The organism is Stenotrophomonas sp. TWI700 (assembly GCF_039673645.1).
Classification (GTDB): Bacteria; Pseudomonadota; Gammaproteobacteria; order Xanthomonadales; family Xanthomonadaceae; genus Stenotrophomonas; species Stenotrophomonas maltophilia_AA.
Map to the genome: position 1 here is coordinate 1 of NZ_JBDJMB010000026.1, position 53,584 is coordinate 53,584.

Below are 53,584 nucleotides of genomic sequence, written 5' to 3' on the forward strand. Positions count from 1 at the left end.
GGCCGGCTCTGCTCGAATCCAACCCCGCGTGGAGCCGGCCAGCGGCCGGCACTACCCGTTGGCCGACCTGTCGGCCGACCCGCTCCCGCTCATGCCCTCAAAACCCGTGCCGCTTGCGCAGCCGCCGCGCGATCGCCGCGCGCACATACACGCCGTAGCCGAGCCCGAACACGAACCCGGCGATATGCGCCCACCAGGCCACCATGCCGAAGGTCGGGCCGATATACGCGAACACCACCTGCAGCGCGGCCCAGACCCCGATCAGCAGATAGGCCGGGGCGCGGACGAATTCCAGGAACAGCCCCAACGGGATAACCACGCCCAGCCGCGCGCCCGGGAACAGGGCCAGGTAGGCGCCGATCAGCGCCGACACGGCGCCGCTGGCCCCGATGATGATCTGGTCCGGGCTGCCCATCGTGTAGATCGCGGTCAGGTTGGAGATCGCCCCGCCCACCAGGAACAGCAGCATCAGCCGCCACGGTCCCAGCACGCGCTCGGCCGGCAGCCCGAAGATCAGCAGGAACACCAGGTTGCCCAGCAGGTGGGACCAGTCCGCGTGCAGGAACAGCGCGGTGAACAACCGCAGCACGCTGCCGTCCTGCAGGGTCGCCCACCAGTCCAGCGGGCGGGTCAGGCCGGTGGACAGCGCGCCCCAGTCCATCCACAGGCTGCGGCGGGCATCGTCCGGGCGGGAGATCGACCACAGGAAGGCCGCCCACAGCGCGGCGAACAGCAGGGGGGTGGCCCAGCGGTAGGCGGCTTTCTTGCGGGAGGGGGTCGACACGAACATGCGGGCACTAGCCTAGCGCGGCGGCTGAGCTGACGGGGATATGTCGTGTTCAGCATGAATAGCCACAAGGGCGACACACGTTATTGTTTCATTAACCGCTCTCGGTATACTCGCATACGGCGTCGTATGTCGGGAGGGGAATCCGGCGCGTTGTCCTGACCCATCAAGGGGAGGGGCGGCGCAGGCGCGCGTTGCCAACATCACCGCTTTCCGGAGAGAAACAACAATGCATACCGCTTCCACTCTTGCCCGCGTCACCGCCCTGGCCGTCGGCATTGCCGGTGTCCTGGCCGTGGGCCACGTCAACGCTGCCGCCTTCCAGCTGAAGGAAAACAGCGCCAAGGGCCTCGGCCGCGCCTTCGCCGGTTCCGGCAGCGCCGCCGGCGACGCCTCGATCATGGCCGTCAACCCGGCCGGCATGCGCCAGCTCGAAGGCATGCAGGTCCAGGGCGACCTGAGCGCCATCAGCTTCTCGGCCAAGTTCAAGGGCACCGGCCGCAAGCCGACCGGCCAGCCGCAGACCGGCGGTGACGGCGGCGACGCCGGCATGATCGCCCCGGTCCCGGCCGCGTACTTCCACATGCCGATCGGCGAGCAGGCGCACTTCGGCGTCTCGCTGACCGCACCGTTCGGCTTCAAGACCGACTACGACAATGGCTGGGTCGGCCGTTACAGCGGTCTGAAGACCGACATGAAGGCCATCGACCTGGGCTTCGCTGCCTCCTATGACGTCAACCCGTACGTGTCCTTCGGCGCGTCCGTGTTCGTCGAGCACCTGACCATCGAACTGAGCAACCAGATCGACTTCGGCACCGCGCTGGCGCAGTCGCGCGTGCCGGGCTTCGCCCCGGGCAGCGCCGACGGCAAGTTGACCGTGGAAGGTGACAACAATGCCGTGGGCTGGACCGTCGGCGGCTTGTTCAGCCCCGATGAGAACACCCACATCGGCATCAGCTACCGTTCCAAGGTCGAGCACAAGATCACCGGCGGCGATGCCACGTTCGATGTGCCGCAGAACGCTGCTGCCGTGCTGGCCGTCGCCCAGCCGGGCCGCTTCGTGAGCACCTCGGGCAAGGCCACGCTGACCCTGCCGGCCTCGGCCACCCTGAGCGTCACCCACAACGTCAACGACCGCTGGACCGTGATGGGTGATGTCACCCGCACTGCCTGGTCGACCGCGTTCGACCAGGTCACCATCGACTTCGCTTCGGCGCAGCCCGATTCGGTGCTGGAGTTCGGCTACCGCGATACGACCTTCGTCTCGCTGGGTGCAGACTTCAAGCTGAGCGACACCGTGACCCTGCGTGGCGGTATCGCGCTGGACCAGACCCCGACCACCAACGCACACCGCGACGTGCGCGTGCCGGACACCAGCCGCAAGTGGCTGTCGATGGGCGTGGGCTGGACCCCGTCGGCGAACACCGAATACAACTTCGGTTACACCCACCTGTTCACCAAGGATCCGGACGTGATCATCGGTGGCACCACCAACAACCAGGGCAACTCGCTCAACGGCAAGTACAAGGTCCGTGGCGACGTCCTGGCCGCTTCGTTCAACTACAAGTTCTGATCGACGCAGCTGCACCGGTTGTTTGAATGGCAAAAGGCCCCGCGCAAGCGAGGCCTTTTGCTTGTTGGGCGCCATCAACGAAGTTGTCATCCCCTGCCAGGCTGACCAAATGCAATGACCGAGCAACCAATGGACCGTCGTTACAGGAAGAAGATGGACGCGTACTGGTCGCGCGAGGAGCGCAAGGCAGCGCTCAGGGTAGAGGACTGGGCGAGATCAGAGTGGTTCAACTACTCCCATACGCACCCGGATTGGTGGGGAAAAGGCAATAGATCCATCGAGGACCGCGTATCGGCGGCGAAGATTGCCATCCGATTGCTTGGCAAGTTGGACGAAGCGCTCCGCGAGCGCGAACTCAAGACGCAGTGTTGGGTCATGCTGTGCGCAGACACCGCCTATGATGCGGTGTTCGTGCACTCGCCGAATCCATACGAATCCGTTTTCCCTTATGTCTTCCCTGATGCACGTTGGGACCAGGATGTTCCGGAATGGCTGGAGCGGATTGTCTCAGCAGAACAATACGTCATCGGTGTCGGCGTGCGGGAAGACAAACCCTGTTACTTCATCCGCCCGCGGGGCGAAGCGTCCCATCAGGGGTAGGCGGCCTGAAGAAGGGCGTGCTCGATTGCTTCAACTGCGCGGCGCGGTCGACCAACAGCGCGGATCGGACGGCGTTGCCGCGTGCGCATTGGGCGCGAACGAGGACACCAGCAACAGGCGCGGGTCGTTGGGCACGGTCGGACACCGCTATGGATCTGATCCGTGGCCGCACGGACTTTTCGCGTACCGCCCACGCAGGTGCAACGCGTACAATCCCGCCGATCCGCGCATGGCGTGGGTCATGACTGCTGACAAGGATCTGTATATGTCGTCTCTGCTTCTGCGCTCCGCCCTCGCCCTTGGCCTGACCGGTCTCTCGCTGCCGGCCCTCGCTGCGCCGGAGTTCGCCGCCTGTTTTACGTTGACCCCGGGCCTGTCGTGGTCCACCAGTGATGAAACGCTGACCATCGAGAAGGCCACGTTTGCCGGCCAGGATGCGATCAAGGTAAACAGTGCCGGCGGTGGTGTCGGTAGCGCCAGCTACTACGATGCGAGCGGCCGCCAGCTCCTCGGCCAGGAGCGCCTTGGCATTTCCGCCTGGGGTGGCGACGGCGCCAAGCCGGTGATGACCGACGTCTTCAAGCCCGCGCCGACGTTCCCGGCGAACGCCAAGCCGGGCGATCGTTTCGAAGTCAACGGCAAGGGCGAGCGCACCAACCATGCCGAAGAAACCGTCGAGCCGATCGACTATGACGGCTTCTCCGATTACACCTTCGTCGGCTTCGAGGACGTGGAAGCGGAGGTCGGCTACCAGCCGCGTACCTTCAAGGACACCTGCCACGTCACTGCCACCTTCGAAGACAGCCGCATCGAGGCGTGGTACGCCGCCGGGTTCGGCCGCATCCGGTTCGAGCGCTACATGGGCAACGAGCTGCTGATGCGCGACGAGATCGAGTCGATCGAAGAGTAATACCCACAAAAAACCCCGCGAAAGCGGGGTTTTTCGTTCAACACAGGACGCCGGGAATCAGTCGCCCAGGGTCAGCAGCGAGGCATTGCCGCCGGCCGCCGTGGTGTTCACGGTGACGGTCTTTTCGGTGGCGAAGCGCAGCAGGTAGTGCGGACCGCCGGCCTTCGGGCCGGTGCCCGACAGGCCCTGGCCGCCGAACGGCTGCACGCCGACCACCGCACCGATCTGGTTGCGGTTGACGTACACGTTGCCGACGTTGATGCGCGAGGAGATGCGGTCGACGGTCTCATCGATGCGCGAATGCACGCCCAGGGTCAGGCCGTAGCCGGTCGCGTTGATCTGGTCGATCACCGCGTCGAGCTGATCGCCCTTCCAGCGGATCACGTGCAGCACCGGCCCGAAGATTTCCTTGTGCAGCTGGTCAAGGTTCTTCAGCTCATACGCACGCGGCGCGAAGAAGGTGCCGTGCGCGGCGTCTTCGCCGAGCGAGGCAGCGGCGATCAGACGGGCCTCTTTCTCCATGCGTACCGCGTGATCCTTGAGGATCTGCAGCGCGTCGGCATCGATCACCGGGCCCACGTCGGTGGACAACAGGCCGGGGTCGCCGATCTTCAGTTCGGCCATCGCACCGGACAGCATGGTCATCACCTTGTCGGCGATGTCGTCCTGCACGAACAGCACGCGCGCGGCCGAGCAGCGCTGGCCGGCCGAGGTGAAGGCCGAACCGATCGCATCCTTGACCAGCTGTTCCGGCAGCGCCGAGGAGTCGGCGATGAAGGCGTTCTGGCCGCCGGTCTCGGCGATCAGGACACCGATGGCGGCGTCGCGCGCGGCCATCGCGCGGTTGATCGCACGGGCGGTGTCGGTCGAGCCGGTGAAGGCCACGCCGGCCACGCGCGGGTCGGCGGTCAGGGCCGCACCAACAGTGGCGCCGTCGCCGGGCAGGAACTGCAGCACGCCTTCCGGTACGCCGGCGTCGAGCAGCAGCTTCACCGCGTAATAGCCGATCAGGTTGGTCTGTTCGGCCGGCTTGGCGATCACGCTGTTGCCGGCCGCCAGTGCAGCACTGACCTGGCCGAGGAAGATCGCCAGCGGGAAGTTCCACGGGCTGATGCAGACGAACACGCCACGGCCATGCAGCTGCAGTTCGTTGGATTCACCGGTCGGGCTCGGCAGCTTTTCGGCATGGCCGAACTGCTCGCGTGCCTGCTTGGCGTAGTAGCGCAGGAAGTCGACCGCTTCGCGCACTTCGGCGATGCCGTCGGGCAGGCTCTTGCCGGCTTCCTTGACGCACAGCGCCATGAACTCGGGCATGCGCGCTTCCAGCTGGTCGGCGGCGTGTTCCAGGATCGCCGCGCGGCTGGCGGCCGGGGTGCGGTTCCAGGCCGGCTGCGCGGCCACGGCATTGGCCAGCGCCTTCTCGACGGTGGCGCTGTCGGCCGGCTGCCACTGGCCGACGACCTGGCGGGTGTCGGCCGGGTTGGTCACGTTCAACAGCGCGCCGGTCGGGTTGGCACCCGGCACCAGTGGCGCGGCGTGCCAGGGCTTCACGGCGGCGTTGAGCTGATCGGCCAGAGCGCGCAGATCGTTGTCGTTGGCGAGATTGACGCCCATGGAGTTCTTCCTGTCATGGTTCTGGCTGCGCAGCAGATCGACCGGCAGCGGGATTTTCGGGTGCGGGATGGACGCGAACGAGGAGACCACTTCGACCGGATCGCGGATCAGGTCGTCGATGGCCACGTTGTCGTCGGTGATGCGGTTGACGAAGCTGGAATTGGCGCCGTTCTCGAGCAGACGACGCACCAGGTACGGCAGCAGGTCTTCATGCGAGCCGACCGGCGCGTACACGCGGCACGGCACGTTCAGTCGGTCGGCCGGCACCACTTCGGCGTACAGGTCGTCGCCCATGCCGTGCAGCTTCTGGTGTTCGTACTGGCCGCCCTTGGCGATCGCCTGCACCGCCGCGATGGTGTGCGCGTTGTGCGTGGCGAACATCGGGTAGATCGCATCGCTGTGGGTGAACAGACGCTTGGCACAGGCCAGGTAGGACACGTCGGTGTTCTGCTTGCGGGTGAACACCGGGTAGGCCGGCAGGCCCTCGATCTGTGCACGCTTGATTTCCGCATCCCAGTACGCGCCCTTGACCAGGCGTACCTGCAGGCGGCGACCGATGCGGCGGGCCAGGTCGGCCAGGTAATCGATCGTGTACGGGGTGCGCTTCTGGTACGACTGCACGACCACACCGAAGCCTTCCCAGCCGGCCAGCGAGGCATCGCTGACCACGGTTTCGATGATGTCCAGCGACAGCTCCAGGCGGTCGGTTTCCTCGGCGTCGACGGTGCAGCCGATGCCATAGGACTTGGCCAGCTGCGCCAGTTCGAGCACGCCCGGGACCAGGTCGGCCATGACGCGTGCGCGCTTGGCGAGCTCGTAGCGCGGGTACAGCGCGGAGAGCTTGATCGAGATGCCCGGAGCCGAATTGACGTCGCCATCCGGACGGCCGCCGCGGGCCTTGTGGTCGCCACCGATCGAGTGGATCGCGCGACGGTAGTCTTCCAGGTAACGCTTGGCGTCCTTCATGGTCAGCGCACCTTCGCCGAGCATGTCGAACGAATAGCGGTAGCTGGCGTTGTCGCCCTTGTGCGAGCGCGACAGCGCTTCGTCGATGGTGCGACCCATGACGAACTGATGGCCCATGATCTTCATCGCCTGGCGCACGGCCAGGCGGATCACCGGCTCACCCACGCGGCCGATCAGGCGCTTGAACGCGCCCGGCACGTCGGCGCGGGTGGAGTCGTTGATCTGGACCAGGCGGCCGGTCAGCATCAGGCCCCAGGTGGAGGCGTTGACCAGCACCGAGTCGCTGCCGCCCATGTGCTTCTTCCAGTCGGCGTCGCCGAGCTTGTCGCGGATCAGCTTGTCGGCGGTGTCCTGGTCCGGAATGCGCAGCAGGGCTTCGGCCACGCACATCAGCAGCACGCCTTCCTCGCTGCCCAGGTCGTACTGGCGCATGAAGGCTTCGATCGCGCCCTGGTCCTGGGCACGCACGCGCACGCGCTTGACCAGGTCGGCGGCAGTGGCCTGCACCTTGGCCTGCTCGGCGGCCGGCAGGCGTGCCTGTTCGAGCAGCTCGCGCACATGGGTGGCCTCGTCCTTCAACCAGGCATCGGTGATCGCCTGGCGGAACGCATTGGGAACAGCCGGCAGCTCGGGGGACAGCAGCGGCGGGCGGGCGGCGCCGGCCGATGCCGGGGCAGGGGGAAGGACAGAAGATGCAGTCATGCCGGTCGGCTCGTGGAGAACTTGACCATTTTAATCGTTTTTTGGGCGAGTCAAGCGCTTTCCGTGGCCGGCCGCATCCGTCGCATAGCCTTTCATACAGGGGGATTCGGCGGATTCGGCCCGCCTGTCATTTATTGTGCTGTTTTCGTCAAAACGGCCGCCGCAGCCGATGCTGTATTGCACCATTCCTGAAACTGTGAATGGACCCTTGCTACTCGCTGGAGAGCAGGGCTACCATCGAGACGTTTCCCGCGGCAGGAAAAACGCGGTTGCGACATGATCGAGGTGCTCATCGCTCCGGACGGATCAGGGACGCAACTGCGGCTGCGTCCCCCACGGGCGCTCGATGCCCGGCAGTTCGTCCTGTTGTTTGTGGTGTTGGCGGGGGTGATGTGGCTGGCGGCCGGCCTGGGCTGGTTCACCGGCAACGTATTCGCCCCCGTGTTTGCTCTGCTGTACAGCGCGTTGCTGGCAGTGGCGCTGCGCACGGTGTGGCGCAGTGGAGAACGGCAGGAAGAAATCCGGGTAGTGCCGGCGTGCGTGGAAGTGATTCCCGCACCCGGGCATTCGCCGGTGTTCAGCGCCCACCCGCACTGGGTGAGGCTGATCGCCGATGAACGCAGAGTCCGGCTGGCATCCAGCGGTAGGCAGGTGGACGTGGGGAGTTTCCTCGCACCGGCCGAACGCCAGGTACTGGCTCAGAAACTAGAAGGCTTGCTCGCGGCCAATGACGGCCGCAACCGACGACGCTAAGGGTCTAGGCAATGAAGCAATGCAGAAAGTGGGGCAGTACGTTCGGGAAGACAGTGTTGAGCGGGGTCGCGCTGCTGGCGCCGGCCATGGCGTGGGCCCAGGCGGCCGACCCCAAACCGTGGCAGTTGAACATGGGCAAGGGGGTGACCCAGAGCTCGCGGTTGGCGTGGGAGTCCAACCTGTTCTCGCTGTGGGTCTGTACCGTGATCGGGGTGCTGGTGTTCGGCGCGCTGTTTTACGCGATCTTCAAGTTCCGCAAATCCAAGGGCGCGGTCGCCGCCACCTTCAGCCACAACACGAAGGCCGAGGTCATCTGGACCGTGATCCCGGTGATCATCCTGGTAGTGATGGCGTGGCCGGCCACGGCCAACCTGATCAAGTTCTACGACACCCGCGATTCGGAAATGACCGTCAAGGTCACCGGCTATCAGTGGATGTGGAAGTACGAATACCTCGGCGAGAACGTCAGCTTCACCAGCCGCCTGGACCGTGAGTCCGACCGCGTGCGCCAGAGTGGCGTCGTGCCGACCCGCGACAGCCATCCGCACTACCTGCTGGATGTCGACAACCGCCTGGTGCTGCCGGTCGATACCAAGGTGCGCTTCGTGATCACCTCCGACGACGTCATCCACGCGTGGTGGGTGCCGGCGCTGGGCTGGAAGCAGGATGCTATTCCCGGCTTCATCAACGAGGCCTGGACCAACATCGAGCAGGTCGGCGTGTACCGCGGCCAGTGCGCCGAGCTGTGCGGCAAGGACCATGGCTTCATGCCGATCGTGGTCGAGGCGGTCTCCAAGGAGGACTACCAGAAGTGGCTGGCCTCGAAGAAGCCTGCGCCGCCACCTGCACCCGAGGCCGCTCCGGCACCTTCGCCGGCCGCCCCGGCCGAGGCCACCCCGGCACCGGCCAGCGAGCCGGCCGCTGCAGCAACAGACAGCAACGCCTGAAATCGAGCCGCGTCCGCCAACCGGCGGATGCGGGTACCACCGGATACAATGAGGTGTAGTTGCGATGGCGCATTCCGCAGTTGACCACGACGGGCATCACGGGCATCAGCAGGGGTTCTTCGAGCGTTGGTTCTTCTCGACCAACCACAAGGACATCGGCACGCTCTACCTGCTTTTCAGCTTCATCATGTTCATCATCGGCGCGGCGATGAGCGTGATCATCCGCGCTGAACTGGCGCAACCGGGCCTGCAGTTCGTCAAGCCCGAGTTCTTCAACCAGATGACCACCGTGCATGCGCTGGTGATGATCTTCGGTGGCGTGATGCCGGCCTTCGTCGGCCTGGCCAACTGGATGATCCCGCTGCAGATCGGCGCGCCGGACATGGCCCTGCCGCGCATGAACAACTGGTCGTTCTGGTTGCTGCCGGTGGCCTTCAGCCTGCTGCTGCTGACCCTGTTCCTGCCGGGCGGCGCCCCCGCCGGTGGCTGGACGCTGTACCCGCCGCTGTCGCTGCAGGGCGGCTACAACGTGGCCTTCAGCGTGTTCGCCATCCACGTGGCCGGGATCAGCTCGATCATGGGTGCGATCAACATCATCGCCACCGTGCTCAACATGCGCGCCCCCGGGATCGATCTGCTGAAGATGCCGATCTTCTGCTGGGCCTGGCTGATCACCGCGTTCCTGCTGATCGCGGTGATGCCGGTGCTTGCCGGTGCGGTGACGATGCTGCTCACCGACAAGTTCTTCGGGACCAGCTTCTTCAATGCCGCCGGTGGCGGTGACCCGGTGATGTACCAGCACATCTTCTGGTTCTTCGGGCACCCGGAGGTCTACATCATGATCCTGCCGGCGTTCGGCGTGGTCAGCGAGATCATCCCGACCTTCAGCCGCAAGCCGCTGTTCGGTTACCAGGCCATGGTCTACGCGATCGCCGCGATCGCCTTCCTGTCCTTCATCGTATGGGCCCACCACATGTTCACCGTGGGCATGCCGCTGGGCGGCGAGATCTACTTCATGTTCGCCACGATGCTCATCTCCATCCCGACCGGGGTGAAGGTGTTCAACTGGGTCAGCACCATGTGGCGCGGCTCGCTCACCTTCGAAGCGCCGATGCTGTGGGCGGTGGCGTTCGTGATCCTGTTCACCATCGGTGGCTTCTCGGGCCTGATGCTGGCGATCGTGGTAGCCGACTTCCAGTACCACGACACCTATTTCGTAGTCGCGCACTTCCACTACGTGCTGGTCACCGGTGCGGTGTTCGGGCTGATCGCCGCGGTGTACTACTGGTGGCCGAAGTGGACCGGGCGCATGTACAGCGAAACCTGGGCCAAGGTGCACTTCTGGTGGTCGATCGTGTTCGTGAACCTGCTGTTCTTCCCGCAGCATTTCCTCGGCCTGGCCGGCATGCCGCGACGCATTCCCGATTACAGCGTGGCCTTCGCCGACTGGAACCTGATCAGCTCGATCGGCGCGTTCGGCATGTTCGTCACGCCCTTCATGATGGCCGCGATCCTGTGGCACTCGCTGCGTCACGGCGAAAAGGCCGCGGACCGCTGCTGGGAAGGCGCACGTGGCCTGGAGTGGACGATTCCCTCGCCCGCACCGGCGCATACCTTCACCACGCCGCCGACCATCCGTCCGGGTGATCTGGCCCATGACGACATCACCCATTGAGGCCGCTCGTGACCAGCACAACCCGTACTCCGGATGAGCAGGCCCTGCAGCGCCGCCGCGCACATCGCACCGCGTGGGCGGTCGGCATTGTCGCGGTGATGGTCTATGCCGGCTTCATCCTCAGCGGGGTGATCGGGCGATGAGCGATCCGCGTCCGACCGCACCCGCACGTCATGCGGGTCTGCCCCGTCTGATCGGGGTGGCGCTGGCGGTGTTCGTGCTGACCTTTTCGCTGGTGCCGCTGTACCGCATCGCCTGCGAGAAGGTGTTCGGCGTGCGCCTGGAGCGTGGCCCCGGCGCGGCGGCAGGCACTGCAGCCGCCACCGGCAAGCGCACGGTGCGGGTCGAGTTCGATGGCGGGGTGAATTCCAAGCTGCCCTGGGCCTTCCATCCCGAACAGCTGACGATGGATGTGGTGCCCGGCGAGCTCAACGAAGCGCTGTACTTCGCACGCAATGACAGCGACCGCGCGCTGGTCGGCAGCGCGGTGCCCTCGGTGGCACCGGCCAAGGCGTCGGGCTACTTCAGCAAGACCGAGTGCTTCTGCTTCACCGCGCAGACCCTGCAGGCCGGTGAGAAGCGCGACATGCCGGTGCGCTTCATCGTCGATCCCGACCTGCCGGCCAACATCACCACGATCACCCTGTCCTACACCTTCTACAAGAACGACGCCTTGTCCGCGGAGCTGGCCCCGGCCAGCCTGCCGACCGGCGCGCGTGCAGCTCCCTGATCCGGACCGGACCCAAGACCATGGCCCAGCAAAGCCCCGATGCGAACGTGTACTTCGTGCCCACGCACAGCAAATGGCCGTTCATCGGTTCCATCGCGATGATGGTGACCATGGTCGGCGTGGCCAGCTGGCTCAACGATTCGAGCTGGGGCAAGTGGACCTTCTACGCCGGTATCGCGATGCTGGTGCTGACCCTGTTCTGGTGGTTCAGCGACGTGGTGCGCGAATCGCAGGCCGGCAGCTACAACCGCCAGGTGGACGGCTCGTTCCGGATGGGGATGGTGTGGTTCATCTTCTCGGAAGTGATGTTCTTCGGTGCGTTCTTCGGCGCGCTGTTCTACACCCGCAACCTGGGCCTGCCGTGGCTGGGCGGTGCGGGCGACGGGGTGATGACCAACGAGTTGTTGTGGGACGGCTATTCGGCGGCGTGGCCGACCAATGGCCCCGGCGCGATCGGTGGGCACTTCCAGACCATCCCGGCGTGGGGTCTGCCGCTGATCAACACGCTGATCCTGCTCACTTCCGGCGTCACCCTGACCATCGCGCATCACGCGCTCAAGGCCGGGCACCGCCGCCAGCTGCTGGTCTGGCTGGGCATCACCGTGCTGCTCGGCGTCGGCTTCCTCACCCTGCAGGCCGAGGAGTACATCCACGCCTACAAGGAACTCAACCTCACCCTGGGCTCGGGCATCTACGGCTCGACCTTCTTCATGCTCACCGGCTTCCACGGCGTGCACGTGCTGCTCGGCACGATCATGCTGGCGGTGATGTGGCTGCGCTCCTCGAAAGGGCATTTCACCCGCGACAACCACTTCGGTTTCGAAGCCGCCGCGTGGTACTGGCACTTCGTCGACGTGGTGTGGCTGATGCTGTTCCTGTTCGTCTACGTGCTGTAGCGTCGGCGCGACGTCCTGCCGCATCGACGCCGGTGCGGCCTCAGCCGCCGATGCCGTGGGGCTTGATCCAACCGCTGTAGATGCCGATGACCACCAGCACGATCAGCGCCACCGACACCGCGATGCGGCGGGTGAGGGCATTGACGGTGCGCTTGGTCTGGCCGCGATCGACCAGCAGGTAATACAGCCCGGCGCCCAGATTCCAGACGATGACGATCAGAAACGCGATTACCAGCAGGGTCTTCAACGAATCATTCATGCGCGGCTCGATGGCGTGGCGGGTGTGCCTATATCACCGCGTTTTGCCGGCGTTGTCATGATGCGCAAGCACACACGCCTGATCGGCTGGATCGCCGCGGTGCTGGTGATCCTTGTGTTCTGCCAGTTGGGCCGCTGGCAATTGCAGCGCATGCATGAGAAAGAGGCGCTGCTGGCCCAGCAGGTGCCCGCGCGCGCGCAGTCGCTCACGCTGCGCCAGGCCCAGACCGCGCCGCCGCGGCTGCGCTGGGTGGAGGATCGCGGTCGCTTCCTGCCCGGCACGATCCTGCTCGACAACCAGACCCGCGAAGGCCGCGCCGGGATCAAGGTCTATCAGCCGTTCCAGAGTGATGACGGCGCACAGGTGCTGGTCGATCTCGGCTGGCTGCCGATGCCGCCTGATCGGGTCGTGCCGCCGATCACCCCGCGTACCGGCCACACGGCCATCAGCGGCCTGCTGGCGCCACCGCCGGCCACCGGCCTGGCCCTGGGGCCGGCGCTGTCGCCGGTACCGCAGGCGGGCGTGTGGTTGGCCAGCCGGATGCCGCCCGATGACATGGCCCGCGCGCTGTCGCTGCCGCCCGGCAGTCTGGCGGTGCGCGTGCTGCGGCTGGATCCGGCGTTGCCCGGCGGTTACGCGCGCGATCTGGAGCTGCTGCCCAATACCCTGCCGCCCAGTCGCCATCTCGGCTACGCCGTGCAATGGTTCGGGCTGGCGTTGACCGTGCTGGTGGTCGCGCTGGTCCTGGAATTCCGTCGCCATCGCCGCCGGCGTGGCACTCCCCGGCGCTGACCGGCTCAACATGAGAAAATGCCGCCCATGAATGCCACTTCCCCGGCACGGCTGCCGTCCCGTTCACGCGGCCGCTGGACCCTGATCGCGTTGTTCGGCGTGTTCTTCGGCGCCATGGCGCTGGCGGGCGTGCTGCGCTTCTCCGGCTGGCAGCCGACCTCGCACCGCAATACCGGGGAGCTGCTGCAGCCGCCGGCCGATCTGCGCGCGCTGCCGCCCACCCTGGCCGACGGTCAGCCGTACCCGTGGAACCCGAACGATCGCACCTGGCGGATCCTCGTTGCCCCGTCTGCCAGCTGTACCAGCGAGTGCGTCACTTTGTCGCAGGGATTGGGCAAGGTGTGGCAGCTGTTCGGCCATAACGCCGATAATGTCGAGATCCTGTGGCTGGGCACGCCGCCGGCCGAGGTCCAGGGCATGCCCGCACTGCGCGCGCTGCGCGCCCAACCGGACCTGCGTGCCGCTTTGCCCGCCGTGGATGACGCCGCCGGCACGCCTGTGTATGTGATCGATCCCAATGGATTCGTGATCATGCGGTACGCGCCGGGATTCGATATGGCCGGTCTGCGCAAAGACCTGGCCACGCTGCTGAAACTGAAGTGAGTTCCGTTTAGATGAGCCTCTCCGCACGCCCGGTGCTGCACCGCAATTTCCACCGTCTGGCGTGGTTTGCGCTGATCATGACCGCCAGCACGATCATGTTCGGTTCGTTCGTGCGTCTGTCCGATGCGGGCCTGAGCTGCCCGGACTGGCCGACCTGCTATGGCCGCGTCACCTGGCCGCAGCATGCCGAGGAAGTGATCGGCCACGAGGCCGCCAAGATCCGCCCGCTGGAAACGCACAAGGCGTGGCGTGAGCAGGTGCACCGTTTCCTGGCAGGTGCACTCGGCATCGAGATCCTCACCCTGGCGCTGTTGGCCACGCGCCGTCGTCGCTGGGGCAGCACCGCGGTGATCACCGCCTGTGTGCTGGTGGCGACCGGCATACCGCTGTACATGATGGGGATGCACGTTCCGGCGAGCATCCTGGCGATCATCGGCGAGGCGATCCTGCTGATCGCGGCCTTGCGTTGGACCAACATCGACCTGGCCCGTGCGGCCTTGCTGACGCTGGCGGTGGTGATCTTCCAGGCGCTGCTCGGCATGTGGACGGTCACCTGGCTGCTCAAGCCGATCGTGGTGATGGGCCATCTGCTCGGCGGCATGCTGATGTTCGGTCTGCTGGTGTGGATGGCGTGGCGCGCCACGCATATGCCGATCACTCTCGCCGAAGCGCCGAAGCTGAAATGGCTGATCCGCGCCGGCGTGGCCGTGCTGGTCGCGCAGATCGCCCTCGGCGGCTGGGTCAGCGCCAACTACGCCGCACTCGCCTGCGGTGGCGGCAGCGCCTCGCTGGACAACTTCCCGCGCTGCGTCAGCCAATGGTGGCCGCCGCACGATTTCAAGGAAGGCTTCACCCTGTGGCGCGGCATCGGCGTGGATTACGAAGGGGGCGTGCTCGATGGCGCCTCACGCATCGCGATCCAGATGGCGCACCGCTTGATGGCGATCGTGGTGGCCGTCTACCTGCTGTGGCTCTCCGTGCGCCTGTTCCGCCTGCCGAGCATGCGCGGCTGGGCGAGCGCACTGGGCCTGCTGGTGGTGCTGCAGATCACCCTGGGCATCCTCAACGTGAAGCTGGCGGTGCCGCTGGAAGTGGCCGTCGCGCACAGCGGGGGCGCCGTGGCGCTGTTGTTCGTGCTGGTGACGCTGCTGGCGCGCCTGCGTGCGCCGGATGCCGATGGTGGCAAGGCCAGCGCTGCGTCCCCTGCCGTGCAGGCAGGCTGACGGCATGGCCAGTTACCGTCAGTACTGGGATCTGACCAAGCCCAAGGTCGTCGCCCTGATCGTGTTCACCGCGCTGGTGGGCATGTTTCTGGCCATCCCCGGCGTGCCGACCGCGCAGCAGGCGCTGGACGGCGCCCTCGGCTTCCTCGGCATCTGGCTGGCCGCCTCGGCCGCGGCGGCGATCAACCAGCTGCTGGACGCGCGCATCGATGCACAGATGGCGCGCACCTCGTGGCGCCCGCTGGTGGTGGGCAAGGTCAAGCCGTGGCAGGTGCTGGTCTTCGCCGGCCTGCTGATCGTGCTGTCGATGACGATCCTGGTGGTGTGGGTCAACGTGATCACCGCCGTGCTCACCTTCGCCTCGCTGATCGGTTACGCGGTGATCTACACCGTGTACCTCAAGCGCGCGACCTCGCAGAACATCGTCATCGGCGGCCTCGCCGGCGCCACCCCGCCGATGCTGGGCTGGGCCGCGATCACCGGCATGCAGGGCCCGTGGGACTGGGCCTACGCGTCGCTGCTGGTGCTGATCATCTTCATCTGGACCCCGCCGCACTTCTGGGCGCTGGCGATCTTCCGCCGCGAGGATTACGCCAAGGCGGAAATCCCGATGCTGCCGGTGACCCATGGCGTGGCGTATACCCGCAAGTCGATCATGGTCTATTCGATCGCACTGGCCATCGTGAGCATCCTGCCGGTCGTGTTCGGCATGAGCGGCATGTTCTACCTCGGCGGCGCGATCGTGCTCAACGCGGTCTTCCTCTGGTACGCCTGGCGCATGCTGAATCCGCCGGACGAACTGTTCTCGATGAAGATGTTCGGCTACTCCATCGTCTACCTGATGGCGTTGTTCGCCTTCCTGATGGTGGACCACTGGATGCTGCCCTGGTTGTAGGGGCGGGTGCGCTGCGACACATTGAATTTCCCGCAAACGTCGCCATTGCTTTCATGACCGAACAGGACGTGACGGCATGAAACGATGGATGCGAAGCGCAGTACTGGCCATGACACTGCTGTGCAGCGCGGCGATTGCCGCGCCTGCACCCGATGAGACGGCCACGCAGATCATGCGGCACGCAGGCGATGCGCGCCTGATCGTGCTGGGCGAACTGCACGGTACGCGCGAGATGCCGCAGCTTATCCAGGAACTTGTCCACGCCTATGTCGCGCAGGGCACCCCGCTGCACCTTGGGCTGGAACTGCCGGCGACCGAGAACGCCCGGCTGGCCACCTACCTGTCCTCCAACGGTGATGCCGCAGCACGCCAGGCGGTACGCACTACCTCCTATTGGCGGACCGCCGGTAAACCGCACGACGGCCGCCGCAATGAAGACACGCTGTCGCTGATCGAGGCGGTGCGGGTGCTGCGCGCGCAGGGCCACGATGTACAGGTCTTTGGGTTCGACCAGGTGCTGCCGGCGGCACAGGCCGGTACCGGCGCGCGTGATGCGGCGATGGCGGAAGCACTGCGCGCACACCACGCAACGTTGCCTTCCGATGGGCGGCTGCTGGTACTGACCGGCAATGTGCATGCCATGCGCACTCAGCCAGAGGGGCTGCCGTGGCCGCCGATGACCGCCTTGCTGCTCGCGCTCCAGCCCTATGCGGTCCGCGTGGATGCTCGCAGCGGAGAGGCGTGGGCCTGCGCGCAGCATCGGCAATGCGGTGCGCGATCGTTGGTGGCATATACCGGGCCTTCGCCGCTGCAGAAGACGGGCACCGACCGTTCATACGATCTGCAGATATGGGTGCCGCGATTCAGCGTGGCGAGATGGGTGGACTAGCTGCTTGCGGCTGGGATGGCCCGCGCCGCAGCGTCAGGTAGTTGAGCGAGCTCAATTGCTTCCATCACCCTTCACCGGCTCCACCGGATCACGCGCATACCGCTGCGCGATCATCGCGCAGACGATCAGCTGGATCTGGTGGTAGATCATGATCGGCAGCACGATCGCACCGAGGCTGCCGCCGGCGAACAGCACCTTGGCGATCGGTACGCCGGTGGCCAGGCTCTTCTTCGAGCCGCAGAACAGGATGGTGATTTCATCCTCACGGTTGAAGCCCAACCGGCGTGCAATGAAGCGGATCAGCGGCATCGCGATGCCGAGCAGCACCGCCGCCACCACCGCCACGCTCACCAGCGACAGCAGCGGGGTCTTGCTCCACAGTCCTTCGCTGACGGCTTCGCCGAAGGCGGAGTAGACCACCAGCAGGATCGTGCCCTGGTCGGTGTAGCGCAGTAGGGCGCGCTGCTTTTCCACCCAGCGGGCGATCCACGGGCGCAGCAGGTGGCCGGCCACGAACGGCACCAGCAGCTGCAGCATGATGCTGACGATGGCCTGGCCGGGGTTGTGCATGCCGCCCTCGGTGCCGGCCAGCAGGGCCAGCAGCAGCGGGGTCAGGAACACGCCCAGGATGCTCGATAGCGAGGCGCTGCAAACGGCGGCCGGCACGTTGCCGCGCGCGATCGAGGTGAACGCGATCGACGACTGCACGGTGGAGGGCAGCGCGCACAGGAACAGCACGCCGATGTACAGCTCCGGGGTCAGCAGCCAGCCGTCCAGCGGTTTGAACATCAGCCCCAGCAGCGGGAACAGCACGAAGGTGCAGGCCAGGATGGTCAGGTGCAGGCGCCAGTGCAGCAGGCCGGCGACGATCGACTCGCGTGGCAGGCGGGCGCCGTGCAGGAAGAACAGCGCGGCGATGGCGACGTCGGTGACATCGTCGAGCACCATCGCGGCGGCGCCGTGCATCGGCAGGAAGGACGCCAGCAGCACGGTGCAGAGCAGGGCGAGGGTGAAGTTGTCCGGTCGCAGGCGCGACCACCAGCGGGTCATGGTGGGCAGGCTCCTGTAGAGCAGGGAAGTAAGCGGGGGAAGAAGGGCAGGGTCAACGCGCGGCGTCCTGCTCCAGCAGGACACGGGTCGGTGCTTCCAGCGAGGTCATGCCGGCGGCGCGGCCGAACGTGAGGGCATCCTCCACCGAGGCGCCTTCGCGCGCCTGCAGCAGTGCCAGCAGCGCACCGGCGCGGTTGCCGGAGGCGCAGTGCAGCAGCACCGGCCCCTGGCTCTGTGCGAGCGCGGTACGCAGTGCCTGCGCATTGGCCTCGGTCAGGCCCGCGGCACCGGCGACGGGGATGCGGACATAGCGCAGGCCCAGGCGTTCGGCAGCGGCGGTTTCATCGAAGCCACGCGCTTCGTCGGGCTGGCGCAGGTCGATCAGGGTGGTGACCCCGGCCGCGGCGGCCTGCTGCAGCTCAGCGGCACTGGGCTGCCCGGCGGTGTAGAGCTGCGGTCGTGGCTGCGCGAACGGCAGTTCCGCGGCCCAGGCGGGCAGGGCCAGCGCGAACAGCGCAGCGAAGATGCCAAGGCGAAGCAGGCGGACGATCGATGCGGCAGGATTCACGATGTGGGAGGCCATGGCTGCTCCGTCGGTCAGAAGCGGAGGGTGCTGCGCGCCTTGAGCAGTTCGCGCAGCTCGTACTTGTCAGTATCGTCCAGACCCTGCTGGCTCTGCTTTGCCTGAAGCTCATCGAGGCGTTGCATCAGCAGCTGTTTCTCCAGCTGGGCGACCGCGTCATGCAGCTCCTGGGTCCACATCGCCTCATCGCCGGGCAGGGTCTGCGCGGCCAGCTTGTGCAGTGATTCCTGCTCCTCGCGGCCCTCGAAGTGCTCCAGCAGCGCGCCCGTACTGATGTCCGGGCGCTGCTCGACCAGGGTCAGCAGCTCGGTCAGCAGATCGATGCCGGGCAGGCGCAGGCCGGTGAAATGGTGGCCTTCCAGCGTCATCGCCAGCGAGGGCTGCTGCAGCAGGATCGCGATCGCGGCGCGCACCAGGCTGCGGCGCTGTGCCGGCGCCACCGCGCGCTGTGGTTGGCGCGAGGGCTGCGCGGATGCACTGGGCTTGGCACCCAGGCCGGTCAGCGTGGTCAGCTGCTGCTTCATCAGGTCGCCGAAGGCGCCATCGGGAATCTGCGCCAGCATCGGCTTGGCCCGTTCGGCCAGGCGTGCCTTGCCATCGAGCGTGCCCATGTTGACTTCACGGGTGAGCTCGTCGAAGAAGAACTGCGACAGCGGCGTGGCCTGCTGCAGGCGTGCATCGAAGCCCTCGCGGCCTTCCTTGCGCACGATGGTGTCCGGGTCTTCGCCATCGGGCAGGAACAGGAAGAAGGCCTGACGGCCGTCCTTCATGCGCGGCAGCACCGACTCCAGCGCACGCCAGCCGGCGCGACGACCGGCGGCATCGCCATCGAAGCAGAAGAACACGTCCGGCGCGTTGCGGAACAGCAGCTCGGCGTGGTCCGGCGTGGTCGCCGTGCCCAGCGTGGCCACCGCCTGGGTGACCCCGAACTGGAACAGCGAGACCACGTCCATGTAGCCCTCGACCACGATCAGCCGCTCGATCTTCTGGTTGGCCTGGCGCACCTGCCACAGGCCGTACAGCTCGCGGCCCTTGTGGAACAGCGCGGTCTCGGGTGAGTTGAGGTACTTCGGGCCGTCGTCTTTCTCCATCACGCGGCCGCCGTACGCGATCACGCGGCCACGGCGATCGAAGATCGGGAACATCACCCGGTCGCGGAACTTGTCGTAGACGTGGCCGCGATCGTTCTTGGAGAACAGGCCGGCGCGGTCGAGCAGCTTCATCCGCCGCTCGTCCTTGCCCAGCGCATCCTTCAGCGCGCTGTAGCCGTCCGGTGCGTAACCGATGGCGAAGCGCTCGCGGTTCTCTTCATCGACACCGCGCTGGTCCAGGTAGGCGCGCGCCTTGTCGCTGCCCTTCAGCGCGGTCTGGAAGAACCGCGTGGCCGCATCCAGCGCCGAGTACAGATCACGGCTGTCGTCCTGCTGCTGCGCGGTGCGCGGCTGGGTGTCGCGCGGCACTTCCATGCCGACGCGCTTGGCCAGCTCATCGACCGCGTCGAGAAACTCGAGGCGGTCGTAGTTCATCAGGAAGCTGATCGCCGTGCCATGCGCGCCGCAGCCGAAGCAGTGATAGAACTGCTTGGTCGGCGAGACCGTGAACGACGCCGAACGCTCGTCATGGAACGGGCAGCGTGCCGCATATTCCTTGCCCTGGCGCTTCAACGGCACGCGGCTGCCCACTACCTCGACAATGTCGGAGCGGGCCAGCAGGTCGTCGATGAATGCGTCGGGGATACGGGCCATGGGCAGCAGGCAGGGGCATGGCCGGTCACGGCCACGCGCGGAAGCGGGGTACCGCTAGTCTACTAGGTGCCGGCCGGTTCGCCCGGTTTCGGCGGCTCGACACCGGCCTGGGCCAGGTAGGCGTGGGCGCGCAGGCGCTCGTCGATCACCGAAGTCATCAACGCACCGACGAAGAACACCACGGTGGCGTAGTAGATCCAGACCAGCGAGATCACCAGGGCGCCCATCGAGCCATACGCGCTGCCGGGCGCAACCGTGGCGATGTACAGGCCGATGCCATAGCGGCCCAGTGCGAACAGGGCGGAGGTGATCGCACCGCCGATGAAGGCCTGCCGCCACGCCACGCGGCGGTCGGGCAGGTAGTGGTAGAGGAAGGCAAAGCCCACGGTGTAAAGCGCCAGGCTGGTCAGGTAGCCGATCGCCGGCAGCACCGAGGGCAGGTGCGCGAAGACGACCTGCAGCATGGTCGTCGCGGTCATCGACAGGATCAGCAGGAAGCCCAGCGCCAGCACCACGCCGAACGAGAACACGCGCTTGCGCAGCCACGGCACGATGCCGTCCAGGCGCTCGCCGCTGGTGTTGAAGATCAGGTTCAGGGCGTTCTGCAGCTGGGCGAACACCGCCGTGGCACCGATGAACAGCAGCAGCGTGCTCCACACGCCTGCCAGCGTGCCGATGTCCGGCTGGTTGTTGGCATTGCTGAGCACGGTCTCCGCCACCGAGGCGGCACTGGTGCCGGCCACATCGTTGATCTGGCCCAGCAGCGCCTCCTGCGCGGGCGGGTACAGCGAGGCCGTCAACCACAGCAGCAGGACCAGCAGCGGCGCCATGGAGAGCAGGGCGTAGAACGCCAGCGCCGCGGCCTGCGTCATGACGTCCGCATCGATGAAGCGGCGCAGCAGCACGGCAGGAAAGCTCTTCTCCAGCCGCGCCATGTGCTTGCGGACCTTGGACAGGGAGTGGCTTGGCAGGTGCATTGACGGCGTCGGATCGGGGCGAGGCCCCCGTTCTAGCAAATCGCCGGGCTGCAGCGGGTGAAGTGGTCCGGTCACGGCGGGGTCTTGACGGATATCGCGCTATTCTTCTGCCCGGTTTTCCACCTTCACAGCAGAAAGGACGCTTCATGAAAGGAATGGTCTACACGACGATGGTGCTGTTGGCGGCCGCAGGGCCGGCGGCGGCTTCCCCGGCCTGCGAAAAGGCCTTCAAGACGGTAGGGGATCCGCGCAACGGCGCGCTGTACATGGCCGATCTCACCGTGCCGGGGTTGAAGGTGCAGAGTGCGCTGGATCAGCTGCGCAAGATCGGGGGTGATGACAAGTTCGAGGTCGGCGGCCAGTTGGTGGACGGCGACAGCGGCGACCAGTACCTGGTCCAGCGCGAAGGGCTGCGCACCCCGCTGGTGATGGTCGCCACCGCCGACCGCACCGGCCGCGTCACCCTAGCCACCAAGCTCGCCCGCGGCCAGTCGGTCGACGCGCAGGCGGCAAAGCAGTCGATGTGCGAGATGCTGGGCAAGCTCAAGGGTGGCAGCCAGGGCGACACGCTCGCGGCGGCGGCTCGCGCGCAGTACCCGATGCCGGCCGTCGAGGCGGTGGCTGCCCCGGACCTGTCCAAGAAAATGGGCAAGGAAGTGAAGGACACGATGGCGCTGTACCGCAGTGCCGGTGCCTTCAAGGATATGTTGCTGGGTACCACCACCAACAAGGAAGACAAGGGCGACCGCTCGGCGACCTTCCTGCCGCTGTACGCGAAGTACGTGGGGCGGCGCTATCAGATTGACGGCCAGATCTATACGGTCAACACCAACACCTATTCGACCAAGCCCGGCGACGTCGGCTCGATCAACTACCTGGTCACCCCGACCCGCGGCCTGCTGCGCGTCCGCCAGAACGACACGTTCAACAGCAACAACTACAGCATCCGCTGCGAATTCGCGTCGGACCAGGCCGCCAACTTCACCATGCTGCGCGAGCGCGACTGGGCCAAGCTGGAAGGCGAGATCAGTTCAATCGAGGAAAGCTCGATGACGCTGCGAAACTGTCGCCAGGCCACGTAACACCGCACCTGCTGGAACGGAAAAGGCCCGCATGATGCGGGCCTTTTCACTGCGGCATGGCGGCGGGATCAGCCGGCCAGCTGCTGCTTGACCAGCTTGGACACCAGGCCCATGTCGGCCTGGCCGGCCAGACGCGGCTTCAGCGCGCCCATCAGCTTGCCGATGTCGGCCGGGGTGGTCGAACCGGTTTCCGCGATGGCGGCCTGGATGGCGGCCACGATCTCGGCCTCGCCCAGCTTGGCCGGCAGGTACTGGTCGATCACCACGATTTCCTCGCGCTCGATCACGGCCAGGTCTTCACGATTGGCGGCTTCGAACTGGGTGACCGAGTCCTTGCGCTGCTTGACCATCTTTTCCAGCACAGCGAGCACGGCGGCGTCGTCCAGCTCGATGCGTTCGTCGACTTCGCGCTGCTTGATCGCGGCGTTCATCAGGCGGATCACGCCCAGGCGGTGCTTCTCGCCGGCCTTCATGGCGGCCTTCATGTCATCGGTGAGCTGCTGCTTCAGGCTCATGGGAACACCTCGTGTCGGTGGAAAAGGAAAGCGGGGCGCCGAAGCGCTGGAACGCAAAAAGCCGGTAACGCTCGCGCGTTCCGGCTTCGGCTCCGTCACGACAGGCCAAGGCCTGCCGTATCGAAGTTGCGTCCGATCAGTACAGGCGCTGACGCTTGGTGACGTCGCGCGACGAACGGCGCAGCTGACGCTTCACAGCAGCGGCAGCCTTACGCTTACGCTCCTGGGTCGGCTTTTCATAGAACTCGCGCTTGCGGGTTTCGGCCAGCACGCCGGCCTTTTCGCAGGTGCGCTTGAAGCGACGGAGCGCAAACTCGAAGGGCTCGTTCTCGCGGACTTTAACGCTGGGCATGGAATCTCCGGGACACAGTAGAACCGGGTCTCGCCCGGTGAGAGCCGCACATTATAGCGGCGAGAAAAGAAGTTGCAACCCACCCCGGCGAACTTCTTGGCCACGGGTGATGCAGAGACAGGCCAGCGTACGTCTGCCGGGGCCTGAAGAGGTCCATAATACCCCGTATGCGAGTCCTTGGTATCGAATCTTCCTGCGATGAGACCGGCGTGGCGGTGTATGACACCTCCATGTCCGGGATCGACGCCCTGCGCGCCCATGCGGTCTACAGCCAGATCGCCCTTCACGCCGAGTACGGCGGGGTGGTGCCCGAGCTGGCCAGCCGCGACCACGTGCGCAAGCTGCTGCCGCTGATCCGGCAGACCTTGGCCGAGGCCGGCATGACGGTCGCCGACATCGACGGGGTGGCCTATACGGCTGGCCCCGGCCTGGTCGGCGCGCTGCTGGTGGGGGCGGGCGTGGCCCGTTCGCTGGCCTGGGCGCTGGAGGTGCCCGCGGTCGGTGTACATCATATGGAGGGCCATCTGCTGGCCCCGTTGATGGAAGACGACCCGCCGCAGGCGCCGTTCGTGGCCCTGCTGGTATCCGGCGGGCATACCCAGCTGGTGGCGGTGGACCGGATCGGCCAGTACCGCCTGCTGGGCGAGACCCTGGACGATGCCGCCGGCGAGGCCTTCGACAAGACCGCCAAGCTGATGGGCCTGCCGTACCCGGGTGGCCCGCAGCTGGCCGCGCTGGCCGAGCGCGGCACCCCGGGCCGGTTCAAGTTCACCCGCCCGATGACCGATCGCCCGGGGCTGGATTTCAGCTTCTCCGGGTTGAAGACCCAGGTCCTGCTGGCCTGGCGCGACAGCGATCAGAGCGAGCAGACCCGCGCCGATATCGCGCGTGGCTTTGAAGATGCGGTGGTGGATACCCTGGCCATCAAGTGCGAGCGCGCGCTGGATGCGGCGGGCACCGATGTCATCGTGGTGGCCGGCGGGGTGGGCGCCAACAAGCGCCTGCGTGCCAAGCTGCAGCAGATGGCCGCCCGCCGCGGTGGGCGTGCCTGCTTCCCGCGCCCGGCGCTGTGCACCGACAACGGCGCGATGATCGCCTTCGCCGGCGCCCTGCGCCTGGAAGCCGGCCAGCACAACCCGCCGCAGGTGCAGGTCACCCCGCGCTGGGACATGGCGACGCTGCCGGCGGTGTGAGGCTGGTGGGGTCTGGGAATGGGCAGAAGCGGTCAAGCTGGATTGATGAAATCGATACTGCGAAGTGGAGCTCAGTGCCACGTTTGAAAGTTGGTCACCATGCAAACAACTTGGAGGAGATCCTATGTCCAATCGCGAGCTGAAAGATCTGATCACGTTGCGTGCGGTCCGGGGCGCAAACACTCGGATCATGGACCGTTCGTCAGAGACAGGAAAGTTCACAAGTATGGGTGCGGTAGGTAGATCCAAAGTTATTTCGTTGACGTCCGACAAAATTGCACAGGCCGGACAAGTCGCTTTCAGTTCACTCAAGCGAAGGTAAGGCTGTGAACGGGACGCATCTGACCTATGGGGGATTGGTCAAAGGCGACAACGATATGGTCGGACCTTCTCGCAAGAGGTCCTGAATGACTCAATGATTGACCTGGAGCGGAAGCACGAAAAAGACCTGGCTGCAGAATTGTCAAAATCCAGATCGTGGTTACGCGCTATTGCGGAGAGCTTGGTTGCAAATCTGCTTGCAGTAGCAGTCCTGGCTCTTATTGCAGTGGTGGTGTATGGCACCCGAATCGGATTCGTGAATCTTGCAGCGGATGTCTTCGGCTATGAGCTCACCCCAAAAGCCGGTACATCCCGTTGACGTCCGGATCTGGCGACAATGACCGCGCCTCAATAGTCGTGCGATCAGTTCACGCGCGCCACCGGGACTCGCGGATGAGAATCCCATCTCCGCCCGGGCACAGGAAGTAAGCAGAGGGCCCCGCGAGGGGTCCTTTGTCTTCCCCAGTGACGTCCCTCACCCCGATTCCCGGCACATTCCGGACAGCCCCGTTACCATGGTCGCCATCTTCCACGTGACATGGCTATGGACAAGGTATTCATTGAAGGGCTCGAGATCGATGCCCTGATCGGTATCTACGACTGGGAACGGCGGATCCGCCAGACCCTGCGTTTCGATCTGGAAATGGGCTTCGACAACCGCCGCCCGGCGGCCAGCGACGACATCGCCGATACCCTCAATTACAAAGCCGTCAGCAAGCGCATCGAGCAGTTCGTGCGTGACTCGGACTATGGCCTGGTCGAAACCCTGGCCGAGCGCATCGCCGAGATCGTACTGCGTGAATTCAACGTGCAATGGCTGCGTCTCAAACTCAGCAAGCCCGGCGCGGTGCGCGGCGCGCGCGCGGTCGGCGTGATCATCGAGCGCACCCGGCAGGACCTGGCAACGCCCTGATACCCCTGATAGGAGAGCGATACACGATGTTGGATGCGGTAGTGGCAACCCGATGGCTGGACAGTGTCCAGCGGACCCTCGAACCCTGGCCCTGGGCCTACACCCTGCTGGTGCTGGCAGCGCTGGCCCTGGCGGCCTGGCTGGCCAACTTCGTCACCAAGAAGATTCTGCTGCGCGGCCTGCGCAAGCTGGTCAGCCGCCTGCCCGGCCACAGCGCGGGCAATGAAGGCGGCAACAACCTGCGGGTGATCTCGCGGCTGTCCAACGTGGTGCCGAGCATGGTGATCGCCGCCGGCATCCGGATCGTGCCGGACCTGCCGCCGGAACTGGTGGAATTCGTGATCGGGGCCTGCCGGGCGTGGGCGGTGCTGACCGTTGCGCTGGCGGTCTCGCACGCGCTGGATGCTGCGAACGATCTGTACGAGCGCCGCCCGGATGCGCGCAACAAGCCGATCAAGGGCTACCTGCAGGTCGTGAAGATCATCGTCTTCGTGATCGCCGGCCTGTCGATCGTCGCGACCCTGCTGGGCGTGAAGCTCGGCCCGCTGGTCACCGGCCTCGGTGCGGCCACCGCGGTATTCATGCTGATCTTCCAGGACACCATCCTGTCGCTGGTGGCCAGCGTGCAGATCAGCGGCGATGGACGCGTGCGGCTGGGCGACTGGATCGAAATGCCCAGCCAGAATGCCGATGGCGACGTGATCGATATCGCGCTGCACACCATCACCGTGCAGAACTTCGACAAGACCATCACCACCATCCCGACCAAGAAGCTGGTCACCGAGTCGTTCAAGAACTGGCGCGGCATGCAGGAGGCGGGCGGACGCCGGATCAAGCGCGCGCTGTACCTGGACCAGCACAGCGTCGGCTTCGTCGATGCGCCGATGCTGGCCGAGCTGCAGCAGTTCGCGGTGCTGGGCGATTACCTGCGCGAGAAGCAGGCCGAGCTGCAGCAGTACAACGCCGGGCTGCAGGCCAAGGGCATGGCGGCGGTCAACGCGCGTCGCGTCACCAACCTGGGCACGTTCCGTGCGTACGTGGAGCGCTACCTGAAGCAGCACCCGGGCATCCATACGGAGATGACGTTGCTGGTACGGCAGCTGCAGCCGACCACCGAAGGCCTGCCGCTGGAGATCTACTGCTTCACCCGCAGCACTGCCTGGGGTGAGTACGAAGGCGTGCAGTCGGACGTGTTCGATCACCTGCTGGCGATCCTGCCGGCGTTCGGGCTGCGCGTGTTCCAGGCCTCCAGCGATGCGATGCTGATGGCCGGGCAGCAGCGGCTGGCGGCGGAAGAGTAAGCTCCTGTGCCCCCGTCGGTGTGCCGGCGGGGGTGGAGATCTTCCCCCGGGGAAGAAAAATGAACGCAAAAGTCATTCACAAACGCCTCGGGAACGCTAGAATCCCGGGCTTGTAAACGTTTTCATAAGGACAGCCGGTGGCCGCCGATCGTATCGAAACCCTCATTGCCCAGATGACCGTCGAAGAAAAAGTCGGCCAGCTGGGTGTGTTCGCCGACATGGTCCGCCCGTTCGCCCCGGACGTGAACCCGGAAGCCAACGTGCTTAACGCCGACCAGGTGCTGCAGCAGGTGCGCGAGGGCAAGGTGGGCTCGCTGTTCAATGGTGTCGGCGTCGAAGCCGGTCGCCGCATCCAGCAGGTCGCGCTGGAAGAAAGCCGCCTGAAGATCCCGGTGATCCTCGCCGCGGACGTGATCCACGGCATGCGCACCGTGTTCCCGATCCCGCTGGGCGAGGCCGCCAGCTTCGAGCCGGACCTGGCCGAGCGCACCGCGCGCGCCACCGCGGTGGAAGCCACCGCAGCCGGCCTGCACTGGACCTACGCGCCGGCCGTGGATATCGCCCGCGACCAGCGCTGGGGCCGTGGTGCCGAGGGCGCCGGTGAAGACGTGGTGCTGGGCTGTGCGTTCGCCGCCGCCCGCGTGCGCGGCTTCCAGGGCCCGGACCTGCGCGCCGACGATGCGCTGCTGGCCACGCCGAAGCACTTCGCCGCCTACGGCGCGGTGATGGCCGGCATGGAATACAACATGGTCGACATCTCGCCGCAGACCCTGCGCGACGTCCACCTGCCGCCGTTCAAGGCCGCTTTCGACGCCGGCGCGCTCACCGTGATGTCCTCCTTCAACGACATCAACGGCGTCCCGGCCAGTGCCAACGCCGAGCTGCTGACCGACATCCTGCGCGGGGAGTGGAACTTCCCGGGCGTGGTGATCTCCGATTACACCGCCGACATGGAACTGGTCGCGCACGGCTATGCCGCCGATGACCGCGATGCCACCGCCAAGGCCTTCACCGCCGGCCTGGACCTGAGCATGCAGAGCGGTTTCTACGCCGAGCACCTGCCGGGCCTGATCGAGAGCGGCGAAGTGCCGATGGCCACGCTGGACGAATCGGTGCGCCGCATCCTGCGCCTGAAGGAAGCGATCGGTCTGTTCGACGATCCCTACCGTTCGCTGGACCTGGCGCGCGAAGCGGATACCTCGCACATCGCCGCGCATGACGAACTCTCGCGCGATGCCGCACGCCGCTCGATCGTGCTGCTCAAGAACGCGGATTCGGTGCTGCCGCTGAAGAAGACCGGCCAGAAGATCGCGCTGATCGGGCCGTTCGTGCAGGACCGCGAGAACATCGAAGGCTGCTGGACCCTGTTCGGCGACAAGTCGCGCTACGTCACCCTGGAAGCCGGCGTACGCGCGGCGATCAGCGATGAAGCACTGCTGGAAATCGTGCCGGGCTGCGACCTGGAAGCGGCCGTGCAGGATGGCATCGAACAGGCCGTGGCCGCCGCGCTGCGTGCCGACGTGGTGGTGCTCGCCCTGGGCGAGCCGCAGCGCTACAGCGGTGAAGCGCAGTCGCGCGTTGAGATCACGTTGCCGCCCGCGCAGCAGGCGCTGGCCGAAGCGGTGGCGATGACCGGCAAGCCGCTGGTCGTGCTGCTGCGCAATGGCCGCGCGCTGGCCCTGCAGGGCGCGGTGCGCAATGCGCATGCCGTGGCGATCACCTGGTACCTGGGCACGCAGACCGGCCACGCCGTGGCCGATGTGCTGTTCGGCGATTACAACCCTTCCGGCCGCCTGCCGGTGAGCTTCCCGCAGGTATCCGGCCAGCAGCCGTACTTCTACAACCACGCCCGCACCGGTCGCCCGGAACTGCCGACCATGTCCGAGTTCAAGGCGCGCTGGCGCGAGATCCCGAACGAGCCGGCGTATGCGTTCGGCCACGGCATCGGCTACACCACCTTCGCCTATGGCGTGCCGCAGCTGAGCAGCGCGACGCTGGCCTGGGACGACACCCTGACCATCACCACCACCCTGACCAACACCGGTGCGGTGGCGGGTGAGGAAGTGGTGCAACTGTACATCCACGACCGCGTGGCCAGCCGCGTGCGCCCGGTGCGCGAGCTGAAGGGCTTCGACAAGATCGCGCTGCAGCCGGGCGAAAGCGCCGAGGTGCAGTTCACGCTGGACCGCCATGCGCTGGGCTTCACCGGTCGCGATGGCGTGTTCCGCGCCGAGCCGGGCCAGTTCGAGCTGTGGGTGTGTGCCTCTTCGGCCAGCGGCGAGCCGGTGATCTTCGAGCTGCTGGCCGCCTGAACCGGCACGGCGTCACCCGGTAGTGCCGGCCGCTGGCCGGCACCATCGTGATCCATCATCGGCGGCTGACGTTCCGGCGGGTACGCTGGCTCCCTCGTTAAACCGATGGAGCCACCCATGCGCCTGTCCCGTACCCCCTTGCTGCTGGCCCTGGCCAGCCCGTTGTGGCTGGCCGCCTGCAGCCCGTCGGCGCCGCCGCCGGCCGATACCGCGGCTGCAGACCCCGCACAGGGACCGGCCACGGCCATTCCCGAAGGCCGCCCGACACCCGGTGAGACCGTGCCGTCCTCGGGCCTGTCACCGGATGCGGTTACTGCGGGCAGCCCGGCGCCGGATGCCGCTGCGCCTGCTGCGGGCGATGCGGCTGCCGCCACACCGGCCACTTCAGCCAACGGCGATGTCCGTCAGCGCATCGAGCAGGTGCTCGGCGATGCGGCCCAGTACGAGACCGTCTTCAACGCCTTCCAGAAGGCCGTCAATGGCGGCGATCGCGCCGCCGTGGTCGAGGAAGTCCGCTTCCCGCTGAACATCGCCAATGGCGCCAAGATCACCGGGCCCGGCGAGTTCCAGCGCAACTACGAGCGCATCCTGACCCCGGCCGTGCGCAAGGCCATCGCCGCGCAGACATTCGACGACGTCATGGTCAACCAGCAGGGCGTGATGATCGGCGACGGCCAGGTCTGGCTCAACGGCACCTGCTTGGACCAGGCGTGCAGCCGCACCGAGGTTAAGGTCGTGACCATCCAGTAAGCACGGGTGTCATGCAGGCTGCCGGCGGTGTGCCGGCAGCCTGTCTGGCTCAGGCCTTCGGCGTGAGCTTGAGCAGCTTGCCGTTGCTGCCGTCTTCGAGCAGCCAGATCGCGCCATCCGGGCCCTGTTCGATCTCGCGGATGCGCTCGCCCATGTCGAAGCGTTCGGCCTCGCGGGCGTTGTCGCCGTCAAAGGCCACGCGCACCAGCGCCTTGGACGACAGGCCGCCGATGAAGCCGCTGCCGTTCCATTTCGGGAACTGCTTGCCGCTGTAGATGATGAAGCCGGCCGGGGAGATCACCGGCGTCCAGCTCACCTTGGGCGCCGCGAACTCCGGGCGGGTGGCATGGTCGGGAATGTCACGGCCATCGTAGTGATTGCCGTTGGAGACGATCGGGTAGCCGTAGTTGGCGCCGCGCTGGATCAGGTTCAGCTCGTCACCGCCGGCCGGGCCCATCTCATGCACCCACAGCTTGCCGCGCGCATCGAAGGCGATGCCCAGCGCATTGCGGTGGCCGAGCGACCACACCTGTGCGGCCACGCCGCCCTGCGAGGCGAACGGGTTGTCGGCCGGGACGCTGCCGTCGTCATTCAGGCGGATCAGCTTGCCAAGGTTGCCGCTCATGTCCTGGGCCGGATCGAACTTCTGGCGCTCGCTGGAGGTGATCCACAGCTTGCCGTCGGGGCCGAACGCGAGGCGATGGCCGTAATGGCCCTTGCCGCTGACCTTCGGGGTCTGGCGCCAGATCACCTTGAGGTCTTCCAGCGTGCCACTGCCATCGGCAGCCAGCGCCAGGCGTGCACGCGCCACCGCGGCGCCACGGGTGTCGCCGTCGCCTTCCTCGGCGTAGCTGACGTAGATCAGCTGGTTCTTCGCGAAGTCCGGGTGCGGCAGCACATCGCCGAAGCCGCCCTGGCCGCCGTACGCCACCTTGGGCACGCCGCTGATGGTGGCCGTCTTGCGGGTCTGCACGTTGAAGTGTTTCAGCGCGCCTTTCTTCTCGGTGACCAGCAGGCTGCCGTCGGGCAGGAAGCTCATCGCCCAGGGCTCGTCGAATCGGGCGAACTCGGTAGCGGCGAACGGCCACTGTGCCTTCGCCACGACGGGCGCGGCAGCGTTGTCTGCAGCGACGCAGGCGGTGGTGAACAGGGCGGGGGTGAGGCTGATGGCGAGGGTGAGCAACAGCTTGCGGGTCATGGAAGTCTCCGTCGGGGAGGCGATGGCCAGCCCCTGTTGTACACCATGCCCATCAACGGCGCGTGGACCAGAGGTCCTGCGGACACGACAACGGCGACCCGAAGGCCGCCGTCGTTGATGTGCCGTGGCTGAAAGCAGGCGCGATCAGGTGCCGCGCGGCACGCCCTTGTCCAGATGCGCCTGGCGCAGCGCGGTGGATTCATCCCAGCCGCGGCGGACCGCGTTGCGGGCCTGTTCCCAGCTCAGCTTGCTCTGGCCACGTTCCTGCGCCCAGCGGGTCTGGAGCTCGGCTTCCACTTCTTCGTAAGCGCGGATCATGTCGTCGGCGCGGGTGCGATGGCCCAGCTGGTAGGCCGGCTCATAGTCATCGAAGAACTGGTTGTTGTCGTAATACGGTTCGCTCGGAAAGCGTTCACGCCAATAGTCCGATACGGCCTGGCGCGGGACACCGTCTTCCGGCACCCGGCCGGGAATCTGATAGTCAGTGCTCATGTGTTGGCTCCGGTTGGGTGAGGCTTCACCGTACCCAGGGTCGGGTTAACGCCATGGACCCGCGAGGTGAATGACACATCAAGCGCCATTCACCTGTGCAGCTTCTCAGCCCTCGTGATCGCGGCGCGGGAACTTGTAGATGACCGCACCGACGGCAAATGCGATGCCTGCCGCGGCGATGTTCTGCCAGCTCGCACTGGCGAACAAGGCCAGGCACAGCACCAGCGCGAGGATCGGAATCACCGGGCCACCCGGCAGCTTCAGCGCGCCGGGGCGATCGCGGAAGCGACGCGCCAGCACCAGCACCGCCGCCGCCGTGCCGATGTAGGCGAACAGGCGCGTGGTCATCGACAGCAGCGCCAGCTGCACGAACGAACCGGACAAGGCCAGCGCCAGCGCGATCAGCCCCTGCGCGATGATCGCCGCCGCCGGCGTGCGGAAGCGCGGATGCACCTGCGCCAGGATCTTCGGCCCGTAGCCGTCGCGCGCCAAGGCGAACAGGAAGCGCGGGCCCATCATCATCGTGTTGCTGTTGGTGCCGAGGATGGAGATCGTCGCGCCGACGGTGAGGATCAACGCGAGCGTGAGCCCGCCGAAGCTGGCGGCGGCATCGGCCAGCGGCGTCGGCGACGCGGCCAGCCCGGCCAGGGTGCCCTGTGCGATGAACTGCACCGCACCGTAGATCACGGTGACGGTGATGATCATGGTGATCAGCGCAAAGGGAATATCGCGGCGCGGGTTCTTGTACTCGCCGGCGGCAGCCGGGATGTTCTCGAAGCCGGCGTACGCATACAGCAGCAGCAGGGCGGCCTCGCCCATGCGCTGCAGATCGTGCGGGTCCGGGCGTACGCCGGAGAAGGCCAGGTCGGTATCGACGTAGAACGCGCCGATCGCCACGAACAGCAGCAGCGGCAGCAGCTTGCCGATCACCAGGATCACCCCGGTGCGTGCGGCCGAACGCACCCCGGCCACGTTCACCGCGGTGAGGAAGCCCAGCGACACCACGATGATCGCGATGCGACCGATGTCATGCCCGGCCCAGGGCCAGAACCGCGCCACCGCATCGGCCAGCGCGTTGCTGAGCGCGGCCGCCGAGCTGATCCGGGTCAGCCAGATCATCCAGCCGATCTCGAACCCGGCAAACCGGCCGAACGCCTCGCGCGCATACAGATAGCTGCCACCGGGCTCGTCGAAATAACTGGCCGCCTGTGCGTAGCAGAGCACCAGCAGCGCCACCACGATGCCGGCGGCGACCACGCCCCACAGGCTGAAGGGGCCGAGCAGGGCGACGGTGGCGGCGGGCAGCAGGTAGATGCCGCTGCCGATCACATCGTTGATCGAGAGCCCGACGATCTGCCAGCGGCTGACCGCGCGTTCGAGTTGCGGATCGGGCGGGGCGCTCAACGCTTCGCTCCACTCAGGGCCGGCAACTCCCATACGACCTGCAGATCCTCGTACTCGTCCTTCGGCAGCAGGACGAATGCCGGGCGGGTATCCGGCTTCAGCCAGGCCAGCAGGGCCTTCATGTGCTGCGGCTGCATGGCCGTGCAGCCGGCAGTGGCCTCGCCTGGCGTGCGCCAGAGGTGGGCGAAGATGCAGCTGCCGGCGCCAGGGGTGTGGTTGCTGTTGTGCTCGATTACAAAGCCCTCGCGATAGCGCACATCGCCCTTGTTGTGCAGGTCCAGCCGCATCGGTTCGGTGGACCCTTTCACTGCGGCGACGCCGACGTCCTGGGCATCGACGATGCGGTTGTAGTAACGCGAACCGGGTACATCCATGCAGTAGTGGCTGGCCGTCATCGGCTGGTAGGGCATGGCACTGGCGATCGTTGGTGCGTACCCGAATGCCGGGCCGATCTCAAAGATACCGGCGGGGCTGCGCCCGTCGCCTTCCTTCTTCTGTGGCAGCTGGTTGCGCAGCGACGCACGGCCGAGGCCCCAGGCACTGCCGTTGCGCCCAACGGCTACGGTGAAGGCAGGGCCGTGCGGGCGCCAGGCGTCGTCGATGCTCTTGCGCTCATAGGCCTGCAGTCGGCCGTGCGAGGCATCCCAGCTGTCGGTGACCACCACGATGGCCTGCCTGCTGTGCGCCATCGGCGGCGCCGGGGTGAGTGCACCGGCCGGCAGCGCGGCGGCGAGAGCGGTAACGGCGAGGGCGGTACGCAGCAACGGCAGCATCGTTTACTCCGGCAATCAGGTATCGATCAGGTGTTCGATCCGTTCCAGGTTCACCCCGAGCTGGCGGTGGCGGTCCGGGTTGGCGTGGCACAGCAGGACGAAGACGACGTCCAGCAGGGACTGCAGGGAAGAACGGTACAGCAGTTGCGCCACGTGCGGCGCCGGGTCGTGGGCGCACAGCACCAGGCTGGCATCGGCATGCGCGCGCAGTGGATTGGCGCTGTGGCGGGTGATCGAGACCACCTTGCCGCCCATGTCCTGGAATTGGCGGGAGAGCTGGAACAGCTGCGGCAGCTTGCCGAACTCGGAGAACACCAGCATCGCATCGCCCGTGCGTGCCGCGGAGAGGTTGGCCATCATCAGGATCGGGTCGGCGTGGTGCACGGTGAGCATGCCCAGCAGCGACAGGCGCATGGCGAACTCGCGTGCGTACAGGCCGTCATCGCCCAGGCCATAGACGAACACCTTGGGCGCCCCATCGATCAGCTGCACGATGGCTTCGATGTCGGCCTGCGGATTGGCCAGCCAGGTTTCCTCTTCAGCGGCGGCCTTGCTCACGCGCAGGCGCTCGGCGATCTGGGCGTAGTCGTCGGCGGCCTCGGGCGCGGGCGGCCGGCTGTGCGGATCGTTGCCGGCACGGGCGACCGCCTCGCCGATGGAGTACTTGAGGTCGGGGTAGCCCTTGAAGCCGAGTTTCTGGCTGAACTTGACCACGCTGGACTGGCTGATGCCCAGCGCGCTCGCCAGCTGCTGGGACGAGTAGTCGCGCAGCAGGTGGGCGTTGTCGAGGATGAAGTCGGCGATGCGACGTTCGATCGCCGACATGTGGTCACGCTCGGAGCGGATTTTCACCAGGGGCGGCATGGGGAGGGGGTCAGATCCGGTAGAGCCACCCCATGGGGGGCTGCGGCAGGTGGGATTGCGCGAACGGCAGCCACGCATGGCGTGGCTCTACCGTAGGCGACCGGCGAGGCGGATACAAAGCTCGGCGAGGCGGATACAACGCTCACCACCGCCGCGGCGTGATCATTTCCAGCCCACGTACTTCGGTGATGCCCAACCCGGGCGCATCGCTGATGGTGATCTCCGATTCGTTGAAGTTGACCCCCCCGGTGACCGGGTTGAACTGGCCCAGCGACGGCCCATCCAGATCCACCTTGGTGATGATGTCGCTCTTGGCGACGGCCAGGTGCACGGCGGCCGCCACGGAGATGCTCGATTCGATCATGCAGCCGATCATGCACGGCACGCCGTAGATCGCGGCGATGTCGGCGATGCGGATCGCATTGGACAGGCCACCCGTCTTCATCAGCTTGATGTTGATGATGTCGGCGGCGCGCTGCTGGATCAGGTCGAACACCTGGCCGGGATTGAACACGCTTTCGTCGGCCATCACCGGCGTGTTGACCCGGTCGGTGACGTACTTCAGGCCGCTGATGTCGGCGGCCTTGACCGGCTGCTCCAGCAGCTCCAGCACGACACCGGCTTCTTCCAGCGCCTGCATCGCATGCACGGCCTGCTTGGCGGTCCAGCCCTGGTTGGCATCCAGCCGCAGCAGGGCGCGACCCTGCACCGCGGCATGGATCGCCTTGACCCGCTCGATGTCCAGGCCGATGTCCTTGCCGACCTTGATCTTCAGCGACTCGAAGCCGCGTTCGATCGCAGAGAGCGAGTCGGCCACCATCTTGTCGATGTAGTCCACGCTGATGGTGATGTCGGTGGTGATCACCGGGTCGCCACCGCCGAGCATGCGGTACAGCGGCGCGTTGTGCAGCTGCGCCCACAGATCGTAGACCGCGATCTCCACCGCCGCCTTGGCGCTGGTGTTGCGCTCCATCGAGGTCTGGATCAGCCCGCAGAGCCGGTTGAGGTTGGCCACGTCCTCGCCGATCAGGCGCGGTTTGATGAAGCCGTCGATGGCCTCGATGATCGAGCCGTGGGTGTCGCCCGTGATCACCGCCGTGGCCGGCGCTTCACCGTAGCCGGTGTGGCCGCTGTCGGTGCGGATCAGCACCACCACGTCTTCGACGGTGTCCACGGTGCGCAGCGCGGTCTTGAACGGGGTCTTCAACGGCACGCGCAGCATGCCGAGTTCGATGTCGGTGATCTTCATTCAGGGGGTCTGTGGCCGAAGGCGCTGGATGTTGGTGATGCGGTCGATGTAGCTCACGGTATCGCTGGCCATCATCGGCTCCAGCGGGGTGACTGATACGCCGTTGAGATGCGCCTGCACGCGCGTGCCGTCCGCGCCGAGCCAGCCGCCGCCGGCGGTGTCGTGGATCAGCCAGGTGCGGCCGTCGATATGGCCGATCGCCATCATCACGTGGCCGGGGATGTAGATCAGGTCGCCCACCTGCAGCTGCTTCACCGCGGCGTCGCGCGTCGCCTTGCCGTCCTTGGCGGTGAACGCGATGCGGTCCAGCGCCGGGCTGATCGCCTGCGCGCTGGTGTTGCGCGGCATCAGCACGCCGACGCTGCGGTAGATCTCCGAGATGAAGCCGCTGCAGTCGCGGGTATCGTAATCGTGACCCCAGCCGTAGCGCTCACCGAGGAACTTGAAGGCCTGGGTCAGCAGCGTGCGCGGAGTCAGCGGCAGGTAGTCGTCGGCGGTGTCCTGCGAACGCGGCAGCAGCGCCGGGATCAGTGCCAGGCGACCGTCGGCTTCGCGCACCGGCAGCTGCACCACATGCGCGGCGTGGGCCTGCTGGCCGTTGACCGTCTTGTCCAGCGGCCAGTCGGCGAGCACCGGCAGGCGCACGCCCATGTCCAGCTGCAGCCGCGATACGCGCGGTTCTTCCGGGGTATGCGCGGTGAACGCCGTGGCGCCGGTGACTACCCGGTACGGACCGTGCTGACCGTAGCCGAGCACGGTGTCGGCGTCGCCGATGCCGACGAAGCGCTTCTCTATCCACGCCGAATAGCGCTCGCTGGTGATGAACAGCCAGCGTCCGTCCGCGCTTTCATGCAGCACCGCCACGGCGTCGCCGGGGAACAGCGCCGACTCCTGGAAGCGGTCGATGTCGGTGTCGCCCTGGCTGCTGAACACCCGCAGCGCGGTCGGGAACGACCGCAGCGCGGCGCGATGGGTGACCAGGCCGTACTGCAGCGGGCGCTGCGCCGGTATGGACTCAACGGCGAGGTTGGCCAGCGTCTCACTGCGCTGCCGGTCGCTGATGGTCTTGCCATCCTGGCCGTACAGCGTGCGCTCCGGCCACTTGGACAGCGACTGGATGCTGCCCAGAACCTGAGCGCGGGGCAGCTGCGCCGGCAACGCGCGCAGGTCATGGATCGAGGCATCCTCGGCCCGCATCCGGGCGTTCTGCGCCGCGATACCAGCGCCATCGAGGATCACGCGGTCCGGATCGGGCAGGCGATCGGCCCAGAAGCCGGGGCTGAGATAGGCCTCGCGCAGGGCGATGACCCCGCCGAAATCAGCGCTGGGCGCGGCACGCGGTGCCTCGGCCCACGCTGGCGCGACGCTGGTGGCCAGCAGTGCAGCCAGCACGGCGCGCGACAGCCAGCGGGACCGCACGGGGCGGTGGGGGGAAGCCTGGATCGTCACGCGGTCACCCTCCTCGGAAACGTCAGGAATATTTATTCCTTTTTTCGGCGAAAGCAAGAATAAATTATTGACCGGCTATCAGGCCCGTGTTACACAGCGATTACCCCACCCGCACCTTGGGAAGTGTCGCCGTGGATCCTGTGATGCGCAAACCGTTCTCGCTCCACACCGCGCGCTGCCGTGCGGCGGGCTGTCTGTTGCTGGCGCTGCCCCCACTGTACGCGGTGGCGGCGGTGGCGCCGCTGCCGCAGGTGATCGCGCAGATCGACCAAGGCGCGTTCGCCACGGCCGACGCCCAGATCGACGAAGCGCTGCACGACAGCACGCTCAGCGAGGCCGCACGCCGGGACTACGCGTACCAGCGCGAACGGATGCGCCGCATGCGCCTGGACTTCAGCCTGGATGCGGCGGCCGCCAAGGCACAGCTGAAGAAGCAGATTCCCGATCTTCGCGAGGACGAATTCGCGCGCTGGGACGCCGCCGGCCTGATCGAACACCTCGATATCGATGGCCAGCGCCGCTACTTCAAACGCGCGCCGTCCAACCTGTTCCGGGTCAGCGCCGAGGCACGCGCCCGGCGCGCACCCGATGCCGCGGTGCCGAAGGATGGCCCTTACGAGCATCTGCACCCGCACCACCAGGAGATCGTCGCGGCCGCCCGCGCTAGCGGCGCGACCAGCCTGGTGCCGCGCCGCGTCGAGGTGACCCAGTCGCTGGTGGTCAAGCCCGACGCCGTGCCTGCCGGCGAAACCATCCGCGCGTGGATTCCATACCCGCGCGTCATTGCCGGCCAGCAGGAAGACATCACCTGGATGGCGAGTACGCCGGCTGGGGCGCAGGTGGCCCCCGAAGCCACGCTGCAGCGAACCGCCTACCTGGAGCGCAAGGCAGTGGCCGGCACGCCCACGGAGTTCCAGATCCGCTACGCAGTGACTGTGTACGCGCGGGATATCGAGATCGATCCGGCCAGGGTCCAGCCCACGCCGGAAGATCCTGCGCTGAAACCGTACCTCGCCGAGCAGGCGCCGCACATCGTGTTCACCCCGGCGCTGCGCGCGTTCTCGACGAAGGTGGTCGGGACGGAGACCGATCCGTACCGGATCGTGCAGAAGCTGTTCGACGCGGTGGACGCCATTCCGTGGGCCGGTGCGCGCGAGTACGCGACGATCTCCAACATCAGCGATTACGCCCTGCACGCCGGCCACGCCGACTGCGGCCAGCAGACGCTGCTGTTGATCGCCCTGCTGCGCCTGAACGGCATTCCCGCGCGCTGGCAGTCGGGCATGGTCTATTCCGATGATGCGGTCGGCTACAACAACCTGCACGACTGGGGCGCGGTATACCTGGCCCCGTATGGCTGGGTACCGATGGATGTCACCACCGGGCGGCTGGACAGCCCGCAGCCGGCGCTGCGCGATTTTTATCTGGGCGGGCTGGATGCCTACCGCATCGCCTTCAACGACGACTACGGCCAGCCACTGGTGCCGGCCAAGCAGCATTTCCGCTCGGACACAGTGGATTCGCAGCGGGGTGAGGCCGAGTGGTCCGGCGGCAACCTGTACTTCGATCAATGGAACTACGACTTCCAGTCGCACGTGGTGCCACTGGGGGCCAAGCGGTAAACGGTACACGGCGGCATCCACGATTCCACATCTGCAGGAGAGAGCAGGGAATGAACGTAAATCGATTGAAGCGTGCGGCGTTGTACGCCGCGCTGGGGGTGTGTCTGGGCAGCCTGGTGCCGATGGGCGCCTCGGCACAGAACGTCAGTGGTGCCGTAGCCGGCCGTGCGACTGCCGGTGACCAGGTGACGGTCGTCAGCAACGGCACTGGCCTGACCCGTACGGTCACCGCCAGTGCCGATGGCAGTTACCGTCTGGGTCAGTTGCCGGTCGGCGATTACCAGCTGCAGCTCAGCCGGGATGGCCAGAAGCTGGGCGAGCCATTCGCGGTGAGCGTCGCGGTCGGCGGCACCACCACCGTCAACCTGGCCAGCAGCGGCGATGTGGTCAACCTCGATGCGCTGCAGGTGATCGGTGCCCGCGTGGTCAATCGCGTGGATGTGTATTCCACCGAGACCTCGTTCAACGTCAACCGCCAAGAGCTGTCGCGCCTGCCGGTGGCGCAGGACCTGTCGGCCGTAGCGCTGCTGGCGCCTGGCGTGGTCGGTGGCAACTCCTCGTTCGGTGGCCTGTCTTTCGCCGGTTCCTCGGTGGCCGAGAACGCGGTCTTCATCAACGGCCTGAACGTCACCGACATGTACACCCGTCGTGGCTTCTCCAGCGCGCCGTTCGGCTTCTTCAACGAATTCCAGGTCAAGACCGGTGGTTACTCGGTGGAATTCGGGCGTTCCACCGGCGGTGTAATCAACGCGGTGACACGCTCGGGCACCAATGAGTTCCAGGGCGGCGTGGAAGTCACTGCCGAACCCAGTGCGCTGCGCTCCAGCCCGCGTGACCATTTCCACCGCGACGGCACGCCGCATTCCTACGCCAGCCGCGACAACAACTCGTTCCTGAAGACCAATGTGTGGGGTTCCGGCCCGATCATCAAGGACAAGCTGTTTCTGTTCGCGATGTATGAAGACCGTAACGATACCGGTCACAACACCTCGTCCGATGCGCTGAGCTGGTTCAAAAACAAGAGCGACAACGGTTTCTGGGGCGCCAAGCTGGACTGGAACATCAACGACAACCACAGTCTGGCGCTGCTGGCGTTCTCCGATGAGGGCGACATCACCAACGGGTCATACAACTACGATTGGGATGACGACCAGATCGGTGCGTGGGGCGGCGACTCGGTCACCGAGACCGGTGGCAAGAACTGGTCGGCAACCTACACCGGTCACTTCGGCGAGAACTTCACCGCGCGCGCCATGGTGGGCGAGAATAACCAGCGGGCCTTCACCAACTCCTCGCTCGATGAGGCGTGCAGTCCGGTATTCACCGACGCCAGCTACGCGTCACGTCTGGGCCAGCTCAACGGCCTGCGTGCGGGCTGCCATCCCACTGGCGCCGCCGTTGCCGAACGCGACGATACGCGTGAGGTCGCGCGGTTGGACTTCGAATGGCAGCTCGGCACGCACCTGCTGCGCTTCGGCGTGGACCGCGAGCTGATGACGACCGAGCAGTCCACCCGCTATCCGGGGCCGACCCAGCTCAGCTACACCGCCTACGTCGCCCGCCCGGGCGATGAAGTGTGGGATGGCGCCAATGCCTATGTGCCGGCCGGCGTGACCGAGATGCTGCGTGCGCGCAACCGCGTTTCCGGCGGCACCTTCGAGACGGAAGCCAACGCGTTCTACCTGGAAGACATCTGGAACATCACCCCGAACCTGATGTTGAACCTCGGCGTGCGCTGGGACCGCTTCGAGAACCGCACCGCCGATGGCGACGCCTTCATCAAGATGGACGACCTGATCGCGCCGCGTTTCGGGTTCTCCTGGGACATGAAGGGTGACGGCAGCACCAAGCTGTTCGGCAACGCTGGCCGCTATTACCTGCCGGTGACCAACAACATCAACGTCAACTTCGCTGGCGGCTTGACCGACGAGTACTCCTACTACGTGCTCAATGGCTGGCAGCAGCAGGCCAACCCGGTCACCGGGGCGCCGTACATGGCGCCGGTCATCGGCCAGCAGATCGGTCCGGTGGATGCGCGCATGAACACCGGCGCGGCCGACCTGCGCCAGAGCGTGGACAAGGATCTGAAGGCGGTCTACCAGGATGAGTACATCCTCGGCTTCCAGACCATGATCAACCAGGCCTGGTCGTGGGGCGTCAACGCGACCTACCGCAAGATGGACCGCGCGCTGGATGACATGCGGATCAACCACACCCCGTGCGGGCCGACCGGCACCACCCTGTGGCCGATCGCCAACCCGGGCGAGAGCCTGACGATCTGGGGCGACTCCAGCATCGGCTGCGCCACCGAGGGCTGGATCACCATCGATACTTCCAAGGATGGCTACCGCAAGGGCGGCAGCCTGGAGGTGGTTGGCTACTCCAAGCCCAAGCGTACCTACAAGGCACTGGAATTCCAGATCGATCGCGCGTGGGATGAGAAGTGGCTGTTCAACGCCTCCTACCTGTGGTCGCGCAGCGATGGCAACTTCGAAGGTCCGGTCAATTCGGACACCAACTACGGCGATACCGGCATGGTCCAGCACTGGGATCATCCGTCCAACAACCAGCGCTATGGCCCGCTGTTCAACGACTTCCGGCATCAATTCAAGTTCCGCGCAGCCTACGCGCTGAACGAGCAGTGGTCGTTCGGCACCACGCTGCAGGTGCTGTCCGGTGGGCCGATCACCGCCTTCGGCGTGATGTGGCCCAACGACACCGTGGCCGGTGGCAGCACCTCCAGTGAAGGCAGCGGTGGCGGTACCGGCTGGCTGTGCGTGGCCAACTGCTCGGGGGCGTACGATCAGCGCCAGTTCGAGTACAGCCCGCGCGGTGCCTTCGGTCGCCTGCCGTGGACCTGGACCATGGGTGCCAACGTCACCTGGCGTCTGCCGGTGGAGGGCATCGACCTGAGCGCACGCCTGTCGGTCTACAACCTGTTCAACAACCAGACCGTCATCAACGTGCACCAGCGCTATGAAGCCCAGCCCGGCCAGGTGCGTGAGAACACCTTCAACACCGGCACCCGCTGGCAGGCGCCGCGTTACACGCAGTTGATGGTGACCTGGAACTTCTGATCCGGCCCGCGCGTGGCAGGTGCCGACGGTGCGTCGGCACCTGCTTCCAACGCCATCCCGCGTGCACGCGCGCAATTGACCGCGGGTCGATACGAGCCTTCCACGGGCGGCGCCGGTTGCATGCCCTCCGGTCATGACGAGGGAACCCATGCCGTCACACGCTTCAACGCACATTCGATCCAGCGTTCTCGCGCTTGGCATGGCCTGCGCCCTGAGCATCGCGCCCAGCGCACGGGCAGCCGATCCCGCCGACACCTTCAATCGCCTGCTCGATCAGACCGTCGCCCAAGAACACCTGCCGGGTATCGCCATGGCTGTCGTCGAAGACGGCAACACTGTCTTCATCGGCACCCGTGGCGAGCGCCGCGCCGGGCAGGGCGAGCCCATCGACCCGGACACCCTGTTCAAGATCGCCTCCAACAGCAAGGCAATGACCGCCGCGCTGCTCGCCCGGCTCGTCGAGCGCGGTGCACTGCGCTGGGAGGACCCGGTCATCAAGTACCTGCCGCAGTTCCGCATGCATGACCCGTGGGTGACGCAGCAGATGCAGGTGCGTGACCTGCTGATCCACAACAGCGGCCTGGGCCTGGGGGCGGGCGACCTGATGCTGTGGCCCGAGCCCAACAGTTTCACCCGGCAGGACATCATCGCCGGCCTGGCCCATCTCAGGCCGGTCACCAGCTTCCGCAGCGGCTACGCCTACGACAACCTGATGTATGTGGTCGCGGGCGAGGTCGCCGCTGCCGCCGGCGGCAAGCCTTACGATCAACTGCTGCGTGAGGAAGTGTTCGTGCCGCTGGGGATGGATCGCTGCCAGGTCGGCGCGTGGTCGGTCGCGGCGGTCGGCAACGTCGCCCAGCCGCACGCGCGGAAGGACGGCCGCAACGTGGTGCAGGGCGCCGACGGCGGGACCAGTGCCGATCTGACCTCTATGGCGGCCGGCGGCATCCGTTGCAGCCTGCGCGACATGACCCGCTGGATGCAGGTGCTGCTCGATCCCGCACTCGCTCCCGGTTGGCTGGGCACGGCGCAGCGCCGCGCACTGTGGACCGCGCACATGCCGATGCCGCTGGGCGAGCGGCAGCGGCGCTGGGACAACGCGCATGTCTCTGCCTATGGTTACGGGTGGCGCCTGTCGGACATGGACGGGCAGTGGAAGGTGGCGCACACCGGCACGCTGTCCGGCATGTATTCCTCGCTCGCGCTGCTGCCGGACCGCAAGGTCGGCGTGGTGATCCTGATCAACAGCGACGCCGAGGACGCACGCACCGCACTGATGCAGGTGGCCTTGAAGCACTACACTGCAGCGCAGGACACGGCCGACGTGGACCACTATCTGGCCCTGCTTGAACAGGAGCGTGCCGACCGCCGTGGTGACGGCAAGGTTCGACCGGATACCCGCGCGCGCCGGCCGGCTTCGCTCCACACCACGGTGTCGGCGCAGGGCCGTTACCGCGACCCGTGGCTGGGCGAGGCCCTGCTCTGTCCGGAGCAGGGCGCGCTGCGCTTCAGCGTGGTCAAGTCGCCGATGCTGCGCGGCCAGGTCATGCAGCTCGGCGCGCGCTGGCTGGTGCAGTGGGATACGCTCGGGGCCGATGCCGAGCCGTGGTTGCAGCTGCAGCCCGGCGCCACGCCCGCCCTGACCTTGGCCGCGATCGATCCGGAGATCGACTTCAGTTATGACTACCAGGACCTGCACTTCACCCGCATCGGTGATTGCCCGTAGCGCGCTGTTGCTGGCACTGCTGGTCGGCAGCGCCCACGCGGCAGCGGCGCCGGCGGTCACGCTCTCGCCCGCGCGCGACGTGGCCGAAGCCGGGCTGGTCGACATCCGCACGCTCTCACCGGCGATCGCGCATGACATCCGCTACGCCGGCCCCGACAACTTCACCGGGCAACGCGTGCCCGGCTACGACGCGCCCAAGTGCTATCTGCTCGCCCCGGCCGCCACCGCGCTGGCGCAGGTGGAAGCAGACCTGCGTGCCGAAGGGTTCGCGCTGCGCCTCTTTGACTGCTATCGCCCGGCCCACGCGGTGAAGGCCTTCGTCGCCTGGGCACACGATCCGCACGAGCAGTCGCGCAAGGCGCAACAGTACCCGGACCTCGCCAAGCCGGCCCTGCTCGGTGGCTACATCGCCGAGACCTCCGGCCACAGCCGGGCCGCCACGGTAGACCTGACCCTGCTCGATTGCCGCGACGGCCCCTGTGCGCCGGTGGACATGGGCACCGAGTTCGACTTCTTCGGCCCGCGCGCGCATACCGATGCGCCGGAGATCAGCGCGGCGCAGCGCCGCCACCGCCAGCAGCTGCGCCAGGCCATGGCCCGGCGTGGCTTCGCCAACTACCCGATGGAGTGGTGGCATTTCACCCTGCAGCCCGAGCCGGCACCGACCACCGCCTACGACGTGCCGGTCCGCTGAGGCGCGCCGCTACACTGTGCGCTGACCGCCGGATCGGACCACGATGAACCTGCCGCTGCACGTTGGATTGCTGGGAACGCTGGAGGCAGGGCTGATCGCGCTGTTCGTCGGGCTGCTGGTGTATGCGCTGTGGCACCGGCTGTGCCGCTGGGCAGGCTGGACCGACGGCCATGCGATCGGCTGGGCCTGCGTGATCGCGGTGGTGGCCTCGGCCGGCATCGATGCCTGGAACCTCTTCTACATGGGGATGATGCGGCTCGAGTCGCCGCTGTATGCACGGCTGTTCCTGGCCAGCATCCACGATCCGAACGAACTCGGCTCGCGCGTGGTGCTGGAAGTGGCCGGCGCGATCGGCGGTGTTGCGCTGGGCTGGCTTTTGTTCAGTTCCCGCTCAGGCGAAAAAAACAGCAACGCGGCGTGAGATTGCGTTCGCTTCCGGTTAAATCCCGCCTCAATGAATGGGTGCGTTACCAACCGCTCACCTGTGGCTAACCAGCGCGGTACTGCACGCATTCCCGCGAGTGGTTAAGGCCGCGTGCGCAGGGCGATCGAGGGCCAATATCGATTCACAAACGGGGTGGCAGTGTGGGGCCGTGCGGAAACAACAGGCCGCGCAACAACCACCAAGGAGACCACCCCAATGACTCATCGCATCCGCAAGCCCCTGATCGCCCTGATCGTCGCCGCAGGCAGTGTGCTGGCCATTCCGGCGATGGCCCAGTCGGCCCAGCAGAGTGCCGCGCAGGCCCAGAACCAGGCCGCCCAGGCGCAGCAGGCGGCGGCGCAGGCCGGAGATGCAGCCGATACCGCGGCCAACGCCGCAGCGCAGGCCTCCGCGCAGGCCAGCGGCGGCGGTGGCCAGACCTGGGCCAGCGTCGATACCGACGGCAACGGCACCATCAGCAAGTCCGAAGCACAGGTGAACGCGGGCCTCGCCCAGGTGTTCGACCAGGCCGACACCAACAAGGACGGCGAGCTCTCGCCGGACGAATACAAGGCGTACGTGGCCGCCCAGCAGGGCAAGGCCGCCGATGCTGGCGCCCAGCAGAGCAAGTAAGGACCGGGGACACCGGTAGCGCAGTGAGGGGGAAAGGGCGGCTTCGGCTGCCCTTTCTTTTTGCGTCGCCGTTTGGGGCGGCTTGGCTGCTGTTGGTATCCTTGGCCGATGATGACTTCCCTGCCCACGCCGCAAGGCGCTATCGGCCTGGTTGGTTTTGACGGTGATGACACGCTGTGGAAGAGCGAGGATTTCTACCGCAAGGCCGAACAGGATTACCTCGACATCCTGTCGCGCTACATCGACGTGCATGACACGCAGACCGCTCGCCACCTGCTGGAAGTGCAGCAGCGCAATCTCGGTGTGTTCGGCTACGGCGTGAAGGGCATGACCCTGTCGATGGTCGAAGCGGCCATCGAGATCACCAACCAGACCATCAGCGCCCGCGACCTGCAGCAGATGCTGGACATCGGCCATGACACCCTGCGCCACCCGGTCGAGCTGATCGACGGTGTGCGTGAGTCGGTTACCGAGATCGCCCGCGATTACCCGGTCGTGCTGATCACCAAGGGCGACCTGTTCCACCAGGAAGCCAAGATCAAGGTGGCGAACCTGCGCGACCTGTTCCCGCGCATCGAGATCGTCTCCGAGAAAGACCCGGAAACCTATGCGCGCGTGCTGGAAGAGTTCGATCTGCCGATCAAGCGCTTCGTGATGGTCGGCAATTCGCTGCGCTCGGACATCGAGCCGGTGATCACCCTTGGCGGCTGGGGCATCCACACCCCGTACGCGGTGACCTGGGCGCACGAAACCCAGCACGGCGTGGCCGACGACGAACCGCGCATGGTCGACGCGCCGACCGCCTTCGACTGGCCGCAGGCGCTGCGGACCATCGAGGCCAAGGCCGCGCAGGCCGGATGATGCGCGCCGGCCTGCTCGCGCTGCTGCTGATGCTGCCCTGGGCGGCTGCGGCCGAGCAGACCCCGGAGAAGTCCGCCGCCTACGTGGTGGACACCGGCGATGCCTGGGTGGATACCCAACTGCAGGACATCAACCATTACGCCGAGCGCTACCCGGACAGCTTCCTGGATGAAGTCTCGCGCTACGCCGGTGTCTCGCGCGGTTACGTCGCCGCGCTGATGCACACCCACGGCTGGCAGGCCGGCGACATCTACTTCGCCTGTTTCTGGGCGCACGTGATCGAACAGTCCTGCCGCGGGAGCGTGCAGGCGTGGTCGCGCGCGGTGCCGGAGGAGGGCGAAGCCAAGCGCTGGGAAGCGGTGGTCGCCGAGCTCCCGGTCACCCCGACCAACCTGCATTGGCGCGCGCTGCGCCACGCCATCGTCGCCAGCCACGACCACTGGGACCGCCCGGTGAAGCTCGACGCCACGCTGCAGCGCCAGCTGGGCAACCGCGAGCAGCGGCGGCGCACGGCGGCCACTCCGGAACCGGCCGCAGCGACGCGTTGAGATACCGCGTATCCACGCCATGCGTGGATGCTCTTCGCGCCCATCGCATTCGATGTAGCCACCCATGGGTGGCTACCCTGCCTCCCGCTTTGCTGCTGTGCAGATCGCCGCGCGCGACCGCCTCGGCGACAATGGCGGACTGCTGTCCCTCCCCGTGATCCGTTGCCGAGTACGTCATGAGCACCGACCGTTTCGTTTCACCCGACGATATCCGCAGCCTGTTCGCCCAGGCGATGTCCACCATGTACCGCACCGAGGTGCCGCTGTACGGCACCCTGGTCGACCTGGTGGCCGAGATCAACGATGCCGTGCTGACCGCCAATCCGGCGTTGGCCGAGCAGTTGGACCGCACCGACGAGCGCGCCCGCCTCGACCAGGAACGCCACGGCGCGATCCGGGTCGGCACGGCGGAAGAACTGGCCACGCTGGGCCGCCTGTTCGCGCTGATGGGCATGTACCCGGTGGGTTACTACGACCTCTCGGTGGCCGGCGTGCCGGTGCATTCCACCGCGTTCCGGCCGCGTACCGCACAGGCGCTGGCACGCAATCCGTTCCGGGTGTTCACCTCGCTGCTGCGGCTGGAGCTGATCGAGAACGTCGCGCTGCGCGAGCAGTCCGCTGCCATTCTCGCCCAGCGCCGGATCTTCACCGATACCGCGCTGGCCCTGATCGCGCAGGCCGAACGCGAGGGCGGCCTCGACGAGGCCGATGCGCGCCGCTTCGTCATCGAGGCGCTGGAGACTTTCCGTTGGCACGGCGACGCCACGGTGTCGCTGGACACCTATCACGCGCTGCATGACGCGCACCGGCTGATCGCCGACGTGGTCAGCTTCCGCGGTCCGCACATCAACCACCTGACCCCGCGCACGCTGGACATCGACGCCGCGCAGGCCGGGATGCTCGCGCGTGGCATCGACGCCAAAGCGGTGATCGAAGGTCCGCCACCGCGCCGCTGCCCGATCCTCCTGCGCCAGACCAGCTTCAAGGCGCTGGAAGAAACCGTGCACTTCCCCTCGGGCGACGCCGGCGATGCCGGTACGCATACCGCACGCTTCGGTGAGATCGAACAGCGTGGCCTCGCCCTGACGCCCAAGGGCCGCGCGCTGTATGACCAGCTGCTGGCGCAGGCGCGCGACAGTGGGGGTGCCGGCAGCACCGGCCAGGATTACCGGACCCGCCTGGCCGCGGCGTTCATCGCTTTCCCGGATGACCACGACACCCTGCGTCGCGAAGGCCTGGGTTACTACCGCTATGCCCTGACCGAGGCCGGTCGTGCCAACCCGGGTGCGGTGGGTGATCTGCCGGCCGAAGCGCTGATCGCCGCTGGCCTGGCCAGTGCCGATCCGATCGTCTACGAGGATTTCCTGCCGGTCAGCGCCGCGGGCATCTTCCAGTCCAACCTGGGCGGCGACGAACAACTTGCCTACGCCGCGCATGCCAACCGCGATGCCTTCGAGCAGGCGCTGGGCATGAAGGTGGAGGACGAGTTCGCGATCTACGAGCGGCTGCAGGCCGAATCACTGACGTCCCTGCGGAACGGCTGACGGCGAGCGATCACTGACCGCGCGGGGACCGCCCTGCGGACGGGATCCTGAACCACGCGGGGGCCGCTCCCCGGGTAGTGCCGGCCGCTGGCCGGCTCTTCATGTACCAAACGGGCATGCGGGCTTGCGGACGGTAATGCGTGGAGCCGGCCAGCGGCCGGCACTACCAGGAAACAGAACGCCCCGGTCCGTGCATCGCAACACGGAAACAAAACGCCCCGGTAGGTACCGACCGTTGGTCGGTACCGTGCAGCATCAGGCCTTCATCGTCCCGGTATCCAGCCACCGCTGGTGCCACGACAGCGCTTCCGGCAGCAGGTGCGGGGTGTGCTTGCCATAACTCTCACGGCTCGCACGGTCGAAGTAGTCGTTCAACTGGTCGCGGAAATCCGGGTGCGCGCAGTTGTCGATCACCACCCGCGCCCGCTTGCGCGGGGTCAGGCCGCGCAGATCGGCCAGGCCTTGTTCGGTGACGATCACGGAGACATCGTGCTCGGTGTGATCCACATGGCTGACCATCGGCACGATCGCCGAGATGCTGCCGTTCTTGGCCGTCGAAGGACTCAGGAACGCAGACAGGAAGCCGTTGCGCGCGAAGTCGCCCGAGCCGCCGATGCCGTTCATGATCCGGCTGCCCATCACGTGCGTCGAGTTGACGTTGCCGTACAGGTCGGCCTCGATCATGCCGTTCATGCCGATGCAGCCCAGGCGGCGCACCAGTTCCGGATGGTTCGAGATCTCCTGCGTGCGCATGATGATGCGCTCGCGGTAGAAATCGATGTGCTCCTTGAAGGTCTCGTTCGCCTGCGGGCTCAGCGCGAAGCCGGTGCACGAGGCATAGCTCAGCACGCCGTCGCGCAGCAGGTCGAGCATGCCGTCCTGGATCACCTCGGTGAACGCACTCAGATCGCGGAAGCCGCTCTTGGCCAGCCCGGCCAGCACCGCGTTCGGGATGTTGCCCACGCCGCTCTGCAGCGGCAGCAGGTTGGCCGGCAGGCGGCCCTTGGCCACTTCGTGCTTGAGGAACTCGATCAGGTACTGCGCGATCTGCTCGCTGGTCGTATCGATCGGGCTGAACGGGCTGTTGCGGTCCGGGCCGTTGGTGCGCACCACCGCTACGATCTTGTCCGGGTCACAGCGCAGTGCGGTCTCGCCGATGCGGTCGTTGGCGTGCACCAGCGGGATCGGCTTGCGGTGCGGCGGCAGCGCGGTGCCGTAGTAGATGTCGTGCATGCCGTCCACGCCGGCCGGCTGCCACTCGTTGACCTCGACGATCACCTTCTTGGCCAGGTCCAGCCAGGTCTTGTTGTTGCCGACCGAGGTGGAGGGCACCAATGAGCCGTCCTCGCGGATCGCCGAGACCTCGATCACCGCAGTGTCGATGTCGCCATAGAAGCCGAACCACACGTGCTGGGCGACATGGCTGAGGTGGATGTCGATGTAATCCAGCTTGCCCTCGTTGATGCGGTTGCGCGCATCCGGGTCGCTCTGGAAGGGCATGCGCATCGCGATGCCATCGGCCTTGGCCAGCGCGCCGTCCAGCTCCGGCGCGGTCGAGGCGCCGGTCATCAGGCTGATCTGGAACGGCAGGCCCTGGGCGTGCACCGCCTCGATGCGCTGCGCCAGCGCGACCGGCACCGCCTTGGGATAGCCTGAACCGGTAAAGCCGCTCATGGCGACGGTTTCACCCGGCTGGATCAGGGCGGCGGCAGCTTCGGCGGAGACAACGCGGTCACGCAGACGCGCGTTTGCAATGCGATCGACAGACATGACGACAACGTTTTTGGGGGGATCCCCATTATCGGCGATCCACGCAGGGGCAGGGGTTCTACCTTGGTGGGATGGCGTTTTCACATCGGCGCCTCCCTGTTCAGCTTTCCGGCCTACTTCTGTACCCGCAAGTATTGTTTTGCAGTGCAGCGTGCAAGTTCTCCGCCGACCCTAGAAGATCGACCTGCATCCCGACGTGGGGGAGGGAGCAGAGCCCGCTGGCAGTTCGCTGCAAGCGGGCTTTTTTATGTCTCGCCTCCGGAACATCGGGGCGCCAATGGGGTTTCGCGCGTCGACACGCGCCCGGGCATGACCGCTCAACCGGTGAACACGCTTCTGCCCTGCAGGGCGACCCGCGCCGGGCATAATCCCCCCATGCCGATTTCCGACCTCGCCGCGCCCGCGCGCGTCCCCGACGCCCTTGTTCCCCTGGTCGACCGTGCCCTCGCGCGGCTGGCCCTGTCGCTGACCGATGCCGGCCACTGGCCGCCCCCGGGCCCAGTGCTGGAAACGCTGCGCGCGCTGGCCGTCACCAGCGACTTCGCCATCGACACCCTGTGCCGCCAGCCCACGCTGTTGTCGCACCTCACGCAGGCAGGCTGCCCGCCGTTGCCGCTGCCCGAGCTGGACCCGCTGCAACCCAGCGAATGGCAGCAGCGCCTGCGCCGCTACCGCACCGCCGCCTCCACCCGGTTGATCTGGCGCGACCTGACCGGGCTGGATGACGTCCCGGCCACGCTCGCCGGCGCTACCCGGCTGGCCGAAGAGTGCCTGCAGTTGGCGCTGTCCGCGCTGGAGCAGGAATTCAGCGGCCGTCATGGCGTTGTCCGGGCCGCCGACGGCAGCGCGCAGCAGCTGGTCGTATTCGGGCTGGGCAAGCTGGGCGGTGGCGAACTCAATTTCAGCTCGGATGTGGATCTGGTCTACGCCTACCCGCAGGGCGGCGAATCCGATGGCGCGCGCCCACTCGCGGCCGAGGAATACTTCGCGCGCCTCGGGCAGCGCCTCGCGCGGCTGCTGGATGACACCACCGTGGATGGTTTCAGCCACCGCGTCGATCTGCGCCTGCGCCCGTTCGGGAACGCAGGGCGCGTGGCGCTGTCGTTCGCCGGCATGGACCAGTACTTCCAGCGCGAAGGTCGCGACTGGGAGCGCTACGCTTGGCTGAAGGCGCGCGCCGTGGCCGGGGATATCGCCGCCGGTGAAGCCTGGCTGCAGACCCTGCGCCCGTTCGTCTACCGCCGCTATCTGGATTTCACCGCGCTCGATGGACTGCGCGAAATGAAGGCCGCGATCACCGCCGAGGTCTCGCGCCGCGAGATGCACGACGACATCAAGCGCGGCCCCGGCGGCATCCGTGAAATCGAATTCCTCGCGCAGGCGCTGCAGCTGATCCGTGGGGGCCGCGAAGCGCCGTTGCGCGAACGCCGCCTGCTGCACGCGTTGCCGGCGCTGGTCGCGTCTGGCCAGATGGCCGAGCAGGACGGCGCCGACCTCCTGCATGCCTACGGCTTCCTGCGTCGGCTGGAAAACCGCCTGCAGATGCTGCGCGACGCACAGACCCACGCGCTGCCCACCGATGGCACCGACCGCCTGCGCATCGCCGCCGGCCTCGGGTACGAGGACTGGGACGCGCTGGTCGCCGCGCTCGACGTACAGCGCGAGCGGGTCAGCACCGAATTCGCCGCGCTGCTCGCACCGCGCCGTGGCCAGGCCGCGCCGGATGCGCTGGCCAGCTACTGGCGTGGCCTGCCCGACAACGGCAGCGCCGAGGTACTGGCCGAGGCCGGCTTCTTCGATGCCGGCAGCGCCGATCAATCCCTGCGCGATTTCGCGCAGAGCTCCGGGGTGAAGTCGCTGTCCGATGCCGCGCGTGCCCGCCTGGACCGCGTGCTGCCGGCGCTGCTGCATGCGGCCACCCGCTCGCCGCAACCGGACGCCGCGCTCAAGCGCGTGCTCGGCCTGCTGCAGGCGATCCTGCGCCGCACCAGCTACCTCGCCCTGCTCGACGAACAACCCAGCGCACTGGCGCGGCTGGTCGACGTGCTGGCGCGCAGCGCCCTGCTGGCCGAGCGCCTGGCCGCCTACCCGTTGCTGCTCGACGAACTGCTCGACGTGCGCGTCTCCGGCCCGATGCCGGATGCCGCGGGCATGCAGGCCGAGTGCGATGTCGCGCTGACCGTCGATGATCCCGAAGGCGCGCTGCGCCTGCTCAACGAGACGAGGCTGGCGCTGAGCTTCCGCATGGCGATGGCCACGCTGGATGGCCGCCAGCGCGCCGTCGACACCACCCGGCAACTGGCCGAGCTCGCACAGGCGGTGGTCGTCACCGTGCTCGCGCTGGTACAGGCCGACATGCAGCGCCAGCACGGCGGCATACCGGGCGGTCGTTTCGCGATCATCGGCTACGGCAGCCTGGGCGGACTGGAACTGGGCTTCGGCTCGGACCTGGATCTGGTCTTCCTGCACGATCACCCGGCCGGGCAGGACAGCAGCGACGGTCCACGCCCGCTCGATCCCGGCCGCTGGTACGCACGCCTGGCGCAGAAGGTGATGGCGATGCTGGGCGCGGTGACCGCCGCCGGCCGCCTGTACGACATCGACGTGCGCCTGCGCCCGGACGGAGGCAAAGGCGCCCTGGTGTCTTCGCTGGCCAGCTACACCGAATACCAGCGCGAACGCGCCTGGACCTGGGAGCACCAGGCACTGGTGCGTGCCCGTGCGATTGCCGGCGATGCCTCGCTGCTGGCCGATTTCGAACGGGTGCGCGCAGACACGCTGGCGCGCCCGCGCGACAACGCGGTGCTCTACGCCGATGTGCTGAAGATGCGCGCCCGCATGCGCGCCGAGCTGGACCGCAGCGACGCCGCGCGGCTCGATCTCAAGCAGGGCGCGGGCGGTATCGTCGATCTGGAATTCCTGCTGCAGACCGGTGTGCTCGACAGTGCTGGAATGCATCCGCAGGTGGTGGGGCCGCGCGATACCCCGAGCCTGATCGACGCGCTGGCCGATATCGCGTGGCTGCCCGGCGGCACCCGGGATGGGCTGCACGAGGCGCATGCGGCACTGCTGGACGTGGGCCTGGCCTGCACGCTGGACCGCCGCCCGCGCCTGGCACCGCCGACGCCGGCACTGGAAGCGGCACGCGCGATGATCATCGCGGCGAGTGATGCAGCGGGGTTGCCGTTCCAGATGCGGATCGACGTCGCGCCCTGACGCCGGTTTGCCCGGGCATGGACCGCATCGCTCGGGCATCCACCATGCATCGCGCGGGCATCGACCTTGCATCGCTCGGGCACCGGTAGTGCCGGCCGCTGGCCGGCTCCCATGAACCCTGCAGAGCCGGCC

General features: G+C 66.7%; 47 protein-coding genes and 1 pseudogene. 31 read left to right on the forward strand and 17 right to left on the reverse strand.

What is annotated here, in order from left to right; all coding sequences use genetic code 11:
• Window positions 1–97 precede the first annotated feature (97 nt).
• On the reverse strand, window positions 98–790 hold the full coding sequence (locus ABE473_RS15550; RefSeq protein ID WP_346490126.1) for a rhomboid family intramembrane serine protease: 693 nt from the start codon (window positions 788–790) through the stop codon (window positions 98–100).
• A gap of 226 nt (window positions 791–1,016) precedes the next feature.
• On the opposite strand from ABE473_RS15550, the gene ABE473_RS15555 reads away from it, so the two are divergent.
• From ABE473_RS15555 to ABE473_RS15565, 3 genes are all read left to right on the forward strand, one after another.
• Window positions 1,017–2,360, forward strand: a complete 1,344-nt coding sequence (locus ABE473_RS15555) for an outer membrane protein transport protein (protein ID WP_346490127.1) — start codon at window positions 1,017–1,019, stop codon at window positions 2,358–2,360.
• A 129-nt stretch (window positions 2,361–2,489) separates the two neighbouring features.
• Complete coding sequence (locus ABE473_RS15560; protein ID WP_346490128.1) at window positions 2,490–2,960, forward strand: hypothetical protein; 471 nt, start codon at window positions 2,490–2,492, stop codon at window positions 2,958–2,960.
• A gap of 265 nt (window positions 2,961–3,225) precedes the next feature.
• Window positions 3,226–3,870 (forward strand): hypothetical protein, encoded by a 645-nt coding sequence (locus tag ABE473_RS15565; protein ID WP_346490129.1) that lies wholly within the window; start codon window positions 3,226–3,228, stop codon window positions 3,868–3,870.
• Window positions 3,871–3,927: 57 nt separating this feature from the next.
• Here the strand turns inward: ABE473_RS15565 and putA are convergent, their stop codons facing one another.
• A complete protein-coding gene (putA, locus tag ABE473_RS15570) occupies window positions 3,928–7,152 on the reverse strand; it encodes a bifunctional proline dehydrogenase/L-glutamate gamma-semialdehyde dehydrogenase PutA (RefSeq protein WP_346490130.1) in 3,225 nt (1,074 codons plus the stop codon).
• A gap of 276 nt (window positions 7,153–7,428) precedes the next feature.
• On the opposite strand from putA, the gene ABE473_RS15575 reads away from it, so the two are divergent.
• The 6 genes from ABE473_RS15575 (at window position 7,429) to ABE473_RS15600 (ending at window position 12,153) form a co-directional block, all read left to right on the forward strand.
• Entirely contained in the window at window positions 7,429–7,905 is a 477-nt protein-coding gene (locus tag ABE473_RS15575) for a DUF2244 domain-containing protein (RefSeq protein WP_176990547.1), read from the forward strand.
• Window positions 7,906–7,916: 11 nt separating this feature from the next.
• Window positions 7,917–8,852: a cytochrome c oxidase subunit II gene (gene coxB, locus ABE473_RS15580; RefSeq protein ID WP_346490131.1), complete on the forward strand. Its 936-nt coding sequence runs from the start codon at window positions 7,917–7,919 to the stop codon at window positions 8,850–8,852.
• Window positions 8,853–8,916: 64 nt separating this feature from the next.
• On the forward strand, window positions 8,917–10,527 hold the full coding sequence (gene ctaD, locus ABE473_RS15585; protein ID WP_265309792.1) for a cytochrome c oxidase subunit I: 1,611 nt from the start codon (window positions 8,917–8,919) through the stop codon (window positions 10,525–10,527).
• A gap of 8 nt (window positions 10,528–10,535) precedes the next feature.
• Complete coding sequence (locus ABE473_RS15590; RefSeq protein ID WP_257018790.1) at window positions 10,536–10,670, forward strand: hypothetical protein; 135 nt, start codon at window positions 10,536–10,538, stop codon at window positions 10,668–10,670.
• Entirely contained in the window at window positions 10,667–11,257 is a 591-nt protein-coding gene (locus tag ABE473_RS15595; RefSeq protein WP_346490132.1) for a cytochrome c oxidase assembly protein, read from the forward strand. Before ABE473_RS15590 ends, ABE473_RS15595 begins: the two co-directional genes overlap by 4 nt.
• A 20-nt stretch (window positions 11,258–11,277) precedes the next feature.
• Window positions 11,278–12,153 (forward strand): cytochrome c oxidase subunit 3, encoded by an 876-nt coding sequence (locus ABE473_RS15600; protein ID WP_088434556.1) that lies wholly within the window; start codon window positions 11,278–11,280, stop codon window positions 12,151–12,153.
• Between the two features lie 40 nt (window positions 12,154–12,193).
• On the opposite strand, the gene ABE473_RS15605 is transcribed toward ABE473_RS15600, so the two are convergent.
• On the reverse strand, window positions 12,194–12,412 hold the full coding sequence (locus ABE473_RS15605; protein WP_019185993.1) for a twin transmembrane helix small protein: 219 nt from the start codon (window positions 12,410–12,412) through the stop codon (window positions 12,194–12,196).
• A 57-nt stretch (window positions 12,413–12,469) separates the two neighbouring features.
• Here ABE473_RS15605 and ABE473_RS15610 point away from each other — a divergent pair, with 57 nt between their 5' ends.
• From ABE473_RS15610 to ABE473_RS15630, 5 genes are all read left to right on the forward strand, one after another.
• Complete coding sequence (locus tag ABE473_RS15610; RefSeq protein ID WP_346490133.1) at window positions 12,470–13,204, forward strand: SURF1 family protein; 735 nt, start codon at window positions 12,470–12,472, stop codon at window positions 13,202–13,204.
• A gap of 27 nt (window positions 13,205–13,231) precedes the next feature.
• Complete coding sequence (locus ABE473_RS15615) at window positions 13,232–13,807, forward strand: hypothetical protein (protein ID WP_121042257.1); 576 nt, start codon at window positions 13,232–13,234, stop codon at window positions 13,805–13,807.
• 11 nt (window positions 13,808–13,818) lie between these two features.
• On the forward strand, window positions 13,819–15,030 hold the full coding sequence (locus tag ABE473_RS15620; RefSeq protein WP_346490134.1) for a COX15/CtaA family protein: 1,212 nt from the start codon (window positions 13,819–13,821) through the stop codon (window positions 15,028–15,030).
• Between the two features lie 4 nt (window positions 15,031–15,034).
• Window positions 15,035–15,925 carry a heme o synthase gene (gene cyoE, locus ABE473_RS15625; protein WP_346479754.1) on the forward strand — a complete coding sequence of 297 codons (891 nt, stop codon included), beginning with the start codon at window positions 15,035–15,037 and terminating at the stop codon, window positions 15,923–15,925.
• 88 nt (window positions 15,926–16,013) lie between these two features.
• Window positions 16,014–16,814 carry a calcium-binding protein gene (locus tag ABE473_RS15630; RefSeq protein WP_346490135.1) on the forward strand — a complete coding sequence of 267 codons (801 nt, stop codon included), beginning with the start codon at window positions 16,014–16,016 and terminating at the stop codon, window positions 16,812–16,814.
• Window positions 16,815–16,865: 51 nt separating this feature from the next.
• Here the strand turns inward: ABE473_RS15630 and ABE473_RS15635 are convergent, their stop codons facing one another.
• The 4 genes from ABE473_RS15635 to ABE473_RS15650 form a co-directional block, all read right to left on the reverse strand.
• On the reverse strand, window positions 16,866–17,864 hold the full coding sequence (locus tag ABE473_RS15635) for a bile acid:sodium symporter family protein (protein ID WP_346490136.1): 999 nt from the start codon (window positions 17,862–17,864) through the stop codon (window positions 16,866–16,868).
• 52 nt (window positions 17,865–17,916) lie between these two features.
• On the reverse strand, window positions 17,917–18,447 hold the full coding sequence (locus ABE473_RS15640; RefSeq protein WP_179461027.1) for a sulfur transferase domain-containing protein: 531 nt from the start codon (window positions 18,445–18,447) through the stop codon (window positions 17,917–17,919).
• A gap of 14 nt (window positions 18,448–18,461) precedes the next feature.
• The gene (gene dnaG / locus ABE473_RS15645) at window positions 18,462–20,192 is read right to left on the reverse strand and encodes a DNA primase (protein ID WP_346490137.1); all 1,731 of its coding nucleotides are present in this window, start codon (window positions 20,190–20,192) and stop codon (window positions 18,462–18,464) included.
• 62 nt (window positions 20,193–20,254) lie between these two features.
• Window positions 20,255–21,169, reverse strand: coding sequence for a YihY/virulence factor BrkB family protein (locus ABE473_RS15650; RefSeq protein ID WP_346479753.1), 915 nt, complete (start codon window positions 21,167–21,169; stop codon window positions 20,255–20,257).
• Window positions 21,170–21,315: 146 nt separating this feature from the next.
• On the opposite strand from ABE473_RS15650, the gene ABE473_RS15655 reads away from it, so the two are divergent.
• Window positions 21,316–22,251: a hypothetical protein gene (locus ABE473_RS15655; RefSeq protein ID WP_346490138.1), complete on the forward strand. Its 936-nt coding sequence runs from the start codon at window positions 21,316–21,318 to the stop codon at window positions 22,249–22,251.
• A gap of 68 nt (window positions 22,252–22,319) precedes the next feature.
• Here ABE473_RS15655 and ABE473_RS15660 read toward each other — a convergent pair whose 3' ends face one another.
• Both ABE473_RS15660 and rpsU read right to left on the reverse strand, forming a co-directional pair.
• On the reverse strand, window positions 22,320–22,766 hold the full coding sequence (locus ABE473_RS15660) for a GatB/YqeY domain-containing protein (RefSeq protein ID WP_346490139.1): 447 nt from the start codon (window positions 22,764–22,766) through the stop codon (window positions 22,320–22,322).
• 136 nt (window positions 22,767–22,902) lie between these two features.
• Window positions 22,903–23,118 (reverse strand): 30S ribosomal protein S21, encoded by a 216-nt coding sequence (gene rpsU / locus ABE473_RS15665; RefSeq protein ID WP_002808376.1) that lies wholly within the window; start codon window positions 23,116–23,118, stop codon window positions 22,903–22,905.
• Between the two features lie 167 nt (window positions 23,119–23,285).
• Here rpsU and tsaD point away from each other — a divergent pair.
• The 6 genes and pseudogenes from tsaD to ABE473_RS15695 all read left to right on the forward strand — a co-directional run.
• Window positions 23,286–24,308 (forward strand): annotated as a pseudogene (tsaD, locus tag ABE473_RS15670) (tRNA (adenosine(37)-N6)-threonylcarbamoyltransferase complex transferase subunit TsaD); the annotation flags it as partial.
• A 418-nt stretch (window positions 24,309–24,726) separates the two neighbouring features.
• Window positions 24,727–24,951 carry a hypothetical protein gene (locus ABE473_RS15675; RefSeq protein ID WP_346490140.1) on the forward strand — a complete coding sequence of 75 codons (225 nt, stop codon included), beginning with the start codon at window positions 24,727–24,729 and terminating at the stop codon, window positions 24,949–24,951.
• 225 nt (window positions 24,952–25,176) lie between these two features.
• Window positions 25,177–25,545, forward strand: coding sequence for a dihydroneopterin aldolase (folB, locus tag ABE473_RS15680; RefSeq protein ID WP_176990533.1), 369 nt, complete (start codon window positions 25,177–25,179; stop codon window positions 25,543–25,545).
• A gap of 26 nt (window positions 25,546–25,571) precedes the next feature.
• Window positions 25,572–26,846 carry a mechanosensitive ion channel domain-containing protein gene (locus tag ABE473_RS15685; RefSeq protein WP_346490141.1) on the forward strand — a complete coding sequence of 425 codons (1,275 nt, stop codon included), beginning with the start codon at window positions 25,572–25,574 and terminating at the stop codon, window positions 26,844–26,846.
• 137 nt (window positions 26,847–26,983) lie between these two features.
• Complete coding sequence (locus ABE473_RS15690) at window positions 26,984–29,158, forward strand: glycoside hydrolase family 3 N-terminal domain-containing protein (protein ID WP_346490142.1); 2,175 nt, start codon at window positions 26,984–26,986, stop codon at window positions 29,156–29,158.
• 117 nt (window positions 29,159–29,275) lie between these two features.
• The gene (locus tag ABE473_RS15695; RefSeq protein ID WP_346490143.1) at window positions 29,276–29,908 is read left to right on the forward strand and encodes a hypothetical protein; all 633 of its coding nucleotides are present in this window, start codon (window positions 29,276–29,278) and stop codon (window positions 29,906–29,908) included.
• A 49-nt stretch (window positions 29,909–29,957) separates the two neighbouring features.
• Here ABE473_RS15695 and ABE473_RS15700 read toward each other — a convergent pair whose 3' ends face one another.
• The 7 genes from ABE473_RS15700 to ABE473_RS15730 all read right to left on the reverse strand — a co-directional run bounded on the left by ABE473_RS15700 (window position 29,958) and on the right by ABE473_RS15730 (window position 37,307).
• The gene (locus tag ABE473_RS15700) at window positions 29,958–31,106 is read right to left on the reverse strand and encodes a PQQ-dependent sugar dehydrogenase (RefSeq protein WP_346490144.1); all 1,149 of its coding nucleotides are present in this window, start codon (window positions 31,104–31,106) and stop codon (window positions 29,958–29,960) included.
• Window positions 31,107–31,250: 144 nt separating this feature from the next.
• Entirely contained in the window at window positions 31,251–31,598 is a 348-nt protein-coding gene (locus ABE473_RS15705; RefSeq protein ID WP_176990529.1) for a hypothetical protein, read from the reverse strand.
• A gap of 105 nt (window positions 31,599–31,703) precedes the next feature.
• The gene (locus ABE473_RS15710) at window positions 31,704–33,002 is read right to left on the reverse strand and encodes an amino acid permease (RefSeq protein WP_346490145.1); all 1,299 of its coding nucleotides are present in this window, start codon (window positions 33,000–33,002) and stop codon (window positions 31,704–31,706) included.
• Window positions 32,999–33,775 (reverse strand): L,D-transpeptidase family protein, encoded by a 777-nt coding sequence (locus ABE473_RS15715; RefSeq protein ID WP_346490146.1) that lies wholly within the window; start codon window positions 33,773–33,775, stop codon window positions 32,999–33,001. Before ABE473_RS15715 ends, ABE473_RS15710 begins: the two co-directional genes overlap by 4 nt.
• 15 nt (window positions 33,776–33,790) lie before the next feature.
• A complete protein-coding gene (locus ABE473_RS15720) occupies window positions 33,791–34,639 on the reverse strand; it encodes a MurR/RpiR family transcriptional regulator (protein ID WP_346490147.1) in 849 nt (282 codons plus the stop codon).
• A gap of 142 nt (window positions 34,640–34,781) precedes the next feature.
• Window positions 34,782–35,888, reverse strand: a complete 1,107-nt coding sequence (locus ABE473_RS15725) for a dipeptide epimerase (protein ID WP_176990525.1) — start codon at window positions 35,886–35,888, stop codon at window positions 34,782–34,784.
• A complete protein-coding gene (locus ABE473_RS15730) occupies window positions 35,889–37,307 on the reverse strand; it encodes an SH3 domain-containing protein (RefSeq protein WP_346490148.1) in 1,419 nt (472 codons plus the stop codon).
• Window positions 37,308–37,480: 173 nt separating this feature from the next.
• On the opposite strand from ABE473_RS15730, the gene ABE473_RS15735 reads away from it, so the two are divergent.
• The 9 genes from ABE473_RS15735 (at window position 37,481) to ABE473_RS15775 (ending at window position 48,466) form a co-directional block, all read left to right on the forward strand.
• Window positions 37,481–38,959, forward strand: coding sequence for a transglutaminase domain-containing protein (locus tag ABE473_RS15735; protein WP_346490149.1), 1,479 nt, complete (start codon window positions 37,481–37,483; stop codon window positions 38,957–38,959).
• 50 nt (window positions 38,960–39,009) lie between these two features.
• Window positions 39,010–42,036, forward strand: a complete 3,027-nt coding sequence (locus ABE473_RS15740) for a TonB-dependent receptor (RefSeq protein ID WP_346490150.1) — start codon at window positions 39,010–39,012, stop codon at window positions 42,034–42,036.
• A 199-nt stretch (window positions 42,037–42,235) separates the two neighbouring features.
• Window positions 42,236–43,762: a serine hydrolase domain-containing protein gene (locus ABE473_RS15745; RefSeq protein WP_346490151.1), complete on the forward strand. Its 1,527-nt coding sequence runs from the start codon at window positions 42,236–42,238 to the stop codon at window positions 43,760–43,762.
• Window positions 43,716–44,456: a M15 family metallopeptidase gene (locus ABE473_RS15750; RefSeq protein ID WP_346490152.1), complete on the forward strand. Its 741-nt coding sequence runs from the start codon at window positions 43,716–43,718 to the stop codon at window positions 44,454–44,456. The genes ABE473_RS15745 and ABE473_RS15750 overlap by 47 nt, the downstream gene beginning before the upstream one ends.
• Before the next feature lie 43 nt (window positions 44,457–44,499).
• Complete coding sequence (locus tag ABE473_RS15755) at window positions 44,500–44,877, forward strand: hypothetical protein (protein WP_346490153.1); 378 nt, start codon at window positions 44,500–44,502, stop codon at window positions 44,875–44,877.
• 219 nt (window positions 44,878–45,096) lie between these two features.
• On the forward strand, window positions 45,097–45,513 hold the full coding sequence (locus tag ABE473_RS15760; protein ID WP_346490154.1) for an EF-hand domain-containing protein: 417 nt from the start codon (window positions 45,097–45,099) through the stop codon (window positions 45,511–45,513).
• A gap of 108 nt (window positions 45,514–45,621) precedes the next feature.
• The gene (locus tag ABE473_RS15765; RefSeq protein ID WP_123731350.1) at window positions 45,622–46,374 is read left to right on the forward strand and encodes an HAD family hydrolase; all 753 of its coding nucleotides are present in this window, start codon (window positions 45,622–45,624) and stop codon (window positions 46,372–46,374) included.
• A complete protein-coding gene (locus tag ABE473_RS15770) occupies window positions 46,371–46,922 on the forward strand; it encodes a hypothetical protein (RefSeq protein WP_346490155.1) in 552 nt (183 codons plus the stop codon). The genes ABE473_RS15765 and ABE473_RS15770 overlap by 4 nt, the downstream gene beginning before the upstream one ends.
• Before the next feature lie 176 nt (window positions 46,923–47,098).
• Window positions 47,099–48,466 carry a VOC family protein gene (locus tag ABE473_RS15775; protein ID WP_346490156.1) on the forward strand — a complete coding sequence of 456 codons (1,368 nt, stop codon included), beginning with the start codon at window positions 47,099–47,101 and terminating at the stop codon, window positions 48,464–48,466.
• Window positions 48,467–48,721: 255 nt separating this feature from the next.
• Here the strand turns inward: ABE473_RS15775 and ABE473_RS15780 are convergent, their stop codons facing one another.
• Window positions 48,722–50,236, reverse strand: coding sequence for an acetyl-CoA hydrolase/transferase family protein (locus ABE473_RS15780; RefSeq protein ID WP_070471520.1), 1,515 nt, complete (start codon window positions 50,234–50,236; stop codon window positions 48,722–48,724).
• 375 nt (window positions 50,237–50,611) lie between these two features.
• Here ABE473_RS15780 and glnE point away from each other — a divergent pair, with 375 nt between their 5' ends.
• Entirely contained in the window at window positions 50,612–53,452 is a 2,841-nt protein-coding gene (glnE, locus tag ABE473_RS15785) for a bifunctional [glutamate--ammonia ligase]-adenylyl-L-tyrosine phosphorylase/[glutamate--ammonia-ligase] adenylyltransferase (protein WP_346490157.1), read from the forward strand.
• Window positions 53,453–53,584 lie beyond the last annotated feature (132 nt).

Coding starts and splice junctions, on each gene's coding strand:
- ABE473_RS15550 (WP_346490126.1), bottom strand. CDS start 790: ATGTTCGTGTCGACCCCCTCCCGCAAGAAAGCCGCCTACCGCTGGGCC.
- ABE473_RS15555 (WP_346490127.1), top strand. CDS start 1,017: ATGCATACCGCTTCCACTCTTGCCCGCGTCACCGCCCTGGCCGTCGGC.
- ABE473_RS15560 (WP_346490128.1), top strand. CDS start 2,490: ATGGACCGTCGTTACAGGAAGAAGATGGACGCGTACTGGTCGCGCGAG.
- ABE473_RS15565 (WP_346490129.1), top strand. CDS start 3,226: ATGTCGTCTCTGCTTCTGCGCTCCGCCCTCGCCCTTGGCCTGACCGGT.
- putA (WP_346490130.1), bottom strand. CDS start 7,152: ATGACTGCATCTTCTGTCCTTCCCCCTGCCCCGGCATCGGCCGGCGCC.
- ABE473_RS15575 (WP_176990547.1), top strand. CDS start 7,429: ATGATCGAGGTGCTCATCGCTCCGGACGGATCAGGGACGCAACTGCGG.
- coxB (WP_346490131.1), top strand. CDS start 7,917: ATGAAGCAATGCAGAAAGTGGGGCAGTACGTTCGGGAAGACAGTGTTG.
- ctaD (WP_265309792.1), top strand. CDS start 8,917: ATGGCGCATTCCGCAGTTGACCACGACGGGCATCACGGGCATCAGCAG.
- ABE473_RS15595 (WP_346490132.1), top strand. CDS start 10,667: ATGAGCGATCCGCGTCCGACCGCACCCGCACGTCATGCGGGTCTGCCC.
- ABE473_RS15600 (WP_088434556.1), top strand. CDS start 11,278: ATGGCCCAGCAAAGCCCCGATGCGAACGTGTACTTCGTGCCCACGCAC.
- ABE473_RS15605 (WP_019185993.1), bottom strand. CDS start 12,412: ATGAATGATTCGTTGAAGACCCTGCTGGTAATCGCGTTTCTGATCGTC.
- ABE473_RS15610 (WP_346490133.1), top strand. CDS start 12,470: ATGATGCGCAAGCACACACGCCTGATCGGCTGGATCGCCGCGGTGCTG.
- ABE473_RS15615 (WP_121042257.1), top strand. CDS start 13,232: ATGAATGCCACTTCCCCGGCACGGCTGCCGTCCCGTTCACGCGGCCGC.
- ABE473_RS15620 (WP_346490134.1), top strand. CDS start 13,819: ATGAGCCTCTCCGCACGCCCGGTGCTGCACCGCAATTTCCACCGTCTG.
- cyoE (WP_346479754.1), top strand. CDS start 15,035: ATGGCCAGTTACCGTCAGTACTGGGATCTGACCAAGCCCAAGGTCGTC.
- ABE473_RS15630 (WP_346490135.1), top strand. CDS start 16,014: ATGCGAAGCGCAGTACTGGCCATGACACTGCTGTGCAGCGCGGCGATT.
- ABE473_RS15635 (WP_346490136.1), bottom strand. CDS start 17,864: ATGACCCGCTGGTGGTCGCGCCTGCGACCGGACAACTTCACCCTCGCC.
- ABE473_RS15640 (WP_179461027.1), bottom strand. CDS start 18,447: ATGGCCTCCCACATCGTGAATCCTGCCGCATCGATCGTCCGCCTGCTT.
- dnaG (WP_346490137.1), bottom strand. CDS start 20,192: ATGGCCCGTATCCCCGACGCATTCATCGACGACCTGCTGGCCCGCTCC.
- ABE473_RS15650 (WP_346479753.1), bottom strand. CDS start 21,169: ATGCACCTGCCAAGCCACTCCCTGTCCAAGGTCCGCAAGCACATGGCG.
- ABE473_RS15655 (WP_346490138.1), top strand. CDS start 21,316: ATGAAAGGAATGGTCTACACGACGATGGTGCTGTTGGCGGCCGCAGGG.
- ABE473_RS15660 (WP_346490139.1), bottom strand. CDS start 22,766: ATGAGCCTGAAGCAGCAGCTCACCGATGACATGAAGGCCGCCATGAAG.
- rpsU (WP_002808376.1), bottom strand. CDS start 23,118: ATGCCCAGCGTTAAAGTCCGCGAGAACGAGCCCTTCGAGTTTGCGCTC.
- ABE473_RS15675 (WP_346490140.1), top strand. CDS start 24,727: ATGATTGACCTGGAGCGGAAGCACGAAAAAGACCTGGCTGCAGAATTG.
- folB (WP_176990533.1), top strand. CDS start 25,177: ATGGACAAGGTATTCATTGAAGGGCTCGAGATCGATGCCCTGATCGGT.
- ABE473_RS15685 (WP_346490141.1), top strand. CDS start 25,572: ATGTTGGATGCGGTAGTGGCAACCCGATGGCTGGACAGTGTCCAGCGG.
- ABE473_RS15695 (WP_346490143.1), top strand. CDS start 29,276: ATGCGCCTGTCCCGTACCCCCTTGCTGCTGGCCCTGGCCAGCCCGTTG.
- ABE473_RS15700 (WP_346490144.1), bottom strand. CDS start 31,106: ATGACCCGCAAGCTGTTGCTCACCCTCGCCATCAGCCTCACCCCCGCC.
- ABE473_RS15705 (WP_176990529.1), bottom strand. CDS start 31,598: ATGAGCACTGACTATCAGATTCCCGGCCGGGTGCCGGAAGACGGTGTC.
- ABE473_RS15715 (WP_346490146.1), bottom strand. CDS start 33,775: ATGCTGCCGTTGCTGCGTACCGCCCTCGCCGTTACCGCTCTCGCCGCC.
- ABE473_RS15720 (WP_346490147.1), bottom strand. CDS start 34,639: ATGCCGCCCCTGGTGAAAATCCGCTCCGAGCGTGACCACATGTCGGCG.
- ABE473_RS15725 (WP_176990525.1), bottom strand. CDS start 35,888: ATGAAGATCACCGACATCGAACTCGGCATGCTGCGCGTGCCGTTGAAG.
- ABE473_RS15735 (WP_346490149.1), top strand. CDS start 37,481: ATGCGCAAACCGTTCTCGCTCCACACCGCGCGCTGCCGTGCGGCGGGC.
- ABE473_RS15740 (WP_346490150.1), top strand. CDS start 39,010: ATGAACGTAAATCGATTGAAGCGTGCGGCGTTGTACGCCGCGCTGGGG.
- ABE473_RS15745 (WP_346490151.1), top strand. CDS start 42,236: ATGGCCTGCGCCCTGAGCATCGCGCCCAGCGCACGGGCAGCCGATCCC.
- ABE473_RS15750 (WP_346490152.1), top strand. CDS start 43,716: ATGACTACCAGGACCTGCACTTCACCCGCATCGGTGATTGCCCGTAGC.
- ABE473_RS15755 (WP_346490153.1), top strand. CDS start 44,500: ATGAACCTGCCGCTGCACGTTGGATTGCTGGGAACGCTGGAGGCAGGG.
- ABE473_RS15760 (WP_346490154.1), top strand. CDS start 45,097: ATGACTCATCGCATCCGCAAGCCCCTGATCGCCCTGATCGTCGCCGCA.
- ABE473_RS15765 (WP_123731350.1), top strand. CDS start 45,622: ATGATGACTTCCCTGCCCACGCCGCAAGGCGCTATCGGCCTGGTTGGT.
- ABE473_RS15770 (WP_346490155.1), top strand. CDS start 46,371: ATGATGCGCGCCGGCCTGCTCGCGCTGCTGCTGATGCTGCCCTGGGCG.
- ABE473_RS15775 (WP_346490156.1), top strand. CDS start 47,099: ATGAGCACCGACCGTTTCGTTTCACCCGACGATATCCGCAGCCTGTTC.
- ABE473_RS15780 (WP_070471520.1), bottom strand. CDS start 50,236: ATGTCTGTCGATCGCATTGCAAACGCGCGTCTGCGTGACCGCGTTGTC.
- glnE (WP_346490157.1), top strand. CDS start 50,612: ATGCCGATTTCCGACCTCGCCGCGCCCGCGCGCGTCCCCGACGCCCTT.